Raw genomic sequence first — 57671 nt, 5'->3', positions numbered from 1 at the left:
ATCTTCTTTCATCTTCTTAATTGCAGCAACAACGACCGGTTTATCCTCTTTATACGTAACGCCATACCATTTGTCTGCTGACTTCAGCACTGCTACCGTTGCCTGATCTGCTTCCAGCAGATTACTTACGACTGTCGGCAGAAAATATTCACATTTCATCGGATTTGTCTTCAGGCCTTCCTCCAGGAATGCCGGGAATCCATCTTTGATTTCTTTCAATATACTCTTAGTAAATCCCCACATATTCATAGATACTGTCGTATCCGCCGGCACTTCGGTCCATGTCTTCCCATCGTCTTCTGTATATGCAATGCCGCCTTCGCGCTTTTCGATTCTTGTTCTTTCGTGAATAGCGACCAGTTCCCCGTTCTCATTCATATCACAGACGCCACGTGCAACATGCCCATTGTCAGTCACAGTATTGCCAAGCTGATATCCTACCATCGTATAACGATATTTGTCATCATCCTGATGAGTAGCCAGATAATCATAAATCAATCGGAATGCTTCCTGCCCATAATAATCGTCTGCATTGATTACTGCAAATGGTCCGTCAATCTGATCAATACAGCTAAGTACAGCGTGTGCAGTTCCCCACGGCTTCACACGTCCTTCCGGCACTTCATATCCTTCCGGGATATTCTGAAGTTCCTGGAATGCATAAGAAACTTCCATGTATTTTGACATACGGTCCCCCACCGCTTCTCTAAAGTCTGCTTCATTTTCCCTCTTAATAATGAAGATTACTTTCTCAAATCCTGCCTGTTTTGCATCATACATGGAAAAGTCCATGATAATATGTCCTTCTTCATCTACTGGGTCAATTTGCTTTAATCCGCCATAGCGGCTTCCCATTCCTGCCGCCATAATGACTAATACTGGTTTGTTCATCGTTATCCCTCCAAGTTCTATCATTTATTTGTGCTTCAACAATCAAACGCCTAACCTTTAATACCTCCGGTAACACCACCGATGATCTTTTCTGACAAGAAGATATATAAGATAAATGTCGGAAGGAATACTATGATAACTGCCGCAAACATACCTGCCCAGTTTCCTGTGTACTGCATAGACTGCAGCATTCCGTACAGACCTACGGCTACCGGACGCAATGCATCGTTATTTGCGAAGATCAATGACAAGAAGTATTCATTCCAGATATTAATAAAGTTGAAAATTGTCACGGTCACGATTCCAGACTGAGCCATCGGGAACATAATCTTCCAGAAGGTCTTTGCCGGAGGACATCCATCTATTGCCGCTGCCTCTTCATATGTACGCGACAGATTTGCAAAGAATGTCAGCAAGAAAATCGTAGTATACGGGATATTGATTCCGATATACAGGAAGATCAGTGTTACCTTGCTAGCTGCAACATTATTCAAAATTCCCAGGTTGGCTACTACACTAAACAGTGGCAATACGATCATGGTAATCGGGATTCCCATTGCAGATACAAAACTCGTCTGAATGATTTTATTTCCCAAAAACGTAAATCTTGCCAGTACATATGCTGCCGGCGCACAGATTAAAATCAAGAGTGCACAGGATACCAGGGAATATAACAACGAGTTCATAAAGAATGTTGCAACACCGCCAGAGCCCCACGCCTGCACATAGTTTTCAAAATGTAGTCCTGTTGGGAACTTCAAAGCATTACCTGCAAATATATCAGATGTTGTAGACAAGCTTGCTGCCAGAATCCACCCCAAAAGCATAAACGTAAAGATGATCCACAAGATGATGATAATATATCCAGGAGCCAGCTTCAATTCTTTTTTCCAATTTATTTTATCTCTTACTTTTCTTTCTTTTGCTTTCGCCATAATTGCTCCTCCTTTCTAGAATTCCAGATCATCATCTTTGATCAGTTTATTACAGATTGTAAATATGATAACAACACATAAGCAAAGGATGATACCAATTGCTGCGCCATAGCCTGCGTTACGCTCAGTTACCGCATTTCCGGCTCCGAATGTGTGCATGTACATGTACTGAACAGGAACGATGGTCGCTTTGTCTGCAGTAACCGTTGAGAACAACTGTGACCATACGAAGAATGCTGCTGAACTTACAGACCACATGGTAATATTTGTTTTAAATACTCCCTTTAATAGCGGAACCGTCATATAACGGAACTGATGAATCTTATTTGCTCCGTCAATCGTTGCCGCTTCATACAGATCTGGACTGATTCTTTCAATTCCACTCATCCAGATCAACATATGATATCCAATCATACCAAAGCAATATGCGAACAGTAATGCCCAGAATTTATGATTGGTATCCAGCCATGGTGTATTAGCCAGTTTATGCAGGCCGATCGCATCCAGGAATGTTTTCAAAAGACCGAATTTAGAACTGTATACATATTGAATCCACATGGTTGCAAGTGCTACTGCACTGACAATGTTCGGCAGATAGATCACAGCTCGGAAGAACTTCTTTCCGTGGATTCCACTCGTTAGAATTACTGCGAAAAGCAATGATACTGCCAACACGAGTGCTCCTCCGATTGCCCAGATCTTAAAGATGTTAAACATTGCTGTTTTAAATATTTCTGTCGTGAACAGTTTTTGGTAATTCTGTAATCCTACAAACGTCCAATACTCTGTAGCATCCGTAACAGATTCGATCTTGTACAGACTCATCATGATCGTACGAATGATCGGATACAGAAATACAACGAGGAAGATGATGACTGCAGGTGCAAGAAAACCAACGATCATTTTCTTATTCTTCTTCATTGATTATGCCTCCTTTTTCTTTACAAAATATGGCGGCAGCGTTGTATACCGCCCTGCCGCCATATTCAAATCCCTGCCTGATCTGGCAAGGTAGTTACCAGATATTATTGACCAGCTGCCTCTTTCATAGCTTTTACAAATCCAGCTGCATCAATCTCTCCACCAGCAAGTTTCAGAGTATTCTCCTGAAGTACAGGTGTAAGGTCGTTGTTATTCTCAACACCAGCTGCCCAGTCATAGTATGTTGTTGTAGCATCAAAGCCACCTTTTACTTCTGCAAGCTCTGTCGGCCATGCATCACTGTTAGCCTTATCTGTTGGGATACACAGAGCTTCTTCTGTCATCTTCTTGTCGAAATCACCTGTTGTGATGTATGTAATCAGTTCAAATGCCTGATCAGCCATCTTAGAATCTTTGTTAATAGCGAATACCTGATTTGCAATGTTGTTAGCTGTATTGTCATCTGTTCCGCCTTCTACTGATGGGTAGTTGAAGTATCCCCACTCAAGATCTTCTGCTACAGAAGCCTTTGCTTCGTTTGGAAGCCAGGATCCGCAGATAACGATTGCAGCTTCACCAGGAGCGAATTCCTGATTCTGTCCTGCTGGGTATTTGTTTGTTGCGATATTCTCTGAGAAGTATCCTTTGTCTGCAAAATCAGCAAAGCTTTCTGCTGCTGCAAGAACTTTGTCATCATCCCATGTTACAGCTTCGCCATTCACTTCTTCGCCCATAACCAGAGATTTTACTCCGTCCTGTCCGATGTATCTTGCAAGATGATATCCAATGAAAGATGTCATATATGCATCATCAGCAGTGATTGGTGTGATACCAGCATCTTTTAATTTTGCACAAGCAGCATCCAGTTCTTCCCATGTTGTAGGTGCAGCTTCAATTCCAGCTTCGTTGAACAATGTCTTGTTGTAGAAGAAACCGAAGATTGATGGCTGATATGGGATAGAGTGTAAGGTATCATCTCCATCATGTGTCTGTCCATATGCGTTACGTGCGATTGCGAACAGTGTCTCATTGCCATGCTCTGCTTCGTAATCTGCTGCCAGATCTTCCAAATCTAATATGTATTTTCCCCAAGAACCATTTACACGGTTAACATCCTCATCAAATACATCGATCTGCTGTTTTGCATCCAGTGCCGGCTGAAGTCCTTCACGCTGTCCGGTACGTCCCTTGAACTGAACATCAACTTCAACACCTGTGTCTTCTGTATACTTGGCAATTGCATCTTTGATAACTTTTGCCTGTGGTTCATCTTCGCTCCACATAGACCAGTATACAAGTTTGTCTCCACCTTTGCTGTCGCCGCTGTCGCTATCAGATTTGCTTCCGCAGCCTACAGCCATTGTTGCTACCATTGCCACGCACAACAGTATGCTTACAATTTTCTTTTTCATACACTTTACCTCCTATAAAGTTTGTTTTTTGGCTTGATTGTATTGTATTACAATATTGCACAAATATCTTTATCCTATATTGTTCTTAATTTGCACTATCTGCATTTTTGTTTTGATTTTTCACAAAAAATGGGGTATTATATTGTTAAGAATACACAAAATCGTTGTTTTAGAATTAGCAAAATTGACAAAAAGGGGGAAATGTCACTTGGGCTACAAAGGAACGGTTCTGAAGAACTCTATCACAATCAATAAGATATACAGTATTCACTATTTTGAGTACATGAGCGATTTCTCTTTTGAAGGAGAATCCCATAACTTCTGGGAATTTATCTGCGTTGACAAAGGTGAAGTCGGCGTAACTGCAGGCAAGACATTTACCATATTAAAGAAGGGAGATGTTGCTTTTCACCAGCCCAACGAATTCCACAATGTACAGGCGACCGGAACGATTGCGCCTAATCTTGTAGTCATCTCTTTCCAGTGCGATGATGAAGCCATGCGTTTCTTTAAAAAGCGGATTCTTCGAATCGACGAGGTGGAACGCAACCTTCTTGCAGACATTATTATCGAAGCAAGACACTGTTTTGACTGCCGTCTGGATGATCCTTATCTTCAGAATATGCCACAAAAGGAACCGGAAATGTTCGGGGCAGAACAACTTATCTGTCTGTATCTGGAGCATTTCCTGATTCACCTGATCCGAAGGTATTCTAACCCGATTGTCCTTAGGAAGCGGCCGGCACGAATCGAGACTCCTAAGAGCACCAAGCAGAAGAGCGACACTGAGATCTTCAATCGTGTAGTTGATTATCTGGAGAATCACATCAGCGCACCGGTCACCATTGAACAGATCTGCAAGGACAATCTTATCGGACGTTCCCAGCTTCAAAAGATCTTCAAAGAGCGCTGTAACCTCGGCATCATAGAATATTTTTCTCTCATGAAGGTCAATGCTGCCAAGGAAATGATCCGGACCAACCGGATGAACTTTACGCAGATCTCCGAGCAGCTTGGATATTCTTCGATACACTATTTTTCCAGACAATTCAAAAAAGTGACGGGAATGACACCTTCCGAATATGCTTCTTCGATCAAAGCAATGGCGGACGGAAGTTTTGAACCATAAACACTTCATTGCATACGAAAGTAAAATCTCTTTTCCTGTAAGGGAAAAAATAACCATTGTATAAAAAGAAACGAAATCCTCATAAATGACGATTTCGTTTCTTCTGTTATTTAATGATATAAAAACTATGATTATTTATAACGCTAATATTTCTTTTACCTCAGAAGCTTTTTTCACAAATATCGGAATACTCTCAATCGGTGCAGAAACTTCGATCCAATTTTGTCCTGAATATTCTTTTCCCGTTTCATATTCCACCCAGACAATATTCCCTGGCAGATATAATTTCCGTGTCTTTTGATTTGCATAGCATACTGGTGCCACCAAAATATCTGGGCCATAAAAATATGTATCCTCAATTTTCCAGCATTCTTTATCATCTGGATATTCATAAAACATCGTACGCATGACCGGCGAGCCTTTTTTATGAGCTTCTTTCATCAGTGTTCTTGTATAAGGACGAAGCGTTTCCCTCAATTCCATATATTTCTTACATATTTCATAGACTTTTTCCCCATAGCTCCACACTTCATTCGCCGCTCCGGAACAACAAGTTGCTCCACCTGTGGTTCCAAACTGCGGCTGCCTAGGTTCTCGGTCACCATGCAAGCGCATAACCGGGCAGAACGCTCCCCACTGAAACCATCGAACAAATAACTCTCTAAATGCCGGATCATTAGGATCTCCTCCATGAAATCCACCTATATCCGTCGTCCACCACGGAATTCCTGCTAGCCCCATATTCAGACCGGCAGCCAATTGATTTCTCATACTTTCAAAACTGGAAGCAATATCACCGGACCAGACAAGTGCACCATATTTCTGACTGCCTGCCCACGCACATCTTAACAGATTTACAATGTTTTTTTGCCCCTGTACCTCCATTCCTTCATAAAATGTTTTCGCATAATCAACAGGATAAATATTACCGATTTCCAGATCTGTCCCACGATAATAGCGATAATTATCGAAATCATATGCCGTATACTCTGGTTCTGCCTCATCCAGCCAGAACAGCTTAATTCCTTTGTCATAATAGTTCTGTTTGGCCTTTTCCCACACATACTTTCTTGCAGCTGGATTAGTTGCATCATAGTGAATCGTCGCACCCTCAAAATCCAATCCTGTGCGATACCCCCGCTCCGTACGAATCAGATATCCTTTTTCCAACATTTCGTCGAAATTCTCAGATGTTCGATCCACTGTCGGCCATATCGAAACCATTAGCTCGATTCCCATTTCTTTTAATTCCTGTATCATTGCGTCCGGATCCGGCCAATATACAGGATCAAATTTCCATTCTCCTTGCTTCGGCCAGTGGAAAAAGTCGATTACAATCACATCAATCGGGAGACCACGTTTCTTATATTCCCTTGCTACCTCAAGGAGCTCTTCCTGCGTCTGGTATCTAAGCTTACATTGCCAGAATCCAAGACCATATTCCGGCATCATTGGCACCGTTCCTGCCACACCCGCATAAGCTTCCTCAATCTCCGCTGGTGTATCTCCTACAGTAATCCAGTAATCCAGTGTTTTTGATGCATAAGCTTCAAAGCTCATAATATTTTTCCCAAGCACTGCTCTTCCTACTCCAGGATTATTCCATAAAAGTCCATATCCTGCGGAAGAAACTAAAAAAGGAACACTCGCCTGCGAATTTCTATGAGCAAGTTCCAGATCCATACCCTTTAAATCCAGATATGGTTGCTGATATTGTCCCATACCATACAATTTTTCATCTTTATCAACAGACTCCCATCGCATAGTCACATGATAATCACCGCCAATATTCGGTTGGAACTCTCTGGCTTCTAACTCAATCGCACTACATTTTTTATCAGTCACATCCCGACGATTTCTCCAGTATTCTTCAAGTAACAGTTTCCCCTTCTGGTTGTAAACTGTAATTTTTCCACCATTTGTAATAAACAATTCCGCTTTTCCATTACGAACTCTTACACCATTTTCCAGTCTGTCAGTTTCCACCGATACTTTTGACAACGGATTTAGTGCCCAATCTTCCTCGGGCATCTGCGCATTCTTTGTTGCCCGAATACGCAGACCATTCTTTCCCCATCCTTCAATCCATAATTCTTCCGCATCATAATGATAAATAATTTTTTGCTCTTCTATTCTAAGCATATATTACTTCCTTTCTCCAAGAGGATTATCCTTTTACTGCTCCACTTGTCATACCACCGACAATATATTTCTGTAAGAAGATAAATATCAATAATACTGGAATAATTGTAACTACCGCAAAGGCTGTCAGATAACTCCACTTGGTTCCATATTGTCCCATAAAATTAAAAATCCCTGCCGTAATTGGACGATTCTGCTGATCAATAATAAATGTCATACCATAAGCCAAATCTCCCCACGCATATAAGAATGAGAAAATAGCACATACCATGACTCCCGGTTTCGCAATTGGGAGCAAAATCCGGATAAATGCAGTAAATTTATTGCACCCATCAATATAAGCGGCTTCTTCCATATCTTTTGGTATTGCAGCAAAATAGTTTTTCAGAATCAGAATAGAAAAAGGAATTCCGATTGTTGCATCTGCCAGCATAGCCGCTCCCCATGTATTATACAGATGCATATTCTTAAACATAATAAATAACGGTGTTAAAAGCACTGATACTGGAAGCATCTGCGTAACTAAAAAAGAAAGCAGCATTACTTTTCTTCCTTTGAATTTGTACTTGGCAATTCCGTAGGATGCCGGAACTGCAAGAACTACCGCGATTACCATTGCCCCCAGTGAAATAATCAGGCTGTTTCCAAAGGATTTAAACATATTGAAATCCCCTGTTTCAACCTGTGCTGCATAAGACTTCGTGTTTATAACGTGCGGAAAGAATGTCGGAGGATTCTGAAAAATCTCCATTTCCGTTTTCAAAGAAGTAATAAATGCCCAATATAACGGAAACAGTAAAATGCACGCAATAATCAATGCAATGATACAAAAAACAATATTTTTCTTTTTACTCAATCTCTTTTCTTCATCCATTATGCATCCTCCTCATTTGTTGCTCTCAGATAAAATACACCAACAATCATCAGAATAACCAACAATACATTGGCTACCGCCGAGCCCTTACTATACTGGAACATATCAAACGATAATTTATATGAGTATGTTGACAGCATATGTGTAGAATTTACAGGCCCTCCGCTTGTCATAACATAAACCAGGTCATACACTTTAAAAGTGTAAATGAATCCAAGGATCAATACAGACTCTATTGTCGGACGAAGAAGTGGGAGCGTAATCTTGAAAAACGCCTGTACCCCTGTTGCACCATCAATGGACGCACTCTCATAAAGATCTTTTGGAATCGTGGTAAGTCCCGTAGATATTAAAATCATATTAAATGGAATCCCTATCCATATATTCGCACAAATCAATGCAAACATAGCTGTCTTTGAATTCGTAAGCCATTCAACATTTGTAGAAATCAAATGCAGACTTTTTAGAATATAATTCAAAACACCAACATCTGTTGCAAACAGCAGCTTGAAAATCAATGCTGTTACAGTAATCGGAATCATCCACGGAACCAACAGAATTCCTCTTAACGGCTTTGCAATCACAAACCTCTTGTTAAAAAATATCGCCAGTGCAAAACCAATCAAAAATTGAACTACAAGACAGCAAACTGTAAATATGAGTGTATTTAAAAGGGATTTCCGAAACACTTCATCCTGAAATATCTCAAGATAATTTGTCAAACCAACAAAATTTTTTTCTCCCTGCACCAGATTAAATGCCGTAACATCCTGAAAACTCAGAATAATATTTCGCAGAATTGGATAGCCCACGAAAATCAGCATATACACAAATGCCGGAAGAACAAACAAAACACCTATGTTATCATATTGAAAAAACTTCTTTATTTTCCGCAAAATTATTCGCCTCCTTGGACAAAACGATGAATCAGACTTACATATGCTAAATTTTGAACATAAAAAGGGAGTACACGGAACACCGTATACTCCGTATTTCTATTTCAATGATTATTTTACAATACCATCTATTGTCTCCTGTGCTTTTGCAGCTGCATCTTCAGGTGTTGAAGCACCTGTCATTACCTCATTAAAAGCCAAAGAAATCGCATCAGATACACTTGGCCACTCTGCCAGCGGACCTCTTGCCTGCACATACTGAAGTTCTTCTACAAATGGTTCATAAGGTGAACCTTCTTCAAACTGATTTTCAGCAATCGTCTGATCTGCCGAAATATAACCAAATGCATCCATCAGGAACTTAACCTGATCCTCAGCAGTTGCATACTGAAGGAAATCTAAAGCCCCCTCTGTATTTCCACCTTTAATAACTGCATAGTTCTCTCCACCAAGAACGGAAGCGTATTCCGAATCTTTAGGAATCAATGTAACTTTCCAGTTCAGATCCGGTGCTTCTTCCTGCATGGTTGGAATCTGCCATGGACCATTTACCATCATTGCAACGTTTCCTGAAATAAACTGATTCATAACATCGCCCTGAGTCCAGTTGGTACATTCTTTACTCATAACACCAGAATCAACCAGTTCTTTTGCAAATGTAAGTGCTTTAATACCACCTTCGGAATCCATTTCATAAGAACTTGCTCCTGTCGACCAGAGCCATGGAACAAAGTTAAATGTACCTTCCTCATTTTGAACACTACAGAATGCAAGACCAGATACAGAATCTGTTGTCAATGCTTTTGCAGTATCCATCAGCTCATCCCATGTAGTAGGAACACTACAGCCTGCTGCATTCAACATATCCTCATTATAATACAATGCAAGGCAGTTTGCTCCAAATGGTACCCCATATAGTTTGTCATCCAATGTACAGGAATTTACGGTACCTTCATAGTAATTATCTACATCAAATTTTCCAGTCAAATCCTCAAAAATTCCCATTGACGCATAAGATGCATGATCTGGTGAATCCAAAATTGCAATATCCGGAAGTTCATTCGCAGATGCACCAATAGAAAGCTGTTTCTTAAAATCTGCAAACGGTACATACTTTGCAGTTACTTCATATGCATCCTGTGATTCATTATAATCTTGAATTACCTTATCCAGAGCTACCTGATGTCCTTCGGTCTCCATGTAATACCAGATTGTCACATCCTTGGAAGCTTCACCCTCTGAAGATCCATCTCCCTCTGAAGATCCGTCAGAGCCCCCACATCCTGCCAGCATTCCAACCGCCATCACTGTTGCCAGACCCATAGCCAATGCCTTTTTCAATTTCATTTCTTTTCCTCCTTTAACAGTTTTAATTTACTTATATCTTAAAACACGAACATATACTTGAAAATTCCACAAAGCTTAAAAAGGAGGAGATATCTAAAGGAGTTTTTCTGTAATTTATTTATATATCTTCCTATAATCTGCAGGAAGATACCCTGTCTCAGCCTTAAAAACTTTGCTAAAATATTTGGAGTCCGAATAGCCTATCAGCTCTGCAATTTCATACAATTTTAACTGTGTTCCAAGCAATAATTCTTTTGCTTTATTCAAACGAAATTGCTTGAGATACGCGCTAAAATTCACCCCTAACACCTGATGGAACTGCGTTCCAAGATATTCTGGCGTTATTCCAAGCTTTGCGGCAATCTCATCCAATGTAATTCCTGTGCGATAAAATTCATGAATCATTGCCACTGCACGTTTTACATTCAGATTCTCAATCTGTTCTTCCGTCCTCTGGAGCCTTTCGACCAGCTCTATTGTTATTCTTTTCATTCCTTCTCTGGTTTTTGTATGTGTAATTCTATCCAGAAGTTCTCTTTGTTCAAAATGTTCAAAATTAAAATTCCCTATTTCTTTTGAAAAATTAATCATAGCCCAGAAAAATCGCACATAACATTCTTTTATTCTTTTTGGCTCATATATTTTCCCATTCTGAAAGTACTTCTGAAACTGTTCCACACTCTTTTTTATTTTCTGAGGATCATTAGAGCAAACCGCCGTCTTCATCTGATTTTCTATATCCAGTGGATATACACATAGTGATGTTTGTACACGCTGAATCTCTGGGCAAGATATGATAACTTCACTTCCAAGAAGAATATTCCACTCCAGATATTGCTCCACTTCTTCATAATTATCTTTTAAATTAAAAATATCCGGAGATTCTGCCCATCCCATTGCGACACCGTCTAAATCATTACTTTTTTGCAGAAAATGTCCTTGTATCCATCTTTTAATATTTTGGTTTTTCGCATAATTATAAATAATAATTATAATCTCCTTCTGTTTTTCATCTTCTATAACACAGTAAGAAATTGACGGCTTCTCCGAAAAAATCATTTTTATTTTTCGAATAAATCTATCACATTTTTTATCCGACCATTCTTCAAAATATGATACAAACAGAGCTAATGACAGCTGTCCATCAAGTCCAAATTCTTTATTTAAATATTCTGTAACCTCTTCTTCTGGCAAAAAATCACCTGCCAGAATATTTTTCATTACCTGATCCAGGCTTCCAATCTGCTTTGGATGACGTTTCCGTTCCTTTTCCAGTTCGAATTTTACCCGTTCTACAGCTTCCGAAAAATCTGCCATCACAATTGGTTTCAAAAGATATTCTGTTACACCAAGCCTCAATGCAGATCTGGCATATTCAAATTCTGAATATGCAGACAGTACAATAGACTTTGCTTTACAACCTTCTGCATAAATCTGCTCTAACATTTCCAGACCATCCATAACCGGCATTCGTACATCTGTAATAATTACATCCGGGTTTTCTTTACGGACGACTTCCACCCCTTCTACTCCGTTCTCTGCTTCCCCCACGATAACATTCTCCTCATCTAATTTAGGAAGCAATTTACGAATGCCTTCACGAATCCAGATCTCATCCTCCACAATCACAAATCTCATAAAAACCTCTTCTCTCCATTAAACAGGCACCCTTGGTATATATATCCAGACACTTGTGTATTCTTCTATGCTGCTTTCCACATAAACAGATGCCATTTCTCCATAATACATCTGTATTCTGGTAATAGCATTTTCCATCCCAATACAGTTTTTATCTTCACTGGCCGGATAGATTCTGGAATTAATCATTTTGACCAGTTCTTCTGACATTCCTTTTCCATTATCCCATATCTGAATCATCAGTCTATCCTGTCTTGGTTCTATATTTATTTTCAGGAGATGCACCCCTTTCTTTGACTTAAAGCCATGAAAAATAGCATTTTCTACGAACGGCTGAAAAAGGAGCTTATGAATTCTCCAATCTACAACCTCTGGTGATACGTTAATTTCACATTCAAATGCATTTTTTAATCTTGTCTGCTGCAAAAACAAGTATTGTTTCAGCCATTCTATTTCACGACCGATTTTCACTTCCGCATTACTATCATCAATCCCATACCGAAGGATTGCCGCCAGTGATGTGATTGAATTGCTAATCTCAAATTCATCTCTGTCGATCGCCATCCAGTTAATCGTATCTAACGTATTATACAGAAAATGTGGATTGATCTGCGCTTCCAATGCAGCGATTTCCGCATTACGCTGTCGTTCATAAGCTTCTTTTTCTTTCTTGATAGAACTCTCCAGTTCATCCATCATATGATTAAACTGTGTCTCTATAATTCTGATTTCTGTTGGTGTATTTCTATCCACAACAGCTCTGACAGATAATTTCCCTTCTTCTGCAATTTTCATTGTCCTTACCAGACGGTTAATAGAACTCATAAGATTTCTCGTCATTGTAACTATGAGGATCAACAATATGAAAACTGTTACTCCCAATACAAACAATAAAATCCTCTGTTGGGCATTTAATCTTTTTATCAATTCCTGCTGACTTGACACATTTACAATATCAGCACCAAACTCTTCGTCATAGACTATTTCTATTGTCTCAGAATTAACTCCTATCAGATTATTTTCTTTTAAGAACTTCCAATGTGATTGCTTTCTTTTTTCAATATCATCTGACCACTCCATCACTTTCGTTCCCAAAAGTTCTTCTTCATAGCAGGATATCATATTTCCCTGCGTATCCACCATGAAAGTAAAATGAGTCCTGTCATCAGACTTTCCACATATCTCTCTTAACATAGCTTCATCCACGCTGACAATCACCACGCCTATCTGCTTGTTTACATTTTGATAGTCAATAATACGATGTCCCAGATGAAACAGATAATAAACATCTGCAGCAAAAACTCCGGCACGTCTGGTCGGAATAATATGCGTGAAGTTATCCAATGAAAAATTCTCATAAATCTCATCCGGACTCATACCTATACTTCCCATCCATGAAGTACGGGTTGAAGAACCCGTCAGCAGATCATAGAATACAACTTCTCCGCTTTCTGTAATAACCGTAATACATTTAATATGTTCTTTTGCATAGAACATTCCCCTCAGAGTACTTCGAAGCCGCGCCTTTGTTGCCGTAATATCCTCTCCTTGATTAATATCATCTACCATATCCACGATATCATCATTCATATATACCTGAAACAGAATATCCTCATAAGAATCCACCCATACATCCAGACTACTCTTAGTCTGTTGAATATTCGCCTGCATGAGTTCTTCTACATTATCCCTGACAATACGAGAAGTATTAATATATGAAAAAAAGATCAATATAAACGATGGAATTACCGCAGTAACAACAAACGCCGTCAAAATTTTCCCTTTCAAACTGGACCAAGAAAACATACTGAATATTTTTTTCACAGAATCCCCCCATTATTTTTGTTTATGTTATCATAGCATTATATTACCTCATACCTAATGATGAAAAAACATAAAAAGGAGTATTTTTCTAAAGGAAATTCTATTTTTCCACATTTCTGCTACAATCGCTCATAAAACTTTTCCATTTACCAGAAATGCGCACCACAAAGTGCACAAAAAAACCGAGGGCGATGCAAACCACCTCGTCCTCGGTTTATCCTTTATCCTCTTTTATTTGAATGATTACGCATATTCTACCGCGGAATCTTAGAAAGCGCTGCCTCATCGCCCACCAAAGTCACATCGTTATGCATCTGAAGGATGGATGCCGGAACAGCCGGTGTCACCGGTCCAAAGAATGCCTTCGCCACGATATCTGCCTTATCCTCGCCGCTTACAATTACCAGAATCTTCTTTGCCTGCATAATGGTCTTGATTCCCATGGTATAAGCCTGCTTCGGAACATCATCTGCAGAAGCGAAGAAGCGCTTGTTTGCCTCGATGGTTCTCTCCTGAAGATCAACACAATGAGTCTCCTTCTCAAATGCCTCTCCCGGCTCATTGAATCCGATATGTCCATTATGTCCCAAGCCAAGGAGCTGAAGATCCACTCCACCAAGAGAATGAATCAGACTCTCATATCTGGCACACTCTTTTTCACTGTTTGGCTCCATTCCATTTGGAAGATGTGTATTCTCAGGATTGATATTGACCTGATCAAACAGATTCTGGTGCATAAAGTAATAATAGCTCTGGTCATTCGTTCTTGGAAGTCCCTTATATTCGTCCAGATTCACTGTTGTCACATCAGAGAAATCCAGATCGCCCTTTTTGTACCACTCAATTAACTGCTGGTAGGTCCCAATCGGTGTGGAACCTGTTGCCAGTCCCAATACACAGTTTGGTTTCATGATTACCTGTGCAGAGATAATGTTTGCTGCCTTTCTGCTCATATCCTTGTAATCGGTTGCTTTGTAGATTTGCATAATCTTTTCCTCCTCAATATATTTCTACCCTTAAATTATTACCCAATTCCTATCTTTTTTGTGAATCCACAATCTTTGCCGTCCCAAAAAATTCCGGCATATGAAAACTGGGAATCTCCGACAGAATCGGAAAACACGAAGCATAGTGTTCCATTTCCTTCGCTTCTGATATCTTATAAAAGTTGCAAGTAAATTCGCTGCCTACTTTCAATTCCAATGGTCCATAGATCTTCTCCAATATTCCAATCGGAATACGAAGACTCATACTCCACTTATCCGCATCGATCTGCGCCTTGCAATCGAAAGAATCCATCTCTTCTTTCGCAAAGTATGTCCGGTATGTACGCCTGGTTCCGTATGCTGCCAGCAAAGCGCCATTCGCATTCACTTCAAAATTCAAGTAAATCGGTGGCACCATTCTTTCCCTAGCCGCTTCAAATTCAAAGAACGCTTCCAGCGCACTGTCCCGATACACAGGATCCAATGCATTCGTATAAGTCCGAAGCGGATCCGCCTCTTCACACACCATCTTCAGATAAAAGCCTTCCCCTGGCACAAATCCAAGATATCCGTACGTATCAGGAATCTTCTTCGTTCCCCACAGAAGATATTCCACACGAAAAGGTTCCACCCGCTCCAGTTCCTTGGCACTTCTGATTACACTAACCTCCATAGACAATATCCTTGCCACTCCTTTTATAAAATATTGTTGCTCACCACACGCTGTACTCCTAAAATTAATCTATCAAAAAAAGAATATGAAAACAAGATTGTGCAAATGCAAAGACCCGAATGTGCAAAAAAAGTCAACAATCGTGCTATTGAAAACTAAAGGGTTATTTCATATACTCATCTTATATCAACAGGGATGGGGAGGGGACGGGGGAAAACTCATTTTCCCCCGTCCCAAATTAAAATCACCCTGTCCCCAATAGGAGGGTATTATGTCTAAAACAAAGGGAAGGGTCACTTTACCAAGTGAATCTAATTTTTTGAACGAAACGAAGGAGATGCTGGAACGCTGGGGAGCCGATGCACTCCGTGACAGTGACGGCACAAAGCTTGACGATGAGATCAAGTCTTTGGATGCTAAGATCTATACGACTTATTTTGTCGCAAGAGGACACAATGAATTTGCAGAAAAACATATGGATGAATGCCAGCAGATGCTTCTGATGTCGAAACACAATCTGGCAACAGATTCTTCTGTTACGATTGATTTTCTGGACGGTTATTATCGCGAACAAGTAATCGCAGATTATATTCACGATCCCAAGAAATGGTGGGAGATCATTGACCGTACTACGGGAGAAGTTGTACCTGCAGACTGCTGGACCATTGATGAGAAAAACGATCTGGTCACCATCAACAATGTCATTCCATTCCATGAATATACGGTATCATTTTTCGTATATGCCATCTGGGATCCGACACAGATGTACAACCACATCACCAACAACTGGGGGGATAAGCCACACGAGATTCCATTTGATGTACGCCAGGTCAATTCTGGAGCTTTTGCCAAGGATTATCTGAAGCAGTGGTTAATCGACAACCCGGACACCGATGTCGTGCGATTCACTACGTTCTTCTATCATTTTACATTGGTATTTAACGCACAGGCTAAGGAAAAGTTTGTAGACTGGTTCGGCTATGGTGCGACCGTGTCCATCAAGGCTCTGGAAGAATTCGAACAGGAATATGGCTATGCTTTAAGACCGGAAGATATCGTGGACAATGGTTACTACAACTCTACATTCCGCGTTCCAACGAAAGCTTACCGCGATTATATGGATTTCATCCAGCGTTTTGTTGCCAGAAAAGCAAAGGAACTGGTAGACATCACTCATGAAGCCGGCCGGGAGGCTATGATGTTCCTTGGTGACAACTGGATTGGAACAGAACCTTATGGTCCTTATTTTGAGGACATTGGTTTGGATGCAGTGGTAGGAAGTGTCGGCGGTGGTGCAACATTGCGTCTGATTTCTGATATTCCAGGTGTCAAATATACAGAAGGACGTTTCCTTCCTTATTTCTTCCCGGATACCTTCTATGAAGGAAATGACCCTTGTATCGAAGCCATCGACAACTGGCTCAGTGCAAGACGTGCATTGATGCGTAATCCGGTAGACCGCATCGGCTACGGCGGTTACTTAAGCCTGGCATATAAGTTCCCGAAATTTGTAGATTATATCGAAAAAGTTACCGATGAATTTCGTCTGATCTATGACAACGTCAAGGGCAAGACGCCTTATTGCGGTCTGAAAGTTGCTATCCTGAATTCCTGGGGCAAGCTTCGTTCCTGGCAGACTTATATGGTAGCCCACGCCCTCTGGTACAAACAGACCTATTCTTACTTTGGCGTATTAGAATCCCTGAGCGGAGCTGCAGTAGATGTGGTTTTCTTAAGCTTTGATGATATTCGTGAAAATGGCGTTCCTTCCGACGTGGATGTCATCATCAACGCAGGCGACGCCATGACCGCATTCTCCGGCGGCGAAGAATGGCTGGATGAGAACCTTGTTACCACCATTCGTAAATGGGTTTATGAAGGCGGCGGTTTCATCGGAATCGGCGATCCAACTGCCGTACACCACGGTGGACGTTACTTCCAGCTCGCAGATATTCTCGGTGTAGACAAGGAACTGGGATACACCCTGTCTACGGATAAATATTTTACGCAGGCACAAGATCATCACTTCATCAGTGAAGACCGAACTGCAGATTATGATTTTGGCGAAAGCAAGCATGATATCTACGCATTGTCTGACCGCACAGAGATTATCGAATACTCCAATCATGAGGTACATCTTGCGGCCAACACCTACGGCAAGGGGCGCGGAGTATATATTGCAGGACTTCCTTACAGTTACGAAAACACACGTCTTCTCATGCGCGCTATGTATTATGCCGCACATAAAGAAGATACTTTCCACGTATGGTATGCAGATAATCTGAATTGTGAGGTAAATGCCTACCCAGAAAGTGGAAAATATGCTATACTTAATAATTCAAACGAGACACAGATTACAAAGTTTTACGATGGAGAGGGCAATTGCGAGACCATCACTCTCGAACCTTGTGAGATTCTGTGGCGTTAAACAAGAATTCACACGAAGGGAGTTTATCCCATTATGGTTCAAAACATTAAGATGGAGGAGATTGTTCACCAGGACAATCTCCCCGCCAAAATTATACTACAGACCCTGGCCGGCGACACATCCCGCGTACCTCCTCATTGGCACAAAGACATCGAATTGAATCTCGTTCAGGCCGGGACATCTATTTCTATCGTAGATGGAAGACAGAGTATTCTATCACCCAACGACATCAATATCATTAACAGCAAAAAAATTCATTACGGTGATATTCTGGAGGATTCTGGTTTTATAAAATTAATCACGATCCAATGGGATTACGACTTCTTTCTTCGATACTGCCCGGACTTTCCTCAATATCAATTCTCCCTGGATAACCGCGAATGGATCAAGCCTAAGCTTCGAGAGCTAATCCTGAAAATCGCCGACTTGCACCAGTCCAGAATTCCTTATTCTGAGATGAAGATACACGCATTACTTCTGGAGGTCGGGAGCCTTTTATTGGAGCACTGTCTGGAAACCAATTCCTATTATCAGGATTACGACCTTGCCAGGAAGATCGAACAGATACAAGAATCCATCATATATATTGAAGAAAATTATTCCCGGCAGATCTCACTTGCAGAGATTGCTCACCACGTAAATATGTCACCTGCGTATTTTTCGAGGAAATTCAAACAATTCACCGGAATTAATTTCTACGAATGCCTGACTCTTCATCGAGTCCAAAAGGCAAGAGATGAATTATTAAATACCGATCAAACCATCACGGAAATCGCCTTTAACAATGGTTTTCCGAACGTAAAATCATTCATCGAATCCTTCAAAAAGATATACCATATAACACCGAAGCAATACCAAAAAGCCCATAAATGTTAATTTTGTGAGGCTTTTTTTATTTTCAAAAGCAAGATTTGACAACTTTTAAGCAACATAGGGAAATACACTCCATCACCTGTCTGATACAATAGAATCAGTTAGACATGTATATTATGACAGTTCAATAGCAGGAGGTATATAGAATGGGAAAATGGAGATTAAGAATTGGTTATGGAGTGGCCGACCTTGCCTGCACTCTAATCTTCTCAATGGTGGCGTCTTATCTGATGATATTCTACACAGATGTATTTGGCATCAGTGCCGCTGTTGCCGGAACCATGATGTTCGCTACAAGAATTACGGAAGGGTTTATGGATATTCTGGCAGGTCTGATCGTGGACCGCACCAACACACGATGGGGACGGAACCGCCCGTTTTTCTTGTTTGGCGCCATTCCGCTTGGGCTTATCACGATTGCCGTCTTCTATGCGCCCCCGCTTCAGGGAAACTGGAAGATTGTATATGCATTCGTATCCTATGTCATCCTAAGCTTTATCTATGCAATCGTAAATATCCCTCTCTCTTCGATTCTACCGACTCTGACATCAGATTCGAAAGAGCGCACCGTTCTGGTTACCACACGAATGATATTTTCCATGATTGCCGCTACGATCATCACAACATTTACCACCCCGTTAGTCCGACATTTTGGAAATGATGATCCGGGACGAGGATATCTGTCTACCATTACCATCTATGCAACAATTGCAGTCATTCTGTTTTTCGTTACTTTTAAAAACACAGAAGAAAAGATCCAGCCTGCCGCCAAAGGAAAGAAATCCTCTGTGAAGAAGGATTTCCAGTCCTTGAACTCACAGTGTCTGGTCATGTTTTTATTCGGACTTTTGTACTTCTCCATGTTCAATATCCGAAGCACCTCGGTCATCTATTACTTTACCTATAATCTGGAGAAGATTGAGTTGATTCCGACAATTGGAATTCTAGGTACTTTCTCCGGCCTGCCCGTATTACTGCTTCTTCCATATATCACAGGAAAGATCGGGAAACGCAACGCTGTCATCACAGGTGCCGTCATCTATATCCTTGGCACTCTGACCATCTGGTTTGCTCAAAGTACTACCCCAATTCTGATGTGCGGTCTTGTGGCAACAGGATGCGGCATGTATCTGATTCAGGCTACATTTTTCACTATATGCCCAGATGTCATTGATTACTGTGAATACACCAGCGGACAGAGCATCGCAGGCATGATCACTGCCTGCTCCGGTTTCCTGTCCAATATTGCCATGGGCGCCAGCAGCTCCCTTCTTGGGCATCTGCTCAAAGCCGGCGGATACGTTGCCAACCAGAAACAGACAGCATCTGCTCTTAGGAGCATTCAGATAAGTTTTATCTGGGTTCCCATCGCATTATGTCTTGCCATTATTGTGCTAATGCAATTCTATAAGTTAGACAGGCGGATGCCCGAAGTCCAGAAAGAACTTGCCAGACGCCGCGGCCTTTCTTAAAGAATCCCCCGGCTGGGGGATTCTTATTATTCAACAGCATTATCCTCTTCTTACCATACATTCTTTCCTGTAAAATGCAATTCCATACCGAATCACTGTCCGGAATCCATCTCTCTCAATCTTTCTGGCATATTGCTTTTCCTCAATCTGATTCAAAGCATCTATACATTCCCTCTCCATCATATCTTCCGCATCTGCAATCTTCACTTCGATTACGATCGCCCGGCGTTTTGAACGGTCCTTTAACACCACATCCGCTCTTCCAAGTCCATTTTCATAATTTGACTCCACGATATATCCCGCGTTTGACACAAGCCCTGCTATAAATGCATGATAATAGCTTTCCGCATAGTCATGGTAACTTATCGTATCAAATAATAAATCTGATAATAATTCTGTCAGAAGTTCTTCCTCTCCATTCCACATAGCCCAAAAAAGCTCTCTCCTGTCACTCTTTGCAGACTTCTTATTAAACCATTCCACTACACTCTTTCGAAAAATGTCCATCACTTCTGCGTTCGGAATCTTAAGCGCCGTCTGCCTTTCTTCCAGATAATCCCCGGCCTTAAGCTCTTCTTCTTTTGTCTTTGTCAGATATCCAGTCAGATATAAAAGGCTCCATAGGTTTTCTTCTGATGAAGCAAGAAAATCATACGTAAGATTTTCATTAACACATTCTTTGATATAACCACCATTTAACAACATCTCAAATTTTTCTGTCACATCAAAATCTGTTCTTTCCAAAAACTCTCCGATTACTGCATTATCACTGGTATGTTCCCAAAAATTCCCCGGCTTTGTTTCTCCTTCTGCAAGAAGTTTCATTACATAGTTTAATACATCCCATGGGCAGTAAATGTCCATATTGCCAAAACGATAACCATCATACCACTGACGGATAATATCCAATTTTTCTGTATGCCCCACTCTTTTAAGCAGTTCTTCAACTTCATTTTGTGTGAATCCAAAAAATTCATTGTACCGATTATTTGAAATTGTATCAGTCGTAAAATTATTTACTCCCGTAAAAATGCTCTCTTTTGATATCTTCAAACATCCAGTGACTACTGCAAATTCCAGATTATTATTATCCTTCAATGCCATACTCATCATAGTTTTCATCAAATCCAGCATCTCTTCATAATACCCATGACTGTTTGCTTTTGCTAAAGGCACATCATATTCATCCAGTATCACTATCACCGACTTATCATAATAAGCCGCCATCATCTTCATTAACGTTGAAATACTGGTTTTCAAAAGATCCTCCGTTGGCCTTCCCTCCACGATATCTGATAACTCCGCAAAGATTTTCCGGTCATTGTCATTCACCTTGTCGCTCTTTGCCAGATAACTGTGTTCATTATACAAATCTGCGATTCTATTCTGCAGCATTCTCCGCGCTGCCAGGAAATTCAATCCATCTATATCTTTAAATGTCAGAAATATCGTTGGATACTGGTTCATCCATTCCTTGCAAAGTTTCTTTTCACTTGTAATGTCCAATCCTTCAAAGATTCTACTACTATCCCTGCGTATATCAAAAAAATGGGCTAGCATACTCATTCCGAGTGTTTTTCCAAAACGACGTGGTCTGGTAATCAAAGTAACTTTTGTCCCTGTCGTCTTCAGTAATTCCCGAACCAAAGCCGTCTTATCGATATAGTAATAACCCCTTTGCCGGATTTCTGCAAAATCAGAAATCCCAACTGGTATATTCAACATCATCTAAACACCCCTTCCCTAGATAACTCCGACTTTCTATAAAAAATATCATATCATGAACCAAATCTTTGCACAAGCAAGTAAAAGTTTTTCAACAAAAAAGCCTTCAAATACTATATTTCAGTACTTGAAGGCTTATTATTATATTATGCAATTACGCTAACAAAATTAGTCCTGTACATATGGCATCAAAGCGATGTGACGTGCTCTCTTGATTGCTACAGTAAGAGCTCTCTGGTGCTTTGCGCAGTTTCCTGTAATTCTTCTTGGAAGAATTTTTCCTCTTTCAGAGATGTACTTTCTTAATTTTGCTACATCCTTGTAATCGATCTCGTTATTCTCTTTTCCACAGAATACACAAACTTTTTTTCTTCTACGTCCGCCGCCTCTTCTCTTGAAGCCGCCTTCTGGACGATTTCCTTTATCGTAAGCCATGTTAAACTCTCCTTTCATTCGGTTAATGAAGTTCTTCTTTCCAGGCTCGGCAGAACCTCGCCAAAGAAAAAGAACGGCTTTCTCACTAAGTTCAGCTTCGCTTCACTAAGTGTTCAATGCCTAGTTAAATGGTAATTCTTCGTCTATTCCATCTGGAATATTCATGAAGCCGTCGCCTGCATCAGATGCTGGTGCTGGTGCCGGTGTGGGAGCCGAACGAAAACTTCCGATATTCGCATCGCTTGCAGCCTTGCTCTCTGCAAATTCCTGCTCTTCTACTACAACCTCTGTTGTGTAGACTTTCACGCCATCTTTATTGGTATAACTTCCGGTCTGAATACGTCCACAGATCGTAACACGTAATCCCTGACGGTAATATCTCTCAGCATGTTCTGCCTGTCTTCCAAATGCAACACAATTGATGAAATCAGCGGTCGCCTCTCCATCACGTCTGAATCTACGATCAACAGCCAGTGTATATCTTGCGATTGCTAAAGGATTCTCTCCCTGTGAATATCTCACTTCAGGATCTCTTGTCAAGCGTCCCATCAAAATTACTTTATTCATATAATTACCTCTACTTCCTGCTTATGCTTCCTGTCTAACGCATAAATATCTGATAACGTTATCCATGATGCGAATTCTCTGTTCGATTTCGCCTGGAGTCGTAGCATCAGATTCGAAGTGGATGAAATAGTAGTATGCTTCTTTCATCTTCTGAATTTCGTAAGCTAATCTCTTCTTACCCCATTCATCGACGTCTGAGATCTGACCACCGAAACGTTCAACTAATGCTTTTACTTTTTCGATAACCTGTGCTCTCTCGTCATCTTCGATTTTTGCACTGACAACAACAGCTAATTCATATTTGTTCATGTCGTCTTGCACCTCCTTCTGGTCTTTTGGCCCCCGCTCAACTTATGTGGGAGCAAGGATTTCTGCCGCTTTCAGTCGGCAGTTTTATTGTATCACGGTTTACAATGATACCATATTCCAGTGCTTGTTTCAAGCCTTTTTCTTCAAATCTTTTGTATTTTTTTCTACTAATTTTCGCGCAATCATAATCTGATGCCCACATCCCATACATTTCAGTCGAAAATCTGCTCCTACCCGGAGGATCTCCCACTCTTTACTGCCACATGGATGCTGCTTTTTCATCGTAACAATATCTCCAACTTCATATATATATCTGTCATTCATCATTCTACTGATTTCTCCTCTTCTTTTACTCCACGAACCACGAATCGATGATTGTCACTGGCACTGGTGCAGGTTGACAATGTCACGATCGTATCTTCTGTCGTCACTTCAACTCCCGTATCATATGCTGCCACTTCCTTTGTCATAGTAAGGAATGTCTGATACTCCTCATCCGTATGAAATACTGTCAGATAAGTATCCGATGTATCTTCTACCACACCAACAGAATAGATGTGATATGTGATCTCTCTTCCATCCGGTGTATAGATGTAAAAATAGGGATTCGCCTCCCAGAATGACTTTTCTTCATAGTCCTGCAGATGTCGGAACATTGAGCCATCCTTCATACGATGTCCATAGATGATCGAGTTTCTGTCCGAAAAATCCGCCTGATTATCTACATTCAGAAAGATAGCGCCCAGGGTATTCTCATTTGCAGAAAAGGTTTTCTTCAAATACGTGCTGTTATCATCTCCCTGTACGATGGGATAACTGATCTGGGAAGGCTCCGGTGAAAAACGTATCCATCCTATGGTATCTGGATTGATTGCAAGCAGTTCATCAAAATTCACTTTGAATCCCTCTTGTTCATCCTCTCCTTTTCCCGTCTCAACTGCCAAGTCTCTGATCTTATCATACTCACTTCTGCCATCATAATATCCCTTGCCAATCTTGAACAGCTGGAATGCGGACACACAGAACACAGCAATAGCGATTACCAGCACAATATTGAAAAGAATACTTCCTTTTTTCTTTCTCTTTTTTCTTCCTCTGTGATACTTCTTCCTACTCATTACTTTTGCTCCATAATCTCTACAATAGTCTTCTCCGTCTGCACCATTCCCGGGGATGCGATCATTCCCATATGGCGCATCGTATCTTCTGGTGTCTTCCCATTGATGCCATGAATATCTTCAATACATACGCCCTGCAGTGCCATAGAGACAGCCCGAAATGCGGCATCTACTGCAACGACTCCCTTCATGGCACATCCATGATTACCACCATCGCAGATCATACCGGTAAGTCCACTCGCCATATTCTGAATCACTCGTGTTATTGCCGCTTTATCTCCTCCCTGCATATACGCAAGTCCACAGGCCATACCTGTTCCCGCTGCAATTCCACAGCCACAGAACGCAGACAACTTTCCTGAATACTCCTTGATATACATGGTAATCAGATAACTAAGAGCCGTCGCCCTAAGCAGAACATCTTCAGTCAGACCGCAGACCTCCTTATAGGCATAGAGCGGCATCGTTGCAATGATTCCATGGGCACCGCTTCCGGTAATACTCATGGCTGGCCGGCTAAGTCCGAGCACGCGGGCTTCAATAGCTCCATTACACAGAAGCTGCGCCGTCTTAAGTACATCCGTTGATATCTTTTGATTGCCATTTTCCTGCAGAAGCTGTCGTGTAATCGTAGTTCGTTCTGACTGCATCCCTTCTTCCAGGAGTTCCAGATTCATTGCAAATGCCTCTTGGATAAAAGCGATCTCTTCCTGTGGCACCTGACGAATGTATTCCAGAATCTCTTCTAATGAATACTGATGAATCATTGGCACCTTTTCTTTCACTGTATCATTCTCGTCTTGTGTATCTTCTGCCAGACAGATAACCTCACCATTCTTCTCGATCCGCACAATATGTGTGTGGCTGTCCTGGATGTATACTGTACAGCAATCCTTCGCCGTCTCTACCGTAGCATCAATGGTAATCTCTGAACCGATGTGATCTAACAATACCGTGACCTTGCCATCCGCCACCATCTGTGCAGCTGCCTCGTCATCCTCCGGTGTAATATCCGCCAGCGATTCCAGTCCTTTCTTCGCATCGGCCGCCACAGCTCCTAACGCAGCTGCATATAGATTGCCATATCTATTGGAATTAGGAATTCCGCAAGTATATGCGTTCTTATACATTCCAGAATTCAATGCCACATGAACACGCTTCACTTCTCCCTGTACATAAGACTTCGCCGATGCGACTGCAAAAGCAATCGCCCCCGGTTCCGTAACACCAAGTGCAGGTTTCATATCTTCTTTAATCAACCGGGTTAATTCATTCATAGATACACCCCCTATTTTCCATTCATTTCCCCAACAGTATAACACAACCTCACTCAAATAGGACTTACAAGTCTAAAAACTTTATATATTTTTAATCGGCAGTTTATTGACTTTACTATCGTACCGCGTATGATAAATATATATTTAGGAGGTTGATTGATTTGAAAGAAAAACTGATGCGCTTTATGTATGGACGCAATGGCGTAGATTCACTCGGAAAATTTGTACTGGTCATAAGTATTATTGTGATGCTTCTGGCAGGATGGACCGATAGTCTCATCCTGTCTTATTTATCGTGGATAGGTATCATATATCTGTATTTCCGTATGTTTTCCAGAAATATCTATAAACGTTCTTCTGAGAACCAATGGTATCTGAACAAGACTTATAAGATTCGTACCTTTTTCTACCGTCAGAAGAATCTGTTATTACAACGCAAGACGTACCATATCTATAAATGCCCTACCTGCCGACAGAAAATTCGCGTTCCAAGAGGCAAAGGCCGAATTGAGATTCGCTGTCCAAAATGTAACACTAGATTTATCAAAAAGAGTTAACGAGGATTTCTTATGTTCGGATATATTGCAATTAATAAAGCAGAGATGAAATTTAAAGACTATGATATCTACCATTCTTACTATTGCGGGCTATGCAAATGTCTAAAAGAATGCTATGGTATAAAAGGTCAGGTGACTTTATCTTACGACATGACATTTCTTATTATTCTGCTTACCGGGCTCTATGAGCCCAAGACCAAAGAAGAGGTCGTCAACTGCATTGCTCACCCATTGGAAAAGCATCTCGCAAGGACCAATGAATTTACCGAGTATGCTGCTGCCGTCAATCTGATTCTTTCCTACTACAAATGTAAGGATGACTGGGAAGACGAACGCAAGAAAAAAGGATTTATCGGTGCCCATCTGTTAGCATCCGACATACAGGCCATCCAAAAGAAATATCCGGAAAAAACGGCAAAAATCGCTTCTAATCTGAGACGCTTGTCACTTTTGGAAGCGGAGAACGAGCAGAATATTGATCATATGGCAGGACTTTTTGGAGATATTATGGCAGAACTTTTTGCTGTCAGGCAGGATGAATGGGAAGGTTCTCTTCGCAAGATTGGTTTCTTCCTCGGCAAGTTCATCTATCTGATGGATGCTTATGAAGATGTAGAAAAGGATATCAAATCCGGCTGCTATAATCCGTTCATCTCTTCCTATCAGTCTGATTGTAACTTTGCCGAAGATTGTAAGAAACTATTAACTCTTATGATGGCAGAATGCTCCAGAGAATTTGAAAAATTACCTATTCTTCTGTATGTTGACATTCTACGCAATATTCTCTATTCCGGCGTTTGGTGCCGTTATACAGAAGTAACAGAAAAGCGTAAGAATACACAAGATAACCGACAGCCTGACACTAAGAATTCGAACACAGGAGATTAAGAAATATGACCGATCCTTATGCAGTCTTAGGCGTATCAAGGGACGCCTCTGACGAAGAAATAAAAAAGGCTTACCGAAGCCTAAGCAGAAAATATCATCCCGACGCCAATATCAACAACCCGAATAAAGACCAGGCAGAAGCCAAATTCAAAGAGGTTCAGCAAGCCTATCAGCAGATCATGCATGAACGGGAGTATGGAACTTCTGATACATTCAACACGGGCAGGTCGGGATCTGCCGGAGGATATAACGGCGGATATAGCGGTGGCTTTGGTGGCTTCGGCGATTTTGGTGACTACGGTCCTTTCCGTGGATTCAGTGGACAATATCGTCAGACAGGCTCTCAGTCTTCTAACAGCGAAGAAGATCTTCATATGAAAGCTGCCGCGAATTTCATCAACAGTGGACATTATCAAGAGGCTCTGAATCTTCTGAATGGTATCTCATCACGTAACGCTCAATGGTATTATTACAGCGCGCTGGCCAATTCGGGAGTCGGTAACAATGTAATTGCTCTGCAACACGCCAAAGAAGCCCTGCGAATGGAACCCGATAATTTCCAATACCAGATGCTGGTCAACCGTTTCGAAAGCGGCGGCAGCTGGTATCAACAGCAACAAGATCCTTACCAGACCACATTTTACACCGGAAGCAGCTTCTGCATGAAGCTGTGCATTGCCAATCTGGTATGTAACCTTTGCTGCGGCGGTAGCGGGCTGTGTTGTGGCGGTGGCGGCGGAATACCACACGGCTATATGTAAGAAAGGAATGATATTTTGTTAGAGTATTTGGTATTATACGAAAGCGAGTCTGGAAACACGAAGAAGATTGCGGCCTCCATATTTTCCCGTCTTCCAGGCAACTCCAAAGACCTGATCGACATTAACACGAATAAGACGATTCCTGAGGCCAACATCTATTTTGTAGGTTTCTGTGTACACCGGGGTACCTGCAGCATGGCAATCAGCGACTTTCTCAACGACTTAAGTGGCAAGCAGATTGCTCTCTTTGCCACCTGCGGTATGGGAGATTCTCCCGAATACTACAAAGCCATCGAGCACAGTGTCAATGCCTGGATTGAATCAGACAATGATTATCTGGGCGCATTTATCTGTCAGGGCAAGATGCCTCAGAAGGTACGCCAGAAATATGAAGCTATGCGGACTGCTGACAATTCTAAACAAATCGACCTGTATATCCGTAACTTTGACGAAGCGCTGACACACCCAGACAGTCTTGACCTGGAACACGCAAAAGTATTTGTTGACAAAACGCTGAAAAAAATAAAGGCAGAGGAATATTAAAACTCCTCTGCCTTATCTTTACCTGCAAGCTTTCCTATATTGGAAGTTCAAGATGGATGTCTTTCCCTTCTTTGATAGAAATAATTACTTTTCCGCTCTTAATCGTAGTCACAGCTCCCTGTACATTCATTTCGACAGCTGGAACTTCCTCTGCTTCCTCTGCTGCTTCTTCCTCCGGCTCTTCTTCTGTTACTTCTTTAATCCCATCTACATTATCTGCAGTCAATGGACATAAAGAATCACTCGTCTTAGTCAGTTTTGCCCCCAATACCTGTTCAATTGTCAGGCATCCATCAAGGTTCAGTAAGCCTGAATCAACTAATTCATCAAAGATTGCCGGATCTTCCAGGTTCGCCGGCTCAATTGTAATACCTGCCTCTGCTCTACAGCATAATACTGCAGGATCCTTAGCATGCGCTTTCGCGGTTTCCGCTGTAATAGACATTCTAATTACCTCCTTTTATACACTACTTTTAGTATAGCCAGTCCCTCTTTTTTATTCCAATTGCTTTTTATCATATTCAAAAAGCATTTATTGATATTCTCTATGATATATACCCATTGACATTCCTTTTCATTTAACGATATAATAAAAAAGAGAAGTGACTGCATAAGAACTCGTATTCTTTCACCAGAGAATAGCGAGTTCTTTTTTCGTCATACATTACCACACAAAAAATGTTTATAATAAGCAACAAGGAGTGATAACTATGAATTATGACGTAATCATTATCGGCGCAGGCCCTGGAGGAATTTTTTCTGCCTATGAGCTTGCCCAAAGAGCCGGAGATCTTAAGATTGCCGTCTTCGAGGCCGGCTTTCCTCTTCAGGAACGGCATTGCCCAATTGACGGTGACAAGGTAAAATCTTGCATCAAATGCAAGACTTGTGCCATTATGAATGGTTTCGGCGGAGCCGGCGCATTTTCCGATGGAAAATACAATATTACGAACGATTTCGGCGGAACGCTCTATCAGTATCTTGGCAAGGAGAAGGCTCTTGACTTGATGGAGTATGTAGACAAGATTAATCTTTCCCATGGTGGAGAAGGTACGAAGATGTATTCTACTGCCGGAACTAATTTTAAGAAGATCTGTATTCAGAACAAACTAAAACTTCTGGATGCTTCCGTACGTCACCTTGGGACAGATATCAACTATATTGTTCTTGAGAATCTATACAATGAATTAAAAGACAAGGTGGATTTTTATTTCCACACACCGGTCGAACATGTAGAATGCCTTGACAATGGTTACCGCATTTCCTACAAAGATGGAACAGCCACCTGCAAGAACTGCATTATCTCGGTAGGAAGAAGTGGAAGCAAATGGATGGAAAATATCTGCAATGAACTGGACATTCCTACCCACTCTAACCGTGTGGATATTGGAGTCCGTGTGGAACTTCCGGCCGTCATCTTCTCACATCTGACGGATGAACTCTATGAGAGCAAGATCGTCTACCGTACAGAAAAATTCGAAGACAATGTCCGTACCTTCTGTATGAATCCTTATGGTATCGTTGTAAATGAAAATACCAACGGTATCGTAACCGTCAACGGTCACAGTTACGAAGATCCGGAACACCAGACCGACAACACCAACTTTGCACTACTGGTTGCAAAGCATTTTTCCGAGCCATTCAAAGACAGCAATGGATATGGAGAAAGTATCGCCCGACTCTCAAACATGCTGGGCGGCGGTGTGATCGTCCAACGTTTTGGGGATCTGGTCAGAGGCCGCAGAAGTACCGTCACACGAATTCGTGAAGGACTGGTAACTCCTACTCTTGCTGCAACTCCGGGAGACTTAAGTCTCGTGCTGCCCAAACGTATTCTGGATGGTATCATCGAGATGATCTATGCGCTGGATAAGATTGCACCCGGTACTGCCAACGATGACACTCTGCTCTACGGCGTAGAAGTGAAGTTCTATAATATGGAAGTAGAGATCGATGAAAACCTGGAAAGCAAGTATAAAGGCTTATATATCATAGGTGATGGAAGCGGTGTAACACATTCCCTCTCCCACGCGTCTGCCAGCGGCGTCTATGTGGCACGGCACATTGCAGAAAACTTAATCGCGGAATAGAAAAACCGCAATTCTTTATCACTAAAGAATTGCGGTTCTATTTTTTAAGAGGCGCCAACCAGATTTGAACTGGTGATAGAGGTGTTGCAGACCTTTGCCTTACCACTTGGCTATGGCGCCTTGTTTTCGGTACTTATATAGTATATCAAATGCCAAGAAGTAAGTCAATTATTTATTTCAAAACATTTTTAAAATCCAAGTTCATCATTAACCAGGATAACCTTAATCCTCTTTGGAACCTTAGAATATCTGGTAATCAAGATCTGACAGCATATCGTATCTGGAGATTTACAGTCAAAACATGCCCCTGTCTTAGCGCACGGTGTATCCAGCTGAAATCTCTGTGCATTAATAGGTGCAGCTTCATTTCTTGCTCTGGAAAGCGCATTGTCTACATCCTTTACCACCTTATTCATTCCCACGATCATAATAACATTTCTTGGACCGTTGGCGATTGCAGATACCCTGTTGGCCATACCGTCTACATTTACCAACACACCATCTTCTGTAATCGCATTACTGCTCGCAAGAAAGAAATCACAATCGTATGTAATCAGCTCAATCTTTCTCTTCTCCTCCGGTGACTTCGCCGCATCTCTGTTATACGCCTGGTAATTACCTTCACAGATTGCCTGCTTCAGCCCAATCTCCCCAATAGACATAGAGCCGCCCCATGCAACACTGCTGCCCTCCGGGATCCATTCCAAAGCTTTCGCCAATGCCTCTTCTGCATTTTCGGCATAATACCCTTCCATATTCCTAGACTCTAAACCCTTGATAATCTTTTCTCCCAACATCTTATTCCGCTTTATACGATTGATATCCATAGCCTCAGCCTCCTATATATTACATAAACTTATTGTCTATTATAACACGCCAATCTTTGTTAGGGACAGGGTAAATTGAAAAAGGGACACGGTCATTTTAATCTGGGACGGAGGAAAATGAAAAAACCCCCGTCCCCAATTAGATCTGTGTCCTCATGGTGTACCCGGCATCACGGACTTGGTTCATCTCTTCTGCATAGAGGAAGCATCTTACCTTATGTCCTTGATATTCGTATATTTCTGGTTTCTCGGCGAAGCATCTTTTCTTTGCATATTTGCACGTTCCCACGTACGGACATCCAGCCCTTCCGCCTTGCTCTGTTACTTCTTCTATTACAAATGGTCTTTTCTTTTCACTTCCATTAAGCCTCACTCTGTCTGCGGCCATAAACAGAGCCTTTGTATATGGATGCCATGGTTCTTCCATCAATTCGCCGGATGGACCTTCTTCTACCAGCCATCCATCATAGATAACGCCCAGCGCATCGCTGATGTGACCGACGATCGACAGATCATGGCCAATAAACAGCATCGAGAGTCGTTCTTTTTCTTTCATCTTACATAGTAGATGGACCAATTGTTCCTGTGTCTGTATATCGAGACCGGAAAATGGTTCGTCACAGATTAAAAATTCCGGATTCATCAAAAGTGCTCTTGCAATCATGACTCTCTGAAGCTGCCCTCCCGACAATTGTTGTGGATAATCCTGTTTTCTTTGTTCTTCCAATCCCACTTCATCCAGTATACGCCTGAGTTGTTCTGCAATTTCTTTTTCATCAGAAATTCCTGACGCCATCAATGCTTCTTGCAGATTCTCATAGACGGTCATTGTCGGATTCAGGGCCTGGTACGGATTCTGGAAGATCATCTGAATCTTTTTCCGATAATCTATACGCTGTTTTCTTGACTTCCAGTTCATTTCCCTACCTTTCCAATACATCTCTCCTTGTTCAGGTCTGTATAATCCCGCCAGGACACGCGCAAATGTACTTTTCCCGCAACCACTCTCTCCTACCAGGCCATAGCTCTGATTTTTTCGTATTGCTATCGTTATCGAATGCAGTACTTTCTTTTGTCGAAATTCTTTACATACATTCTTTGCATGTAACAGAATATCCTTCTTATCTGCTTCGGATGCGGCCTGTGGAATCTGTTCAAGATTCTTTCTTGTCTGAATCAGCATTTTTGTATATGTTTCACTGCTGTGATAGAGTATATCGCTTACCCTTCCTTGTTCGACGATGCTTCCTTCGCGCATGACCAACAAGCGATTACACAGAGCACCGACCACTCCCAGATCATGGCTGATCATAATCACGGCAATCCCCAGATCTTTTGACAGTCTTCTCAGCAAATTCAATATCTGCGCCTGCACCGTCACATCTAACGCAGTCGTCGGCTCATCAGCAATCAATACTTTCGGATTCCCAGCCAGAGCGATTGCAATACAGATACGCTGTTGCATCCCTCCCGAACATTCAAACGGATACCGATTCATACATGCACTTACATCTCGGATTCCCACCATATCCAACAATTCTTCTGCTTTTTCTTTCGCCTCCTGTCGGGTACAATCCGTATGTAGTCTTAGACTTTCCATAATCTGCCTGCCAATCTTCATCAATGGATCCAGGCATGACATCGCATTTTGCATGATGACCGCGATCTCACCACCGCGTAGTTTTCTTCTTTTTACATCAGTCAGAGGCGGTGTGATATCTTCTCCACAATACCGAATCTGTCCGCTTGAAATAACGGCTCCTTTCTTGAGAAAACCGAGGATAGCCATTGCCATCGTTGATTTTCCCGATCCAGATTCTCCCACGATTCCCAGGATTTCCTGGCTTTCAAGCTCAAAAGAACAATCTTTTACCACTTCTTGCTGTCTTCGCGTATATGTTATGGTCAGATGATCGACCACAAGCAATTTTCCCATGCGGTATCCTCCTATATCTCTTCCTGTATCCTTTGAGCACCATTCACTCCCTGTTGCTCCAGTGCATAACCAATGCTTTGCAGACATACAATCAATGCCGCAAGTACCAGAACCGGGAATAATATCTGAGTCGGATATTGAGTAATCAACGACCTTGCATCCTGAATCAGTGTTCCGAGACTTGCTCTGGGCGCTGCAATTCCAATCCCAAGAAAGCTTAAAAATGCCTCTGTAAATATCGCTTTGGGAATCAGCAATATCGTCTGCACAATCAAAAGCCCTCTCTCATTTGGCAAAATATATTTAAAAATGATTCTCCACATCGGAACTCCCATCATCTCCGCTGCCAGACAGTAATCCATCTGCCGAAGCCGTCTTGTCTCTACTCTTACCATTTTCGCAAGATCAACCCACCCTGCCACACAGATTCCCAGTATCACACTTCCAATACTTGCATCCAATACCAGAAGTATCAGAATCACATAGAGCATAGACGGAATTGCACTGATGATATTCATCAGTTCCAGCAAAATGCTGTCAACAACCAAGTTGGCAAGTCCAGACACTGCACCAACCACAACACCTATGACAAAGCAGACACATGCACTGACGAATCCAACCGTAAGACTAATCCGCAACCCATAGCATACACGGGTAAAAAGGTCTCTTCCGAACTTATCCGTCCCGAATAAATGTGCCGCCGACACACCAAGATTTTGACTCACCACGTCCTGTGCATCATACGAATACGGGGAAAGGCTAGGAACAACTATCGCTGCTGCCACGAATACACCTAAGATTCCCAGATATATGATAAATTTTCTATTTGCCATTACTTGTTTCATCTGTTCTGCTCCGTTCCAAACCGAATTCTAGGGTCGAGATACATCTGTACTACATCCAGCACAAGTTGCGCAAGAATCACAATCGCCCCTGCAAAAACCGTAAGTCCCATAATCACCGTATAATCACGGTTATTGATAGACATAACGAATTCTCTTCCAAGACCGGGAATAGTGAAGATACTCTCTACCACAAAACAGCCCGTCACAAGATACACCAGCAATTGTCCAAGATAAGTCAACAACTGTGTAAGAGCCGGCCGCCACATATGCCTCATCAGGATTGCTGATTCTTTCAGTCCTTTTGCCTTCAAAAACATAACATATTCCTGTGTATATTCTTTTTGCACTGCGCTGTAGAACATCCGCGAAATCACACATGTTGGATACACGGCAAGTGCGGCCACCGGCAATACATAATTCATTGGCGTCGTGATTCCGGCAATTGGAAACCATTTCAAATATACACCAAAGATGAGCATGAATAATAAGGCATATACAAAGTTTGGCACACCAATCCCTACACTCTCGATAAACAAAATCACTTTTTTTACAAGCTTTCTTTTGGTCATCAGGTGCCAGATTCCTAAGAGAGTTCCAAGAATCAGACTCGACAGAAAAGCCAGTATTCCTAGCTTCGCCGTCACAGGAAGACTTCTTGCAATCACAGAATTTACCGTTACTCCTGGTTTCTTGATGGACATGCCAAGGTCTCCTCGCAACAGGTTCTTCATATAGAAAGCAAACTGCACCTGCAGAGGCTCTCCGAGCCCATATTCCTCTTCTATCGTCTGAAGAACTTGCTCCGATACATTTCCCGTATCAAAAGGATTTCCCGGCATCTTATGCGCCATCACAAAAGTAAGAAATGTAAGAAACAATAATGCCGCCGCTCCTGTCACCAGCCGTTTTGCCACATACTTAGCCACGTTCTCTAAACCTCGCTTTCAGTTCTGCCGCCAAAGCTCTTGCGATATTCTCAGCTTCCTCCACTGGCCCTCGCTTCTTCCCTGTGATATAATCTTTCGCTTCTTCGTCATAGTACAGACCGTTCAGAATAACTTCTTCTCCTTCTATCTGTGCATAAGCCGCTGTTGGAGCGCTGCAGCCTCCACCCAGCATACGCACAAATGCTCTTTCTGAAAGAGCAGCCACTTTCGCTTTTTCATCCATCACGCAATCCAGATAACTATAATCTTCACCAGCTCTTCCCTGTACCGCCAGAATTCCCTGCCCTGCTGCCGGTATTAACTCATCCGTTGCAAGTATTCTTCCCACCACAGATTCCATTCCAAGGCGTTTTAGCCCAGCCATTGCAAGTATGGTTGCATCACACAGTCCTTCTTCCAACTTACGCACGCGGGTCTGTACATTTCCCCGCATTCCGGTAAATGCACATTTTGGGTACAGGCGTTCCAGCTGAATCCGTCTTCGGTGGCTGGAAGTTCCGATTACCGTAATGTCTTCTGGCTTCACACCTTTGCGAAAAAGAATCGCATCCCGCGGATCCTCTCGCCTGGAAAAAGCAAGAATCGGGAGTTGTTCCGGGATTTCAACAGGCATGTCTTTTAAACTGTGCACGGATAGATCTGTCCGTTTTTCCAGAAGCGCAAGATCCAGTTCTTTTACAAACAAGCCTTTCCCACCAATCTGATCCAGACTGCGATCCAGAATCTTATCTCCTGTCGTCTTCATTGTAATAATCTGTACTTGAATCTCAGGATGTGCATGTTCGATCAATTGCGCAACATATTCTGCCTGCCACACTGCAAGTCTGCTTTCCCTGCTTCCAATCCTTACGATTCTCTTCATGATTCCATCGCCTCTCTTACATGTTCTGCAAATATTCTCTGTATCCCTTTCATCTCTCCCAGTCCTTTCTCTACTACTCGAGACGGGAATCCCATACTCTGGAATCTGGCCATCCAGGAACGCTCATCACCAGACAGATCATGATGAACATGTTCGCCACTGACAATCATAAATGGTATGATGCGAAGCGGCCTTGGCTCCAACATTCCAAGCTTCTGCATCACGTCAGATACACTCGGATACCCTTCAACGGTTCCGACCAGCACATTGGAATAACCCATAGAATGAAAAGCGTATTCCAGCATAGTATAAGCAGCCTGTGCATGTCCTTGTGTCCCATGACCGGCAAGCACGATTACTTCTTCTTTATTCATCTGCCAATCTTCTATCACAGAATGAACACACGCCTTATAATCCTCTACCTGATTTAAGAGTGGTTCTCCTAATTTTAAGGTCTGAAAAAAATCCCGGTAACCTTCCAATGCACTTTTTAGTCTCTCATATTCCAAGCCATGGACCACATACGTCGGCTGTACAACAATATGTTCCATTCCATCTTCTCGCATCTGCGTAATTGCCTCTTCCAGCGTCGGAATTGCAATTTTGTTCTCTTCCCATAGTTTTCGGATAATCCTCTGACTGGTAAATGCTCTGTACAATCTATAATTTTTAAACTCTCCTCTTAGATAATTCTCTATTCCTCCAATTGTCCGCTCCAGATTCTCTTTATAACTCGTTCCAAAGCTGACGACCAAAATTGCTTTCTTCATACCGCATTCTTTCCTCCCATCCTTTATTGAACCGATGCACCTCTAAGATCCAGTGTCCCCGTTGCCGGAATCTGTGTGATTCCCGTAATATTCGGCCGGATCAGATTCACATGATGCATAGAATAGAGCGGAATAATATAGAACTGTTCCCCAATCGCATACTGTTCTGCTTCATGCATAAGTTCGCTTCTCTTTGCCGGATCTGTCTCTGTGTCAGATGCTTCTACCAACGCGTCATATACCTCATCCCTGATTCCACTACAATTATAAGTGCTGTTTGAAAACAACATAGATAAATACGTATTCGGATCAGCGAAATCAGCCGTCCAATTCATACGGCATAATTCGAAGTTTCCTGCTCTTCGTTCCGAATAATTTACCTGAAGTTCCTGTCCATTCAATTCTATTGTAATTCCCAGATTTTCTTTCAGCTGCTGCTGCAGTACCTGTGCGGTATCCATATCCATTTCCAAAGTCGGATAATTATAAGTAAGAACAGGAAACCCTTCTCCATTCGGATAACCCGCTTCTGCAAGCAGCTCCTTTGCCCTCTTTAGATTTTCTTCAAAAGGAGCCTGCGCACCATCTACAAAATATTCTCCCGTTGATTTATCTACCATATATTTTGCGACAAAATTTACCGTGGGCTCTGTATCCTTTCCCACCGCCTGGCAAAGTTCTTGTCGGTCAATTCCAAGGTTCAATGCCTCTCGCACACGAACATCCTGGAGCACTTCTACCTTCTCTATATTCATATATATATATCGTGTGGCAATTGCATCCGTCACCACAAGATCATCTTGTCCCTCATATTCATCCATCACTGTCCCCAGTAATGACAAAGCCACATCCACCTCTCCAGTCGCGTAAGCTGCTGCCATCGACTGCTTATTATCGAAGAACTTATAGGTAATCTTATCCAATGCTATATTGTCTGCATCCCAGTAATATGGATTCTTCTCCAACACAAAATACTGCTGTGGCACATATTCTGTCAGATAAAATGGTCCATTGGATACACTCGTTGCCGGGTCGGTATCCCACCCACTTCCAACTGCATCCGCATAAACCACACACGATGGAGTATATACCGGAAGGCGTAGTAAATCCAGGAAATACACGCACGGCGTAGACAGATGGAAGATCAACGTCGTATCATCTGGTGTCTCTACTCCGAGTGTACTCATATCTGCTTCCCTATTATAGATTGCTTCGGCATTCTCAATCGGGAACAGATAGTTTGAATATCCATTTCCACTGGCAGGATCCAGAGAACGTTCAATGGTATTGCGAAAGTCCGCCGAAGTGACCGGTGTTCCATCCGACCATTTTGCATCTTCTCTCAAGTGAAAAATCCACTCTGTCTTATCGTCATTCACCTCATAGGATTCTGCAGCACGATATTCAATCTCTCCATTCTCATCATACGTCAAAAGTTCGTCCAACGCAGATACGGAATATGCCAGATAAGTATCTGCAATCATCCCCGCCGGATCCAGGCCACCGCTTTCACTGTTTGTACCGACGACGATCTCCTGTCCGCTCTTGCCAGAGGCATTCTCCGCTCTTTGATCTTTGCATCCTGCTGCCATCACCAGAATCATGGTGGCAGACAGCAGAACTCCCAATATTCTCTTCATCAACTATACCTCCTGCTTCGCGTGAAGTTCTTTCAACTTTTCTACCATACTTGCAATGGTTGCTCTGTCCGATATCTCAATCTTCATATGGTATTTTCGTGCTTCTGCCGCAGTCTGTTCTCCAATACACAGAGCAGGAACTTTGCAAAAATCCATTCCACCCATCGTCTGAACGAACCCCCGGACGGTTGATGCACTCGTAAATGTAACCCAGTCGATCAGTCCCTGGTTAATCTTATCCTTTACCATATCGGCCCAAGGGCTGTCCTGTCTGCATATCGTTTCATAAATCGCAATATCTTCATATGCAAGATCTGCTCTTTTCAATTCTTCTTTTAATTCCTCAGAACCTTGCCTTGCGTGAAGCAGATAGACTTTCGCATCCTTTCTTGCAGTTCTTACAAGTGCTTTGCCAAGTTCCCTTCCATTATATACTTCTGGCACCACATCCGTCATCCATCCGTATTTTTCCAATTCTTTTGCTGTTGCTTCCCCAACCGCAGCAAATCTTACATCCGCTCCTTTTCGCAGCACGCCTCGAATATCTTTCCCAAGACTTGGTAACGTAACACTGAAAAAAGTTTCTACTCCTACTGGACTTGTAAATGTAAGCCACAATTCTCTTCCAGCCGGTTCGTCATACAACTCATCCAACCGAATCTGTTCCGGTGCAATAGCGGTCGTATCGATCATGGGCAGTTCCAACACCTCTGCACCCGCTTCTCTTAATTGTGCAGTCAGCTTACTTGCTTTTTTCCTGGATCTGGTCACAATAATCTGCATCTGTGCAAGTTCACGCTTCTCGTACCATGCGAACAGCTCCGATAATGTACATACTCTCCCTACGACAATGACTGCCGGAGCTTGAATTTTGGCATCTTTGGAGTCTCTCTCCAGGCAGTCAACCGTTGAGATTACCTTGCGCTGTCGGTATTGCGTCCCTCTTTCCAGGACTGCCGCCGGCATCTTTGGATCCATTCCTGCTTTTACCAGATTCTCCATAATCATTCCCATCGTGCCAACGCTCATAAGAAATACCAATGTCGCATCCATACGCACCAGCGCACCATAATCTATACGATCCTTTCCATCTCTTCTCGGATGCCCCGTAATCACATGAAAAGAAGAAGTATAATCGCGGTGCGTCACCGGAATTCCTGCATAGGCAGGCACTGCCACCGCCGAAGTCACTCCCGGAACCACTTCAAACGGTATTCCATATTGCACCAATAACTCTAACTCTTCTCCGCCCCGTCCGAACACAAACGGATCTCCGCCTTTTAAGCGGACCACCTTTTTTCCCTTTAACGCTTCCTCCAGAAGGATCTGATTCGTCTTTTCCTGTGATACCGAGTGCTTGCCTGAACGCTTCCCTACGGACACCTTTTCTGCATCCTCTGGAAGCATACACAGTATCTCCTCTCCAATCAGCGCATCATATGCAATAAAATCTGCCTGTTCTATGACCGTTATGGCTTTCTGAGTCAATAATCCAATCTCTCCAGGACCTGCTCCGACCAGCCATACTTTTCCCTTACTCATCTCCATGTGATTCCTCATTTCATCTGATAATTCTTACCGATATCCAATTCTGGATCTCATAATATAGAATGATACCATAATTTTCATTCTGTTTTCATTAGAAGTAATATCATATCCCAATACTTCTTTAATCTTGTTGATCTTATAAGCCATGGTATTCTTATGGCAATATAACGCCTTTGATGTCTCGACAATATTACACTCGTTCTTAAAATATGCTTCCAGAATCTCTACATAATCCGTGCCATTCTCTTCATCATAGTCCATTAATTTCCCTAATGTTTCTTTTACAAACTCAGGATAGATCTCTTCCTCTTTTATATCAGAAAGAATCTTATATATTCCAAGCTCTTTGTAACATAATATATTCTTGTCAATCGGAGCCTTTGTCAATTCATATGCTGTTCTCGCTCGTTCATAAGACTTATGGATCTCTTTGATGCTATTTACCGTTGTTCCGATGCCAACATATACATTATCATCTTTCTCGCATATTTTTTGAAAAATATCCAATAATTTCCTTTCAGAATACCCCGTCGCAAGAATAATAAGACGATTATTCTCTTCATATATAATTCTTCTCTCCAAGGTATAATGTAATTCCTTCTTAATCTGATTCAAACGTTCATTGCCACGTTCTGTATTGTACACATTACAGCTTAACACAATAACATTATAGGTCAAATTGCGATAGAATCCATTTCCCTCAAAATAATTTACATACAGTTCTTCATTGTCCGGGAAAAAGATTGCATTTCGCAATGCAGTGCTTAAATTCGTGTCTCTCTGCTCGTTCTTCAATAAAATTACGGAAAAAATACGCATGATATCTATATATGGAGTCTCCCATGTTGCCGAAAACAACGGGAATTCCAGTTCATTGCAATAATCAACAATCTTTTGTGATATCTTTTTCCCCTCACGAATCGCAATCATCAATCCGCCGGCGCACTCTTTATTCAGTGCTTCTATATACCTCTTCAGCCATTCCTCCGAAACATAATTCAACCCTGAATTAAAGACCAATTCATCGCCGTGCAGCATAGGTACAAAATCCATATCTTCCACCATATGTATCCAGCCAATCATTTTATGAAAGCAACTCTTCGTAAGCAATGCAACGCCATATTCCGGATCGATCTCTGCATATAAGTTCTCTAATTCAACAGCCATTTTCCCCCTCCTCTACACTTCGCATGGATATTATACCATTGCATTTGTGCTTAAGCCACAATTTTTTGTCATAATTATGTATTTATAGACTATACAAAAAAATATTTTCTTGTGATATATTGTTTTTGGAACACAAATGAAAACCCCGATTTTTGTTGTTTCGACTTTATCTCTAGATTTTTAAAAGGAAAGCCCCTTGAAGCAGATATGCTTCAAGGGGTTTTTGTCTGTATCAGTCATCGCCGAAAACTCCAAAAAATAATTCTGTCACACCCTCATTATCCATGATATGATGAAAGAAAATGTTTATACAGAAAGGATGCCTTCCATGGAGAAATCACCACCTTTATATTTTCCACTTTTTGTAGACCTGTCCGAGAAAAGAATCCTCGTGATAGGGGGCGGCAAGATTGCCCAGAGAAGAATCGAGACACTTCTTGATTTTGCTGCCGACATCTGCGTCGTAGCACCAGAAATCACAGACAAACTGCGAATATTGAGTGAGAGCCGGCGCATCCAATGGATCCAGGATGTATATCACACCAATCTGACAGAAGGCGCAGACATTGTACTCGCCGCAACAAACAGCAGCTCTTGTAACGATCAGATCGCGGCAGACTGTAAAGCACGAAAAATACCGGTAAATACCGCACATAAAAAAGAGTCTTGTGACTTCTACTTCCCCGGAATCGTACGGCAAGGCAATATTGTTACCGGGATCAGCACCAGCGGATTAAATCATCACGAAGCCAAAGAAGCTCGCGAACGAATCAGCCAGGCATTAGGGACACGGCAAATTTAATTTGGGACGGAGGAAAATGAAAAAACCCCCGTCCCAAATTACAAATTAAGCACAAAAAAACAATCCTTTTTCAAGGATTGCTATTTTGAAAGGCGCCAACCAGATTTGAACTGGTGATAGAGGTGTTGCAGACCTTTGCCTTACCACTTGGCTATGGCGCCATACACTATAATATGAATGAGCTTTCGCTCGAATGACTCCGACGGGAATCGAACCCGTGTTACCGCCGTGAAAGGGCGATGTCTTAACCGCTTGACCACGGAGCCATATTACGCTTTCCTCAAGCGCGACCGATGTTTATATTAACATAGTTATTCATATTTTTCAAGTATTTTTTCTTTTTTTTCTAATTTTCTTTTTCCTATACATTTTTCTCCACGGAGAACCTTTTTTTCATCATGTTTTGAGCCCTTCCATCCGTTGACAAACCCGTCTAAATCCGATATGTTGAATAGGTATCTAAGATTATTATTACTTTTTATATAAGGAGCAAACATTTATGAAATCATTAGTTCTGGCTGAGAAGCCGTCTGTCGCCCGTGACATTGCCCGCGTTTTGAACTGCAAGAAAAGTATTGCCGGCGCAATTGAAGGTGAGAAATACATCGTCACCTGGGCTTTAGGGCATCTTGTCACATTGGCAGATCCAGAAGAATACGATAAGAAATTCAAGGAATGGAATATTTCCTACCTTCCAATGCTTCCAGAAAAATGGGAACTGGTTGTGATCAAGCAGACATCCAAGCAATACCACAACGTCAAATCTCAACTTTTCCGAAAGGATGTGTCTGAGATTATCATCGCTACTGACGCCGGGCGCGAAGGGGAATTGGTTGCACGTTGGATTCTTGATAAAGCAGGATGTCACAAACCAATCAAACGGCTCTGGATTTCTTCTGTGACTGATAAGGCTATCCGCGAGGGATTTGCCCATTTGAAAGATGGTCGTCAATATAATGCATTGTATTATGCTGCCAAAAGCCGTGCTGAAGCAGACTGGCTGGTTGGAATTAACGCTACTCGCGCCCTTACGTGCAAACATAATGCACAGTTGTCTTGCGGACGTGTTCAGACTCCAACTCTCGCGATCATTGCCCGCCGTGAAGCTGAGATTCGTTCTTTCAAACCCGAAGACTACTATGGGATAAAATGTACTACCAACTCCAGCCAGTACATCTCCCCAGTCACATGGACCTGGCAGAACGCCAAGACCGGAAGTCTTCGTTCTTTCCAAAAGGATGTTATGACTGATATCACTGCCAGACTGAACGGGCAGATATTGGCCATCACCGATGTTCAAAAATCCGCTAAGAAAACATTTTCCCCAGGTCTCTATGACCTGACAGAATTACAGCGTGATGCTAACAAACACTTTGGTTTCTCTGCCAAAGAAACCTTGAATATTATGCAGCGTCTGTATGAACATCACAAAGTACTCACTTATCCTCGAACCGATTCCCGCTACATCGGAACCGATATTGTCCCGACCATTAAAGAGCGGCTGAAAGCGTGTAACACTGGACCTTATAAGAAATACATTCCTGAACTTCTGAGAGGTCCGATTAAAACCAGTAAATCTTTTGTAGACGACAAAAAGGTCAGTGATCATCACGCAATTATCCCGACGGAAGAATATGTGCAGCTTGATCACATGAGCAATGAAGAACGCAAAATCTATGATCTAGTCGTGCGCCGCTTTATCAGTGTTCTATCCCCGGCCTTTGAGTATGAGCAGACCACAATGAAAGCTTCTGCTGCCGGACAAAATTTTATTGCAAAAGGAAAGATTGTTCTGTCTCCAGGCTGGAAAGCCATCTATGAAGCGGATAATATTGATGACGCGGATGAGGAAAATGATGCCGCTACATATGTATCCGAACAACCGCTTCCTGCTCTGGAAAAAGGCATGAAGTTTCCAATTGTGACGGTTTCTCTTACAACCGGAAAGACAAAACCACCAGCAAGATTTACCGAAGCAACCCTGCTAAGCGCCATGGAAAATCCAGTAAAATACATGGATTCCCAAGATGCAAAAGCACGAAAAACATTAGGGGAGACCGGCGGTCTGGGAACCGTCGCCACAAGAGCTGATATTATCGAAAAACTATTTCACTCCTTCTATATCGAGAAAAAAGGAACGGAGATTCTGATTACCTCCAAAGGAAAACAACTTCTGGAACTTGTCCCAGAGGATCTAAAAAAGCCAGAGCTTACTGCCCAATGGGAAATGGAACTCTCACAGATCTCCAAAGGGAATCACAAAGCAGATATATTCCTTCGTGAAATTATCGATTATACACAAGAACTCATTCAAGAGATCAAAAACGCTGACGGAACCTTCCGGCACGACAACCTTACCAATACCAAATGCCCACGCTGCGGCAAACGAATGCTGGCAGTCAACGGCAAAAACGCTCGCCTTCTGGTATGCCAGGATCGAGAATGCGGTTATCGCGAAACCATTGCACGTCTAAGCAATGCCCGCTGCCCAAACTGCCACAAAAAGATGGAGCTAATAAAAAAAGGCGAAGAAGAAACCTTCGTATGCCAATGCGGATACAAAGAAAAACTCTCCGCATTCAAAGCCAGAAGAGAAAAAGAAGGGGCCGGTGTCTCCAAAAAAGATGTACAAAAATATCTAAAAAAACAAAAAGACGAACCCATCAACAACGCCTTTGCCGAGGCACTACGCAAAATTGGGGACGGAGGAAAATAAAAAAACCTCCGTCCCTAATTTACCCTGTCCCTTTTATATGCCACAATCAGATCTACCATTCGATTATAACTTTTCACTCCATCTTTTTGTCCGTTAGCCTTTAAATATGTATCGTTCACTTTATTAGATACTTCTGCGACTGTCCCGTCATACCTTGCCCAGAATTCGTGATTCGCCTGCAGATCTGTCTCTGCCTTCGCGCTTAACTCACCACGCACTTCTTCCCACGCATCGTAATCAACTTTATACAATACATTCATGCAATGAATCCACCCCAGCATATTTCCGCTATATTGGAATGTTGCTTCCTCAGACTCGCGGCAGGCAAGAAATGCGATAAAGTTGGCTTCTTGCTCTTGCATAAATCCTCGCAAGTGCGACAGTTCGTGGCAGATGGTAAATGGAATGTTATAATCGGTCATTGCCTGATTGTAATTGGCTTCTATGGTAAACGGAGAATATACCCCGCTCAGGTTCTGTATGGAAAGTATCCAAGAATTCAGCAATCCTTTTGGCTTTGGATAATATCCTTTTAACTCTGGATATGTCTCGCCTAATTTTTGCATAGCAGTCACTGCCTGTTCCTCTGTCGACACCTCCAGCTCCATGGTTCCTTCTTGATTCCGTTCCACCGCATTGCTATATTGATTTACTTCTTCTGTCAGCCATACACAGACTTCCTTCAACTCTTCAATCGAATATTCATCTGCCTGAATCCCAGAAGTTTCCGAAAACGAATCCCTGTGATAATTCACTCCGCAATTGACCACATATAAGAAAAACAAGACGCCTACCGCTAAGAAAACATTGCACAGCCATCCATATCCTTCTTCTTTTTTCAATTTCTTCCGAATTCTTCGAATCAGAAGCTGTGCACCAGACACCAGGAAAATAAGAATCATAAGATAAAGTAGTACTTCCGATATAGAAAAGGGGAAATATCCCATCGCACGGCCAACTGTCTCCACCCATACTGGATAGATATGCGTGCTGTACCACTGGGCAAAGTCTTGACACATTCTCGCAGCCAGACTCAAAATAATGCTAATACCAATCAGTATACTGCTTATGATCACCTTGGTTTTCGTACGTTTTTTTATTCTTACATTCTTATCATCTGAAAACTTTGACATTGTAAATTTACCCTTGTTTTATCATTTTTTCAATCTTTTCTATCAATATAGTATCACGCTGGTTTTTCCGTCTCAACCCTAAAAATGTACCAATCTGCCAGTATAATCTACTTCATAAATTCCCCAAAAACCCCTTTGACATCATCCAAAAAAACTGTTATGATACATGGTACAGCGTGTAGCAAAACTGCGTAAATCCGGTTGAATGCTACATGCTTTTTATTTTTATGTGAAGCGTGTGGCCCTGGGCATAAATCCAGCTCTTTGGCCACACTTTTTATTTTGCCAGAGAAGTCTCTTACAAAATAATTAACATATGAAGGAGGAAAATATCATGGACCAAAAATCAAATCGTTTTTTGGAAACAGAACCAATCGGGGTATTGATGCGCAAATATTCTGTACCCTGTATTATCTCGCTGCTGGTAGCAGCACTTTACAACATTGTTGACCAGATTTTTATCGCCAACGCAAGCTATCTGGGATCTTATGGTAATGCAGCAAATACAGTCGTATTCCCACTGACAGTCGTGTCTCTGGCTATCGCAGTCATGATCGGTGACGGCTGCTGTGCTTTCGTCAGCATCAGTCTGGGTGCCGGCAAAAAAGATGACGCCCACAAAAGTATCGGCAGCGCCGTTATCCTGTGCATCATCTGCAGTGCCATCCTGACTGCTGTATATCTTATCTTCCAGGAACAGATCCTGACTATGTTCGGTGGACGTGTCAATGAAGAAACCTTCCGTCAGGCTAAGGAATACTTCTTCTGGATTACGGTAGGTATTCCGTTCTATATGTTCGGTCAGGCCATGAATCCTATTATTCGTTCTGATGGAAGTCCCAAATTCGCTATGATTTCCACACTGGCAGGTGCATTTGCCAACATTATCCTGGACCCAATATTCATCTTTATCTTCAAATGGGGAATGATGGGCGCTGCAGTAGCAACCATCACAGGGCAGATTCTGACTGCTATCCTGGCCATATGGTATCTGTGCCACATGAAAGCAATTCAACTTGAGAAAAACAGTTTTCGTATCCACGGAAAATTGTGTAAAAAATATCTTCCACTGGGAATCTGCAGTTTCTTATCTCAGATTTCGCTGGTTGCTTCCATGGCTGCAGTAAACAATATGATTCAAAAATACGGGGCAATGGATGAGATCTTCTGCCAGGCTGAGTATGCACAGATTCCAATGGCAGTTGTAGGAATTGTTATGAAATTCTTCCAGATCGTTATCTCAATTGCAGTAGGAATGGCAGCCGGCTGTATTCCAATCGTCGGCTACAATATTGGTGCCAAACGGGATGACCGTGCCAAGAGTCTTTTCTCTCATCTGCTGATTGCCGAAGCCATCGTTGGTGCCGTCGCTACCGTTATTGTCATATGCTTCCCAAGACAATTAATCGGTATCTTCGGAGCATCCAACGAAAGCATCTACTATACCGATTTTGCAGTAAAAGCATTCCGAACCTACCTTTGTATGATGACCCTTGCCACTGTCAACAAAGCAACTTTCATCTACCTGCAGTCCATGGGAAAAGCTATGACTTCCACCATGCTGTCTCTGGTCCGTGAAGTTGTATTCGGTGTAGGTTTTGCATTAATACTTCCGCTTTCCTTTGGTCTGGACGGTGTCCTGTACTCCATGCCAGTATCCGATGTGCTTACATTTATCATTTCTTTGATCGTAATTATATACACATATAAAACACTTAACAAGAAAATCATCCAAGAAAAGGAGGCAGCAAAATGAAAAACAGAGTCATCACTATCAGCCGCCAATTCGGCAGTGGCGGAAGAACCGTTGGAAGAAAAGTAGCCGAACAATTAGGAATCCCTTGTTATGATCATGAACTCATTGAAAAAATCGCCGAAGAAAGTGGATTTGCAAAAGAATATATCGCAGAACGCGGCGAATATTCTTCCCACGGCGGCTGGTTTGCCAATGCTTTCTCTGACCGAGATTTTTACGGACATTCCACACAAGATGACTTGTGGGCAATTCAGCGAAAAGTCATTTTGAAACTGGCAGAAGAGGGACCTTGCGTCATCGTAGGACGTTGTGCAGATTATATTTTAAGAGACGAGGCCGACTGTCTGAACGTATTTATTCACGCAAGCATTGCCAAACGTGCCGAACGAATCGTTGAGCAATACGGCGAACGTGAAGTTTCTCCTGAAAAACGTCTGAAAGACAAGGATAAACGACGCGCTTCTTACTATCAGTTCTATACAGATCAGAAGTGGGGCGCTATGCAGAATTATCACATTGCATTGGATAGTGGCGTCCTCGGCATCGAGAAATGCGCAGAAATTCTTGCCGGACTGTTTTAGTATAGGTCTACCCTCCGCCATAGGAAGCTTCTACCAGTCGTTTCCTCTGGATATATGATACCCTGTAAAAGAAGCGAAGAGATATTCCCGCACAAATCTCTTCGCTTCTTTTCTTTCTGCCTCAGATTTTCATAGGATTAACATGAACCATGATATGCTTGATCTTCGGAAATTTTCGTTCTATATCATGGTGAACTTCTTCCGCTATATCATGCGCCTTTTGTAATGGCAGAGAACCATCCAGCGCAATCTCAATATCCACATATATTTTATTTCCAAATATACGTGTCTGGAGCAAGTCGATTCCTTCTACTGCTTCATTCTCCATCACGCAGTCAGATATCTGCTTTTCCGTCTCGTCATCACAAGAATGATCCACCATCTTATCCACTGCATCCCTGAAAATGTCGTATGCCGCTTTTATGATAAATACAAAGATAACCAGACTGGCAATAGAATCCATGATTGGGAATCCCAGCCTTGCTCCTGCGATACCGATCAATGCTCCAACAGAAGAAAATGCATCCGAACGGTGATGCCATGCATCTGCCATCAGTGCACTGGAATCGATTCTTCTGGCATTAATCTTCGTGTACCAGAACATGGCTTCCTTACTGACAATGGATACAATTGCCGCAATCAGCGCCAGCATTCCCGGAATCTGCAATTCATTATAGTTACCAGACAAAATGTTTTTCAATGCTTCCATCCCTATGCCAAGTCCGGTGATAAAGAGAACCATCGCTAAGACAATCGCCGCCACACATTCCAGCCGTTCATGGCCATAAGGATGGTTTTTATCGGATTCTTTCGACGCAAGCCGAATTCCAATAATCACAACAATCGTGCTGAACACATCCGAAGCCGAATGAACCGCATCACTGATCATCGCATTAGAATGAGCGATAATTCCTGCAAGAAGCTTTCCTAGCGCAAGCGCAATATTCCCTACGATTGACACCATCGAGACCCTGTTTGCGACCTTTTGGAATTCATCATTCGTTATTCTGTTTTCTTCCATATTAGTTACCTCCCAAACGTAAGATAGCTCTATGGCACTAAATATATTGTGGGGATTTTTATGATATGCTTCACGAAAAAAGAATAAAAAACACCCACGAATCAGTATTAGCAACTACTGTCCCGTGGATGTTACTTCCACTGTCACTTACGAAAACTGCCACCGGCAGCTTACGGAATCTGCCAGTGGCAACTTGCTTCAGATGCCCGGCAATTTCTGCGACCCGACTCCATGACATCCTGTCACGGTCTGCTCAGTTTGTACTGTAGATTTATATGCAGTGCAAAGAGTGTATTAAATGTAACACAAAAATTGCCATTTAGCAATAAAATTTTTATTTACTTGCAGTGTTGCCTGTTACAAGTAAAAAATGCAGAAAGACCTGCTGTGATCGGAACCGAAAGGATAACCGCCATACTTCCCGTTAAGCTGTGTATCAATTCAATCGCCACATAATCAGAGCTTAAGATCTGATTAAACTGTGCTCCATATGCAATCATTACCAGAAGTGCCGTAATGCTACTTCCGGCAAATGCCAAAATTAAAGTCTCACACATCGTTCCTATCATATCCTGTCCGATAGAAATTCCTGAACGGAATACTTCTGTCATATACATTTCCGGATGAATTTCCTTCATTTCAAACAAAGCCGAAGCTACTGACATGGTCATGTCCATCACCGCTCCCAACGATGCAATCAGAATTCCGGTAAATAAGGTCTGTCCAACCTTAAGACCCGTTGCACCCTGAACAATAATCAATTCCTCTGCTTCCTCCAGATTAAATCCACTCAGATGCAGAATCCCAGAAAATATATAATAGAAAACAGCTGCTAATATGACTCCTGCCATAGTCGCTGTAATTGCGGTAAATGTCTTCTCACTAAATCCGTTGAGCAATAACATAGAAAATACTGCAATTAAGAATGCACAGATGATTCCCATCCCGACAGGTGACCATCCATGATAAACAGCCGGTAACAGAAAATCAATAATCAGGAAAAGTGCAAAGCAAAGACCAATCATACTCTTTACTCCTTTTCTTCCTCCGACCAAGATCATAAACACGGCAAACATTACCAATATCATGGAAATACCCACCGTCCTGTCATAATTAAATACGGTATAATATGGTTCCAGACCTTCTGGAGCATCCACCTTGATAATCAATCTTTGTCCCACACCTGTGGCAATGTTATGAGTTGCGCTCAATTCATTCTTAACTTCAATCTCCTGTCCTTTAAGGCTTCCGCTCTTCATGGCAACTTTTAAGGTCTGTACACCACGATACCTGTTGCTTCCTTCCTCCTGACTTAACTCTTCTGCCAGAATCCGGGTCACAACTCCGCGTTCGTAAGTAGAAGACTCAGAAGTATACATAATATATTCCACTGGGAACCATCGGTTCATCACCAGTGTCATGATGACAATAACTGTCATCATGGCAATGACCAATAGATCCGCTTTTTTATTCTGTATCTTTCCCTGTAATATCTTCTGCCCGTTCACTTCTTGTTTCCTGCTTTCTTTGTATTTTATCGAATACTGCGTCTGCGAAGAACAACTACGGCTGCTCCTGCTGCTAACAGCATAATCACGCCAAATAACACAATCGGTGCCTCGTCGCCGGTCTTCACAGTTGTTGCCTTAGATGACTGACTGGTTCCTGCCGTTGCCAAACCATTTCCCTTTCCATTGTTGTCTGTCTGTCCATTCCCTGAACCCGTACCCGAAATCTGTCCTGGGTTCTCACTTGGGTTCTCATCTGGATTTTCACTTGGGTTTTCATCTGGATTCTGACCTGGATTTTCATCAGTATTCTTAACAACTTCTACAAGCTGTTCCGCACTAGCCGTCTTTCCATATGTATCTGTCACATCATATACAATACGATAATTTCCAGTCTTGGATGTGTCTACATACTGTACTTGCTCATCTGTATCTGCATTATAAACGGTTACATGTACAAGCTCTGTAATATCATTTCCTTCATAGTCCTGTGCGCTGACACCCGTCATCGGATTGAATGCTTTTCCATCCTGTATAGTTATCTTCCCAGCCTCTGTCTGTGGCACACGAATCGTCGGATCCTCTGTACGATAGATAGTAAAGGAATCCATCTTCTGAAGCACATCACTGTCTGTATAATAAGTATCTACGGTAAAGGAATTCCTGGTCACCGTTACATTCGTAATCGTGGTCCTATTGCTTTGTTCCTGAACCGCTACATACTCCGGCCATCCACTTGCAAGCTGTCCATTTCTTGCATAATATTTACTTCCGGAAGCAGAGTTCGCTGTCAGATAGAATACTTGTCCTTCTGCTGGATTCGTGACACTCTCCGGTGCTTTTTCACCCTTTGTCACCTCATTTCCCTCTGGAATGACTGCATTACATCCATTCATCATATAGGTTCTTGTATAGTAATGATCATGTCCCATCAATACTACATCAATACCAAGCTCCGAGAATACAGGTGAAAGTTCTGTACGTCTTTTTTGAATATCGCTGTCTGAATAATGATTTGCCACACTGTATGTAGAATGGTGGAAGGTTACAACTGTCCAGGTTGCTTCCTGATGATTGTTTAGTGTTTCCTGTAAAAATGCTCTGTGCACTGCAGTGTCTGTATTATTTGAGTTGATGGACATCACAAGCATACCATTATACATGAACCAGTAGTCACCACTTCCTGAACCTGTTGTTACACCTTTGTCAGATACATTCGGCATATTGTAATAAGATGTATATCTCTCAGAACCATTGTCATGATTGCCCACATTGGTTGCCAGTGGAATCAAGCGCATTGCATCCGGAGAGAGGAATCCTTCATATTCAGTATCGCTATCTCTGGAATTCACCTGATCTCCTGCACTTAACAGGAAACTCGTCTGCGGAAATGCCTGCAATGATCTGCTCATGGTATTCTGCCAGTTTGTAGTATCAGCTGCTGAATTGCCACTTGCTCCGATCTGCGGATCTCCTGCAAACAAGAAACTGAATTCCTGATCTTGTCCCAATGCCTGTGTGGTAAATGAGTAAGTGTCAGACCACTTTTCATCATTTCCTACTCTATACAAATAGGTTGTGTTTTCTTTCAAATCTGTCATGGTAGCCTTGCAACTCTTAAGACCGTTTACTGCACTATCAGTTTGTGTAGCTGTATAGCTTACTGCATCTGCCGGGAGTTCATTCCCTTCGACCCATCCCTCTGGTTTTGTCGCCACCTGCACATATGCCTCTTTATCAGAGCTTGCCATCCAGGTAATATTTCTCTGTGTTTCGTCACTTCCAATATTCAGAGAGATATATTTGACTTCTTTCTCCGGCACTGCTGTACCAAATGTCAGAGACTGAAAATCAAGATAAACATCAGAACTCGATGGTCTTCCGTTGTGAAGTTCTACAGACACCACATTTCCTGTTCCTTTCAGATTCAAAGCCGCAATCTCTGTGAAATTAATTTCTCCTATCTTCGGAGCACTTGCATTTGAGCCTCCATATCCATTTTCATCAAAGGAACCATCATCATATCCTGCAATCCTTACTCCATTAATGTAAACGGTTACAGCATCATCATAAAGAAGACTTCCCGTGACGGACTGTACGATTGTCGGATCTTCCAGATCAAATGTTTTGCGGAAATAGTAGACTGGAATATCATTCGAAGTTCCCTCAATGTATTGGTTTAACAAAGTCTTAGGAGTACAGCCGCCACCAAGGTCCGCAATCACACCATTCTTGGCACCAAAACTGCCTGCCGCCGTCTTCCATGTTTCCGTCACCGTCTCGCTGGTCTTCCAGCCATCAGCCGGTGCCTGATTGTCATCTCTGTACTGCCACTGCGTACTGGCATCTACAATTGTGATATTGTCTGTATCCTCTTCTGCACGAACAGCTCCAGATTGCCCCGGAAAGGATAAGCCTGCTGTGACAATAAGAGCCAGGGCAATCAATACGCTGGCAATTCTTTTCTTTTTTCTCATTATCTTTTTCATCCTCCTTGTAATAATAGATTCAGAAAAAAATATACTGTAACAATGTAAAATCTTATTTCTCTTTTGTAAAAATCTTTGTAATATTTGAGTTAAAAACTCTGATTATCTCTGAAAAGCCCTGAAATACAGGCAAAACGCAGGATATGAGAACTCATTTTACTACCAATTTACTACTTTTGGATTGAGCCGCAAATATGCTGACCCTCCTGCAAATGCCTGACACCCAGATACGACACATCATCAACCGAATTGAATACGACACCGTAAACGCGGCGTTCCTCTTTCCCATCACGGGAGAACAGGACACCGCTTTTTTTATGCCCAAATACGGAAAGGAGGCGACGCCATGCTATTTACTTCCGGCCCTGACCGGGCCTTTGAACGGCTGATGCAGGAAAAGCCCGGTTTCGATCACTACGACAGCGGCGGGGCGGACGCGCCGGAGGATTGCGGCACCTGCCGCTTTTATCGCCCGGACTGGAAATATCAATTCTGCCGGTTTGCAGAGTGTCCCTATCAGCCGGGCAAGCTGACCGGCCTTGCGGCGGTCAAATTCACTGTGAAAGGAGCTGACGACGATATGGCAGTATTCCGCGTAGAAAAGAACCGAGGGTACACGGTGATGTCAAATCACCACCTGCGGAACAAGGCCCTGTCCCTGAAAGCCAAGGGCCTGCTGTCGCAAATGTTGTCCTTGCCGGAGGATTGGGACTATACCCTAAAGGGCCTGTCCCTTATCAACCGGGAAAGCATCGACGCGATCAGGACGGCGGTATGGGAGCTTGAAAAGGCCGGGTATATCAAGCGGGAACAAGGCCGCGACGCCAAAGGCAAAATGTCCGATATGGTCTATACCATCTACGAACAGCCGGAGTTGGATAAGCCGGTATTGGAAAACCCGGTGTTGGAAAATCCAACATCGGATAATCCAACGTCGGAAAACCCGGTATCGGGAAATCCAACGCAATTAAATAAAGATATACAAAGAACTAACTTACCAAGTAAAGAAAAAATAATTACAGACGGATTAAGTACCGATTCCATTCCTTTCCCCTCCCTGACCCCTCCCCCTGCGGAGGCAGCGGCTACGCCGCCGGAACGGAAAGGAACAGGAAAGGACGAAGCCGTACAGATTTATCGTGAAATCATTTTGGAGAACATCGAGTACGACTATCTCATTCAGGACAGGAGTATTGACCGGGAACAGCTTGACGAGATCGTAGACCTGATGCTGGAAACCGTCTGCACCTCCCGAAAGACGATCCGTGTCGCCGGGGACGACTACCCCGCCGAGCTGGTGAAATCCAAGTTTATGAAGCTGAACGGTGAACATATCCGCTTTGTGCTGGATTGCCTGCGTGAGAACACAACCCGCGTCCGCAACATCAAGCAATACCTGCGGGCTATGCTGTTCAACGCCCCGTCCACGATCAACAACTACTACACGGCCCTTGTCGCTCACGATATGGCGCAGCCCGATTGGGGCAAGCCGCCGTCTGGCGGCGGGGCCGAAAGCCTGTAACGAAAAGGAGGACGACCCTATGAAGCAGGGCGCATTGATCTTTGACGAACGTACTGACCGCTACGACATCCGTTTTGACCTGGCCGACTACTACGGCGGCCTGCATTGCGGTGAGTGTTTCGACGTAATGATCGGCGGCAAATGGCGGCCTACCCGCATTGAAATGGCCGATAGCTGGTATCTTGTCGGCATCCGGGCCGACGACCTTTCCGGCCTGCGGGTGCGGATTTGACCCATATCTACCTGCGGCGTCTGGTGGTTCCGCCTTAGACGCCGCTTTTGACATTCTGACAAGGAGGGATGCTATTGCAGGAAGAAGTCGATCAGAAAACCATTGCCCTGTCCATGAAAACGGGCAAGCTCACGGCCCAAGTGCTGCAAGCGGCGCTGAAAAAGTATTTGCAGCACCGGGCCAAGAGCAAGACCACGCTGCACCACGGCCAGCAGAGCCTAAAGCAGCTCAAAAAGCATGGGGCGGCCCTCTCCAACATTGAGATCACCGAGGCCAACATTGGCGCGTTCAAGCCCTGTGCCAAGAAATACGGCGTGGATTTTGCCTTGCGAAAGGATAAGACCACCCAGCCGCCCCACTATGTCGTGATCTTCAAGTCCAAGGACGCGGACAATCTGGAACAGGCGTTCCGGGAATTTACGGCAAAGACGCTCTCCAAGGAGCAGCGGCCCTCCATCCGCAAGGTGTTGTCCGCCATGAAGCAAAAGACAGCGGAGCAGACCAAGCAGCGGGCCAAGGAGAAAATCAGGGAAAGGGGGCTGGAACGGTGAAGCCTGATGTGAAAAAGCTGGTGATCCTCAACCTCCCGTATCTGTTTTTTGTATACCTGTTCGGAAAATGCGGGCAGGCATACCGGCTGGCCGCCGGTACTGACCTGTCGGGAAAGCTCCTGCATCTTGCGGACGGTTTTACAGTGGCCTTTGCAAATCCTCTCCCCAGCCTGCACCTGTTTGATTTCTGCGTCGGCGTTGCCGGTGCTTTGATCGTGCGGCTGGTGGTGTACTGCAAGGGCAAGAACGCCAAGAAGTACCGCAAGGGCGTGGAGTACGGCAGCGCCCGTTGGGGAACGGCCAAGGATATTGCGCCCTACATCGACCCCAAGTTTGAAAACAATATCCTGCTGACCCAAACAGAACGGCTTACCATGACCGGGCGTCCCAAAGACCCCAAGACCGCCCGGAACAAAAACGTGCTGGTGATCGGCGGCAGCGGTTCGGGCAAAACGAGATTTTTCGTAAAGCCCAACCTGATGCAATGCTTCCCGACCACGGACTACCCAACCTCATTTGTGGTGACTGACCCGAAAGGCACCCTTGTTCTGGAAACAGGAAAGATGTTTCAGCAGGCGGGCTACCGCATAAAAATCCTGAACACCATCAACTTTTCCAAGTCCATGAAATACAATCCGTTCGTCTACATCCACTCGGAAAAGGACGTGCTAAAGCTGGTAAATACCCTGATTGCCAACACCAAGGGCGAGGGCGAAAAATCAGCGGAGGATTTTTGGGTCAAATCGGAACGGCTGTTTTACACGGCCCTGATCGGCTACATCTGGTATGAGGCCCCGGCAGAGGAAATGAACTTCACAACGCTGCTGGAAATGATAAACGCCAGTGAAGCCCGCGAGGACGACCCGGAGTTTCAAAGCCCCGTAGACCTGATGTTTGAACGATTGGAGCAGAAAGACCCAGACCACTTTGCTGTGCGGCAGTATAAAAAATTCCTGCTGTCCGCTGGCAAAACCCGTTCCTCCATCCTGATAAGCTGCGGCGCACGTTTGGCTCCCTTTGACATCCGGGAAGTGCGCGAGCTGATGGAGGACGACGAAATGGAGCTGGACACCATCGGGGACGAAAAGACGGTGCTGTTTCTCATTATGAGCGACACGGACACCACTTTCAATTTCATTCTGGCTATGCTCCAAAGCCAGCTTATCAACTTACTTTGTGACCGGGCCGATGATAAGTACGGTGGGCGGCTGCCTGTCCATGTGCGGCTGATCTTAGACGAGTTTGCCAACATCGGCCAGATACCAAATTTTGATAAATTGATCGCCACCATCCGAAGCCGGGAAATCTCAGCTTCAATCATTTTGCAGAGCCAGTCGCAGTTAAAAGCCATCTACAAGGATGCTGCCGAAATCATATCGGACAACTGCGATTCTGTGCTGTTTCTTAGTGGGCGCGGCAAAAATGCCAAGGAAATCTCCGATGCGCTGGGGAAAGAAACCATTGACAGTTTCAACACCAGTGAGAACCGGGGAAGCCAGACATCTCACGGACTGAACTATCAGAAGTTAGGAAAGGAGCTGATGAGCCAAGACGAAATCGCCGTGATGGACGGCGGCAAGTGCATCTTGCAGTTACGGGGTGTGCGCCCGTTTTTATCGGAGAAATTTGATATTACCAAGCACCCCCGCTACAAATACCTTGCCGACGCCGACAAGAAGAACACCTTTGATGTGGACAGGTTTTTGACCGTTACGCGCCGGAAACGGCAGCAAGTGGTGACGCAGGATGAGGTTTTCGACCTGTACGAAATTGATCTGTCGGACGAGGACGCCGCCGCTGAATAAGCAGCGGCTATTTTCATACCCAAAACCAAATCAAACAATTTTGTGAGCCGCAAAACGCGGCAGAAAGTGAGGACATTTATGGAATTTTTCAACAGTGCAGTGAACACTTTGCAGACGATCGTGATCGGACTGGGCGGCGGCCTGTGCGTCTGGGGCGGCGTCAATCTTCTGGAGGGCTACGGCCAGGACAACCCCGGTGCTAAGAGCCAGGGCGTGAAGCAGCTTGTCGCTGGCGGCGGCGTGGCCCTGATCGGCGTGACCCTGATTCCCCTGCTGTCCGGCCTGCTGGGATAAGCCCGGCT

General features: G+C 43.0%; 50 protein-coding genes, 3 tRNA genes, 1 pseudogene and 1 riboswitch (1 of these 55 running past the window's edge). Of the genes and pseudogenes, 18 read left to right on the top strand and 36 right to left on the bottom strand.

Features of this window, described 5'->3' with window-relative positions; all coding sequences use genetic code 11:
* The 4 genes from ACQRBH_RS01620 to ACQRBH_RS01605 form a co-directional block, all read right to left on the bottom strand.
* Nucleotides 1-891, bottom strand: partial view of a nucleotidyltransferase family protein gene (locus ACQRBH_RS01620; protein WP_235232942.1) — the 5' portion only. It extends 36 nt beyond the left edge of the window; the window shows 891 of its 927 coding nt (coding positions 1-891); it begins with the start codon at nucleotides 889-891; its stop codon lies beyond the left edge, outside the window.
* A 50-nt stretch (nucleotides 892-941) separates the two neighbouring features.
* A complete protein-coding gene (locus ACQRBH_RS01615) occupies nucleotides 942-1826 on the bottom strand; it encodes a carbohydrate ABC transporter permease (RefSeq protein ID WP_235232943.1) in 885 nt (294 codons plus the stop codon).
* Nucleotides 1827-1841: 15 nt separating this feature from the next.
* Nucleotides 1842-2747, bottom strand: a complete 906-nt coding sequence (locus ACQRBH_RS01610) for a carbohydrate ABC transporter permease (RefSeq protein WP_427743020.1) — start codon at nucleotides 2745-2747, stop codon at nucleotides 1842-1844.
* 104 nt (nucleotides 2748-2851) lie between these two features.
* The gene (locus ACQRBH_RS01605; RefSeq protein WP_427760767.1) at nucleotides 2852-4159 is read right to left on the bottom strand and encodes an ABC transporter substrate-binding protein; all 1308 of its coding nucleotides are present in this window, start codon (nucleotides 4157-4159) and stop codon (nucleotides 2852-2854) included.
* Nucleotides 4160-4367: 208 nt separating this feature from the next.
* Between ACQRBH_RS01605 and ACQRBH_RS01600 the strand changes: the two genes are divergently transcribed.
* Nucleotides 4368-5288: an AraC family transcriptional regulator gene (locus ACQRBH_RS01600; protein WP_427760766.1), complete on the top strand. Its 921-nt coding sequence runs from the start codon at nucleotides 4368-4370 to the stop codon at nucleotides 5286-5288.
* 135 nt (nucleotides 5289-5423) lie between these two features.
* Here ACQRBH_RS01600 and ACQRBH_RS01595 read toward each other — a convergent pair whose 3' ends face one another.
* The 8 genes from ACQRBH_RS01595 to ACQRBH_RS01560 all read right to left on the bottom strand — a co-directional run bounded on the left by ACQRBH_RS01595 (nucleotide 5424) and on the right by ACQRBH_RS01560 (nucleotide 15668).
* Complete coding sequence (locus ACQRBH_RS01595) at nucleotides 5424-7430, bottom strand: TIM-barrel domain-containing protein (protein WP_427760765.1); 2007 nt, start codon at nucleotides 7428-7430, stop codon at nucleotides 5424-5426.
* Nucleotides 7431-7455: 25 nt separating this feature from the next.
* Nucleotides 7456-8304, bottom strand: a complete 849-nt coding sequence (locus tag ACQRBH_RS01590) for a carbohydrate ABC transporter permease (RefSeq protein ID WP_347375673.1) — start codon at nucleotides 8302-8304, stop codon at nucleotides 7456-7458.
* On the bottom strand, nucleotides 8304-9200 hold the full coding sequence (locus ACQRBH_RS01585) for a sugar ABC transporter permease (protein WP_347375672.1): 897 nt from the start codon (nucleotides 9198-9200) through the stop codon (nucleotides 8304-8306). Before ACQRBH_RS01585 ends, ACQRBH_RS01590 begins: the two co-directional genes overlap by 1 nt.
* A gap of 111 nt (nucleotides 9201-9311) precedes the next feature.
* Entirely contained in the window at nucleotides 9312-10547 is a 1236-nt protein-coding gene (locus ACQRBH_RS01580) for a sugar ABC transporter substrate-binding protein (protein WP_427760764.1), read from the bottom strand.
* Nucleotides 10548-10661: 114 nt separating this feature from the next.
* Nucleotides 10662-12185, bottom strand: a complete 1524-nt coding sequence (locus tag ACQRBH_RS01575) for a response regulator transcription factor (RefSeq protein WP_427760763.1) — start codon at nucleotides 12183-12185, stop codon at nucleotides 10662-10664.
* Nucleotides 12186-12203: 18 nt separating this feature from the next.
* Nucleotides 12204-14009 (bottom strand): sensor histidine kinase, encoded by a 1806-nt coding sequence (locus ACQRBH_RS01570; protein ID WP_427760762.1) that lies wholly within the window; start codon nucleotides 14007-14009, stop codon nucleotides 12204-12206.
* A 254-nt stretch (nucleotides 14010-14263) separates the two neighbouring features.
* A complete protein-coding gene (gene nagB / locus ACQRBH_RS01565; protein ID WP_235232947.1) occupies nucleotides 14264-14995 on the bottom strand; it encodes a glucosamine-6-phosphate deaminase in 732 nt (243 codons plus the stop codon).
* 49 nt (nucleotides 14996-15044) lie between these two features.
* Complete coding sequence (locus tag ACQRBH_RS01560; protein ID WP_427760761.1) at nucleotides 15045-15668, bottom strand: carbohydrate-binding family 9-like protein; 624 nt, start codon at nucleotides 15666-15668, stop codon at nucleotides 15045-15047.
* A 271-nt stretch (nucleotides 15669-15939) separates the two neighbouring features.
* On the opposite strand from ACQRBH_RS01560, the gene gnpA reads away from it, so the two are divergent.
* From gnpA to ACQRBH_RS01545, 3 genes are all read left to right on the top strand, one after another.
* Nucleotides 15940-18096 (top strand): 1,3-beta-galactosyl-N-acetylhexosamine phosphorylase, encoded by a 2157-nt coding sequence (gnpA, locus tag ACQRBH_RS01555; protein WP_427760760.1) that lies wholly within the window; start codon nucleotides 15940-15942, stop codon nucleotides 18094-18096.
* A gap of 33 nt (nucleotides 18097-18129) precedes the next feature.
* A complete protein-coding gene (locus ACQRBH_RS01550) occupies nucleotides 18130-18972 on the top strand; it encodes an AraC family transcriptional regulator (protein ID WP_427760759.1) in 843 nt (280 codons plus the stop codon).
* Between the two features lie 143 nt (nucleotides 18973-19115).
* Nucleotides 19116-20441, top strand: a complete 1326-nt coding sequence (locus ACQRBH_RS01545; protein WP_427760758.1) for a glycoside-pentoside-hexuronide (GPH):cation symporter — start codon at nucleotides 19116-19118, stop codon at nucleotides 20439-20441.
* Nucleotides 20442-20480: 39 nt separating this feature from the next.
* Here ACQRBH_RS01545 and ACQRBH_RS01540 read toward each other — a convergent pair whose 3' ends face one another.
* The 7 genes from ACQRBH_RS01540 to ACQRBH_RS01510 all read right to left on the bottom strand — a co-directional run bounded on the left by ACQRBH_RS01540 (nucleotide 20481) and on the right by ACQRBH_RS01510 (nucleotide 25872).
* Nucleotides 20481-22169, bottom strand: a complete 1689-nt coding sequence (locus ACQRBH_RS01540) for an AAA family ATPase (RefSeq protein WP_427760757.1) — start codon at nucleotides 22167-22169, stop codon at nucleotides 20481-20483.
* A gap of 165 nt (nucleotides 22170-22334) precedes the next feature.
* On the bottom strand, nucleotides 22335-22601 hold the full coding sequence (gene rpsR / locus ACQRBH_RS01535; protein WP_101695879.1) for a 30S ribosomal protein S18: 267 nt from the start codon (nucleotides 22599-22601) through the stop codon (nucleotides 22335-22337).
* Between the two features lie 120 nt (nucleotides 22602-22721).
* A complete protein-coding gene (locus ACQRBH_RS01530) occupies nucleotides 22722-23168 on the bottom strand; it encodes a single-stranded DNA-binding protein (RefSeq protein WP_235232953.1) in 447 nt (148 codons plus the stop codon).
* A gap of 21 nt (nucleotides 23169-23189) precedes the next feature.
* A complete protein-coding gene (rpsF, locus tag ACQRBH_RS01525; RefSeq protein ID WP_235232985.1) occupies nucleotides 23190-23477 on the bottom strand; it encodes a 30S ribosomal protein S6 in 288 nt (95 codons plus the stop codon).
* Nucleotides 23478-23606: 129 nt separating this feature from the next.
* Nucleotides 23607-23801, bottom strand: a complete 195-nt coding sequence (locus tag ACQRBH_RS01520) for a DUF951 domain-containing protein (protein WP_235232986.1) — start codon at nucleotides 23799-23801, stop codon at nucleotides 23607-23609.
* Entirely contained in the window at nucleotides 23801-24595 is a 795-nt protein-coding gene (gene srtB / locus ACQRBH_RS01515; RefSeq protein WP_427760756.1) for a class B sortase, read from the bottom strand. The genes ACQRBH_RS01520 and srtB overlap by 1 nt, the downstream gene beginning before the upstream one ends.
* Nucleotides 24595-25872, bottom strand: coding sequence for a serine dehydratase subunit alpha family protein (locus ACQRBH_RS01510; RefSeq protein ID WP_427760755.1), 1278 nt, complete (start codon nucleotides 25870-25872; stop codon nucleotides 24595-24597). Before ACQRBH_RS01510 ends, srtB begins: the two co-directional genes overlap by 1 nt.
* A 161-nt stretch (nucleotides 25873-26033) precedes the next feature.
* Between ACQRBH_RS01510 and ACQRBH_RS01505 the strand changes: the two genes are divergently transcribed.
* Genes ACQRBH_RS01505 through bilS form a run of 4 tightly spaced genes read left to right on the top strand, consistent with a single transcriptional unit; the run spans nucleotide 26034 to nucleotide 28621 of the window.
* Entirely contained in the window at nucleotides 26034-26429 is a 396-nt protein-coding gene (locus ACQRBH_RS01505; protein ID WP_427760754.1) for a hypothetical protein, read from the top strand.
* A gap of 12 nt (nucleotides 26430-26441) precedes the next feature.
* On the top strand, nucleotides 26442-27317 hold the full coding sequence (locus tag ACQRBH_RS01500; protein ID WP_427743648.1) for a DUF5685 family protein: 876 nt from the start codon (nucleotides 26442-26444) through the stop codon (nucleotides 27315-27317).
* A 5-nt stretch (nucleotides 27318-27322) separates the two neighbouring features.
* Entirely contained in the window at nucleotides 27323-28078 is a 756-nt protein-coding gene (locus ACQRBH_RS01495) for a DnaJ domain-containing protein (RefSeq protein ID WP_427760753.1), read from the top strand.
* A 15-nt stretch (nucleotides 28079-28093) separates the two neighbouring features.
* Nucleotides 28094-28621, top strand: coding sequence for a flavodoxin family protein BilS (bilS, locus tag ACQRBH_RS01490; RefSeq protein ID WP_427760752.1), 528 nt, complete (start codon nucleotides 28094-28096; stop codon nucleotides 28619-28621).
* 37 nt (nucleotides 28622-28658) lie between these two features.
* On the opposite strand, the pseudogene ACQRBH_RS01485 reads toward bilS, so the two are convergent.
* Nucleotides 28659-29066, bottom strand: a pseudogene (locus ACQRBH_RS01485) (sugar transporter); the annotation flags it as partial.
* A 265-nt stretch (nucleotides 29067-29331) separates the two neighbouring features.
* Between ACQRBH_RS01485 and ACQRBH_RS01480 the strand changes: the two are divergent.
* On the top strand, nucleotides 29332-30711 hold the full coding sequence (locus ACQRBH_RS01480; RefSeq protein ID WP_427760751.1) for an NAD(P)/FAD-dependent oxidoreductase: 1380 nt from the start codon (nucleotides 29332-29334) through the stop codon (nucleotides 30709-30711).
* A gap of 49 nt (nucleotides 30712-30760) precedes the next feature.
* On the opposite strand, the gene ACQRBH_RS01475 is transcribed toward ACQRBH_RS01480, so the two are convergent.
* The 10 genes from ACQRBH_RS01475 to ACQRBH_RS01430 all read right to left on the bottom strand — a co-directional run bounded on the left by ACQRBH_RS01475 (nucleotide 30761) and on the right by ACQRBH_RS01430 (nucleotide 41253).
* Nucleotides 30761-30831: transfer RNA gene (locus tag ACQRBH_RS01475), tRNA-Cys, on the bottom strand.
* A 68-nt stretch (nucleotides 30832-30899) separates the two neighbouring features.
* The gene (locus ACQRBH_RS01470) at nucleotides 30900-31538 is read right to left on the bottom strand and encodes a lactate utilization protein (protein ID WP_235232961.1); all 639 of its coding nucleotides are present in this window, start codon (nucleotides 31536-31538) and stop codon (nucleotides 30900-30902) included.
* A gap of 139 nt (nucleotides 31539-31677) precedes the next feature.
* Complete coding sequence (locus tag ACQRBH_RS01465) at nucleotides 31678-33474, bottom strand: dipeptide ABC transporter ATP-binding protein (RefSeq protein ID WP_427760750.1); 1797 nt, start codon at nucleotides 33472-33474, stop codon at nucleotides 31678-31680.
* A gap of 11 nt (nucleotides 33475-33485) precedes the next feature.
* Nucleotides 33486-34319 carry an ABC transporter permease gene (locus ACQRBH_RS01460; RefSeq protein WP_235232963.1) on the bottom strand — a complete coding sequence of 278 codons (834 nt, stop codon included), beginning with the start codon at nucleotides 34317-34319 and terminating at the stop codon, nucleotides 33486-33488.
* Nucleotides 34316-35245, bottom strand: a complete 930-nt coding sequence (locus tag ACQRBH_RS01455; protein WP_427743638.1) for an ABC transporter permease — start codon at nucleotides 35243-35245, stop codon at nucleotides 34316-34318. Before ACQRBH_RS01455 ends, ACQRBH_RS01460 begins: the two co-directional genes overlap by 4 nt.
* Nucleotides 35238-36128 carry a hydroxymethylbilane synthase gene (gene hemC / locus ACQRBH_RS01450; RefSeq protein WP_427760749.1) on the bottom strand — a complete coding sequence of 297 codons (891 nt, stop codon included), beginning with the start codon at nucleotides 36126-36128 and terminating at the stop codon, nucleotides 35238-35240. The genes ACQRBH_RS01455 and hemC overlap by 8 nt, the downstream gene beginning before the upstream one ends.
* On the bottom strand, nucleotides 36125-36898 hold the full coding sequence (locus tag ACQRBH_RS01445) for a sirohydrochlorin cobaltochelatase (RefSeq protein WP_347376584.1): 774 nt from the start codon (nucleotides 36896-36898) through the stop codon (nucleotides 36125-36127). Before ACQRBH_RS01445 ends, hemC begins: the two co-directional genes overlap by 4 nt.
* Nucleotides 36899-36921: 23 nt before the next feature.
* Nucleotides 36922-38538, bottom strand: a complete 1617-nt coding sequence (locus ACQRBH_RS01440) for a peptide ABC transporter substrate-binding protein (RefSeq protein ID WP_427743635.1) — start codon at nucleotides 38536-38538, stop codon at nucleotides 36922-36924.
* Between the two features lie 3 nt (nucleotides 38539-38541).
* The gene (cobA, locus tag ACQRBH_RS01435) at nucleotides 38542-40086 is read right to left on the bottom strand and encodes a uroporphyrinogen-III C-methyltransferase (protein ID WP_427743634.1); all 1545 of its coding nucleotides are present in this window, start codon (nucleotides 40084-40086) and stop codon (nucleotides 38542-38544) included.
* Nucleotides 40087-40113: 27 nt separating this feature from the next.
* Nucleotides 40114-41253 carry a PucR family transcriptional regulator gene (locus ACQRBH_RS01430; RefSeq protein WP_427743633.1) on the bottom strand — a complete coding sequence of 380 codons (1140 nt, stop codon included), beginning with the start codon at nucleotides 41251-41253 and terminating at the stop codon, nucleotides 40114-40116.
* Between the two features lie 328 nt (nucleotides 41254-41581).
* Between ACQRBH_RS01430 and ACQRBH_RS01425 the strand changes: the two genes are divergently transcribed.
* Entirely contained in the window at nucleotides 41582-42055 is a 474-nt protein-coding gene (locus ACQRBH_RS01425) for a precorrin-2 dehydrogenase/sirohydrochlorin ferrochelatase family protein (protein WP_427743630.1), read from the top strand.
* A 90-nt stretch (nucleotides 42056-42145) separates the two neighbouring features.
* Here the strand turns inward: ACQRBH_RS01425 and ACQRBH_RS01420 are convergent.
* Both ACQRBH_RS01420 and ACQRBH_RS01415 read right to left on the bottom strand, forming a co-directional pair.
* Nucleotides 42146-42216 (bottom strand) — tRNA-Cys (locus tag ACQRBH_RS01420).
* Between the two features lie 33 nt (nucleotides 42217-42249).
* Nucleotides 42250-42321 (bottom strand) — tRNA-Glu (locus tag ACQRBH_RS01415).
* 233 nt (nucleotides 42322-42554) lie between these two features.
* Here ACQRBH_RS01415 and ACQRBH_RS01410 point away from each other — a divergent pair.
* Nucleotides 42555-44771: a DNA topoisomerase III gene (locus ACQRBH_RS01410; RefSeq protein ID WP_427743629.1), complete on the top strand. Its 2217-nt coding sequence runs from the start codon at nucleotides 42555-42557 to the stop codon at nucleotides 44769-44771.
* A 14-nt stretch (nucleotides 44772-44785) separates the two neighbouring features.
* On the opposite strand, the gene ACQRBH_RS01405 is transcribed toward ACQRBH_RS01410, so the two are convergent.
* A complete protein-coding gene (locus ACQRBH_RS01405) occupies nucleotides 44786-45904 on the bottom strand; it encodes a DUF3810 domain-containing protein (protein WP_427760748.1) in 1119 nt (372 codons plus the stop codon).
* A 334-nt stretch (nucleotides 45905-46238) separates the two neighbouring features.
* Here ACQRBH_RS01405 and ACQRBH_RS01400 point away from each other — a divergent pair, with 334 nt between their 5' ends.
* Nucleotides 46239-47660, top strand: a complete 1422-nt coding sequence (locus ACQRBH_RS01400) for an MATE family efflux transporter (protein ID WP_427760747.1) — start codon at nucleotides 46239-46241, stop codon at nucleotides 47658-47660.
* Nucleotides 47657-48241 carry an AAA family ATPase gene (locus ACQRBH_RS01395; protein WP_427760746.1) on the top strand — a complete coding sequence of 195 codons (585 nt, stop codon included), beginning with the start codon at nucleotides 47657-47659 and terminating at the stop codon, nucleotides 48239-48241. The genes ACQRBH_RS01400 and ACQRBH_RS01395 overlap by 4 nt, the downstream gene beginning before the upstream one ends.
* A 121-nt stretch (nucleotides 48242-48362) precedes the next feature.
* On the opposite strand, the gene ACQRBH_RS01390 is transcribed toward ACQRBH_RS01395, so the two are convergent.
* The 3 genes from ACQRBH_RS01390 to ACQRBH_RS01380 all read right to left on the bottom strand — a co-directional run bounded on the left by ACQRBH_RS01390 (nucleotide 48363) and on the right by ACQRBH_RS01380 (nucleotide 53247).
* The gene (locus ACQRBH_RS01390) at nucleotides 48363-49262 is read right to left on the bottom strand and encodes a cation diffusion facilitator family transporter (RefSeq protein WP_235232975.1); all 900 of its coding nucleotides are present in this window, start codon (nucleotides 49260-49262) and stop codon (nucleotides 48363-48365) included.
* Between the two features lie 115 nt (nucleotides 49263-49377).
* Nucleotides 49378-49529: riboswitch (NiCo riboswitch) on the bottom strand.
* A 71-nt stretch (nucleotides 49530-49600) separates the two neighbouring features.
* Nucleotides 49601-50770 (bottom strand): YibE/F family protein, encoded by a 1170-nt coding sequence (locus ACQRBH_RS01385; RefSeq protein WP_427760745.1) that lies wholly within the window; start codon nucleotides 50768-50770, stop codon nucleotides 49601-49603.
* 26 nt (nucleotides 50771-50796) lie between these two features.
* Nucleotides 50797-53247 (bottom strand): fibronectin type III domain-containing protein, encoded by a 2451-nt coding sequence (locus ACQRBH_RS01380; RefSeq protein ID WP_427760744.1) that lies wholly within the window; start codon nucleotides 53245-53247, stop codon nucleotides 50797-50799.
* A 592-nt stretch (nucleotides 53248-53839) separates the two neighbouring features.
* Here ACQRBH_RS01380 and ACQRBH_RS01375 point away from each other — a divergent pair.
* The 5 genes from ACQRBH_RS01375 to ACQRBH_RS01355 all read left to right on the top strand — a co-directional run bounded on the left by ACQRBH_RS01375 (nucleotide 53840) and on the right by ACQRBH_RS01355 (nucleotide 57663).
* Nucleotides 53840-54781, top strand: a complete 942-nt coding sequence (locus ACQRBH_RS01375) for a DUF6017 domain-containing protein (RefSeq protein WP_427760816.1) — start codon at nucleotides 53840-53842, stop codon at nucleotides 54779-54781.
* Nucleotides 54782-54800: 19 nt separating this feature from the next.
* Nucleotides 54801-55013, top strand: coding sequence for a DUF5348 domain-containing protein (locus ACQRBH_RS01370; protein WP_427760743.1), 213 nt, complete (start codon nucleotides 54801-54803; stop codon nucleotides 55011-55013).
* 74 nt (nucleotides 55014-55087) lie between these two features.
* Nucleotides 55088-55564, top strand: coding sequence for a PcfB family protein (locus tag ACQRBH_RS01365; RefSeq protein ID WP_427760742.1), 477 nt, complete (start codon nucleotides 55088-55090; stop codon nucleotides 55562-55564).
* Complete coding sequence (locus ACQRBH_RS01360; RefSeq protein ID WP_427760741.1) at nucleotides 55561-57369, top strand: VirD4-like conjugal transfer protein, CD1115 family; 1809 nt, start codon at nucleotides 55561-55563, stop codon at nucleotides 57367-57369. Before ACQRBH_RS01365 ends, ACQRBH_RS01360 begins: the two co-directional genes overlap by 4 nt.
* A 78-nt stretch (nucleotides 57370-57447) precedes the next feature.
* Complete coding sequence (locus ACQRBH_RS01355; RefSeq protein WP_117440504.1) at nucleotides 57448-57663, top strand: Maff2 family mobile element protein; 216 nt, start codon at nucleotides 57448-57450, stop codon at nucleotides 57661-57663.
* Nucleotides 57664-57671: the final 8 nt, after the last annotated feature.

The organism is Bariatricus sp. SGI.161, assembly GCF_050313695.1.
In the GTDB taxonomy this organism is placed as follows: domain Bacteria; phylum Bacillota; class Clostridia; order Lachnospirales; family Lachnospiraceae; genus JAFBIX01.
The sequence above is the reverse complement of the archived record's forward strand: the minus strand, read 5'-3'. Positions and strand labels throughout refer to the sequence as shown.

What these genes read in the sequence shown, in the direction of transcription:
- ACQRBH_RS01575 (WP_427760763.1), bottom strand. Translation starts at nt 12,185, where the DNA reads ATGAGATTTGTGATTGTGGAGGATGAGATCTGGATTCGTGAAGGCATT.
- ACQRBH_RS01445 (WP_347376584.1), bottom strand. Translation starts at nt 36,898, where the DNA reads ATGAAGAAAGCAATTTTGGTCGTCAGCTTTGGAACGAGTTATAAAGAG.
- ACQRBH_RS01440 (WP_427743635.1), bottom strand. Translation starts at nt 38,538, where the DNA reads ATGAAGAGAATATTGGGAGTTCTGCTGTCTGCCACCATGATTCTGGTG.
- ACQRBH_RS01470 (WP_235232961.1), bottom strand. Translation starts at nt 31,538, where the DNA reads ATGGATATCAATCGTATAAAGCGGAATAAGATGTTGGGAGAAAAGATT.
- ACQRBH_RS01480 (WP_427760751.1), top strand. Translation starts at nt 29,332, where the DNA reads ATGAATTATGACGTAATCATTATCGGCGCAGGCCCTGGAGGAATTTTT.
- ACQRBH_RS01410 (WP_427743629.1), top strand. Translation starts at nt 42,555, where the DNA reads ATGAAATCATTAGTTCTGGCTGAGAAGCCGTCTGTCGCCCGTGACATT.
- ACQRBH_RS01560 (WP_427760761.1), bottom strand. Translation starts at nt 15,668, where the DNA reads ATGGAGGTTAGTGTAATCAGAAGTGCCAAGGAACTGGAGCGGGTGGAA.
- ACQRBH_RS01540 (WP_427760757.1), bottom strand. Translation starts at nt 22,169, where the DNA reads ATGATGTTGAATATACCAGTTGGGATTTCTGATTTTGCAGAAATCCGG.
- ACQRBH_RS01610 (WP_427743020.1), bottom strand. Translation starts at nt 2,747, where the DNA reads ATGAAGAAGAATAAGAAAATGATCGTTGGTTTTCTTGCACCTGCAGTC.
- ACQRBH_RS01370 (WP_427760743.1), top strand. Translation starts at nt 54,801, where the DNA reads ATGAAGCAGGGCGCATTGATCTTTGACGAACGTACTGACCGCTACGAC.
- ACQRBH_RS01355 (WP_117440504.1), top strand. Translation starts at nt 57,448, where the DNA reads ATGGAATTTTTCAACAGTGCAGTGAACACTTTGCAGACGATCGTGATC.
- ACQRBH_RS01395 (WP_427760746.1), top strand. Translation starts at nt 47,657, where the DNA reads ATGAAAAACAGAGTCATCACTATCAGCCGCCAATTCGGCAGTGGCGGA.
- ACQRBH_RS01430 (WP_427743633.1), bottom strand. Translation starts at nt 41,253, where the DNA reads ATGGCTGTTGAATTAGAGAACTTATATGCAGAGATCGATCCGGAATAT.
- rpsR (WP_101695879.1), bottom strand. Translation starts at nt 22,601, where the DNA reads ATGGCTTACGATAAAGGAAATCGTCCAGAAGGCGGCTTCAAGAGAAGA.
- ACQRBH_RS01380 (WP_427760744.1), bottom strand. Translation starts at nt 53,247, where the DNA reads ATGAGAAAAAAGAAAAGAATTGCCAGCGTATTGATTGCCCTGGCTCTT.
- ACQRBH_RS01595 (WP_427760765.1), bottom strand. Translation starts at nt 7,430, where the DNA reads ATGCTTAGAATAGAAGAGCAAAAAATTATTTATCATTATGATGCGGAA.
- ACQRBH_RS01495 (WP_427760753.1), top strand. Translation starts at nt 27,323, where the DNA reads ATGACCGATCCTTATGCAGTCTTAGGCGTATCAAGGGACGCCTCTGAC.
- cobA (WP_427743634.1), bottom strand. Translation starts at nt 40,086, where the DNA reads ATGGAGATGAGTAAGGGAAAAGTATGGCTGGTCGGAGCAGGTCCTGGA.
- ACQRBH_RS01530 (WP_235232953.1), bottom strand. Translation starts at nt 23,168, where the DNA reads ATGAATAAAGTAATTTTGATGGGACGCTTGACAAGAGATCCTGAAGTG.
- ACQRBH_RS01390 (WP_235232975.1), bottom strand. Translation starts at nt 49,262, where the DNA reads ATGGAAGAAAACAGAATAACGAATGATGAATTCCAAAAGGTCGCAAAC.
- ACQRBH_RS01425 (WP_427743630.1), top strand. Translation starts at nt 41,582, where the DNA reads ATGGAGAAATCACCACCTTTATATTTTCCACTTTTTGTAGACCTGTCC.
- ACQRBH_RS01615 (WP_235232943.1), bottom strand. Translation starts at nt 1,826, where the DNA reads ATGGCGAAAGCAAAAGAAAGAAAAGTAAGAGATAAAATAAATTGGAAA.
- ACQRBH_RS01605 (WP_427760767.1), bottom strand. Translation starts at nt 4,159, where the DNA reads ATGAAAAAGAAAATTGTAAGCATACTGTTGTGCGTGGCAATGGTAGCA.
- nagB (WP_235232947.1), bottom strand. Translation starts at nt 14,995, where the DNA reads ATGCAAATCTACAAAGCAACCGATTACAAGGATATGAGCAGAAAGGCA.
- ACQRBH_RS01500 (WP_427743648.1), top strand. Translation starts at nt 26,442, where the DNA reads ATGTTCGGATATATTGCAATTAATAAAGCAGAGATGAAATTTAAAGAC.
- ACQRBH_RS01580 (WP_427760764.1), bottom strand. Translation starts at nt 10,547, where the DNA reads ATGAAATTGAAAAAGGCATTGGCTATGGGTCTGGCAACAGTGATGGCG.
- ACQRBH_RS01460 (WP_235232963.1), bottom strand. Translation starts at nt 34,319, where the DNA reads ATGAAACAAGTAATGGCAAATAGAAAATTTATCATATATCTGGGAATC.
- ACQRBH_RS01550 (WP_427760759.1), top strand. Translation starts at nt 18,130, where the DNA reads ATGGTTCAAAACATTAAGATGGAGGAGATTGTTCACCAGGACAATCTC.
- ACQRBH_RS01405 (WP_427760748.1), bottom strand. Translation starts at nt 45,904, where the DNA reads ATGTCAAAGTTTTCAGATGATAAGAATGTAAGAATAAAAAAACGTACG.
- gnpA (WP_427760760.1), top strand. Translation starts at nt 15,940, where the DNA reads ATGTCTAAAACAAAGGGAAGGGTCACTTTACCAAGTGAATCTAATTTT.
- hemC (WP_427760749.1), bottom strand. Translation starts at nt 36,128, where the DNA reads ATGAAGAGAATCGTAAGGATTGGAAGCAGGGAAAGCAGACTTGCAGTG.
- ACQRBH_RS01375 (WP_427760816.1), top strand. Translation starts at nt 53,840, where the DNA reads ATGGCAGTATTCCGCGTAGAAAAGAACCGAGGGTACACGGTGATGTCA.
- srtB (WP_427760756.1), bottom strand. Translation starts at nt 24,595, where the DNA reads ATGAGTAGGAAGAAGTATCACAGAGGAAGAAAAAAGAGAAAGAAAAAA.
- ACQRBH_RS01510 (WP_427760755.1), bottom strand. Translation starts at nt 25,872, where the DNA reads ATGAATGAATTAACCCGGTTGATTAAAGAAGATATGAAACCTGCACTT.
- rpsF (WP_235232985.1), bottom strand. Translation starts at nt 23,477, where the DNA reads ATGAACAAATATGAATTAGCTGTTGTTGTCAGTGCAAAAATCGAAGAT.
- ACQRBH_RS01545 (WP_427760758.1), top strand. Translation starts at nt 19,116, where the DNA reads ATGGGAAAATGGAGATTAAGAATTGGTTATGGAGTGGCCGACCTTGCC.
- ACQRBH_RS01590 (WP_347375673.1), bottom strand. Translation starts at nt 8,304, where the DNA reads ATGGATGAAGAAAAGAGATTGAGTAAAAAGAAAAATATTGTTTTTTGT.
- ACQRBH_RS01465 (WP_427760750.1), bottom strand. Translation starts at nt 33,474, where the DNA reads ATGGGAAAATTGCTTGTGGTCGATCATCTGACCATAACATATACGCGA.
- ACQRBH_RS01520 (WP_235232986.1), bottom strand. Translation starts at nt 23,801, where the DNA reads ATGAATGACAGATATATATATGAAGTTGGAGATATTGTTACGATGAAA.
- ACQRBH_RS01400 (WP_427760747.1), top strand. Translation starts at nt 46,239, where the DNA reads ATGGACCAAAAATCAAATCGTTTTTTGGAAACAGAACCAATCGGGGTA.